Annotated in this window: 44 protein-coding genes and 2 tRNA genes (1 of these 46 running past the window's edge); 10 read left to right on the top strand and 36 right to left on the bottom strand. The window is 62.6% G+C overall.

Going from position 1 to position 57,671, the window contains the following annotated elements:
• The 5 genes from G3480_RS06935 to G3480_RS06915 form a co-directional block, all read right to left on the bottom strand.
• A protein-coding gene (locus G3480_RS06935) for an EAL domain-containing protein (protein WP_164653054.1) crosses the window boundary here: on the bottom strand, positions 1–924 show its 5' portion. The gene continues 378 nt to the left of window position 1, outside the view; the window shows 924 of its 1,302 coding nt (coding positions 1–924); it begins with the start codon at positions 922–924; its stop codon lies beyond the left edge, outside the window.
• 113 nt (positions 925–1,037) lie between these two features.
• Complete coding sequence (locus G3480_RS06930; RefSeq protein ID WP_164653052.1) at positions 1,038–3,086, bottom strand: ABC transporter ATP-binding protein; 2,049 nt, start codon at positions 3,084–3,086, stop codon at positions 1,038–1,040.
• A gap of 99 nt (positions 3,087–3,185) precedes the next feature.
• Complete coding sequence (locus tag G3480_RS06925; RefSeq protein WP_164653050.1) at positions 3,186–4,607, bottom strand: ABC transporter permease; 1,422 nt, start codon at positions 4,605–4,607, stop codon at positions 3,186–3,188.
• Positions 4,608–4,620: 13 nt separating this feature from the next.
• Positions 4,621–5,598: an ABC transporter permease gene (locus G3480_RS06920; RefSeq protein WP_164653049.1), complete on the bottom strand. Its 978-nt coding sequence runs from the start codon at positions 5,596–5,598 to the stop codon at positions 4,621–4,623.
• Positions 5,595–7,817, bottom strand: coding sequence for an ABC transporter substrate-binding protein (locus G3480_RS06915; RefSeq protein WP_164653048.1), 2,223 nt, complete (start codon positions 7,815–7,817; stop codon positions 5,595–5,597). The genes G3480_RS06920 and G3480_RS06915 overlap by 4 nt, the downstream gene beginning before the upstream one ends.
• A 103-nt stretch (positions 7,818–7,920) precedes the next feature.
• Between G3480_RS06915 and G3480_RS06910 the strand changes: the two genes are divergently transcribed.
• Complete coding sequence (locus G3480_RS06910; RefSeq protein ID WP_164653046.1) at positions 7,921–8,697, top strand: enoyl-ACP reductase FabI; 777 nt, start codon at positions 7,921–7,923, stop codon at positions 8,695–8,697.
• Positions 8,698–8,863: 166 nt separating this feature from the next.
• Here G3480_RS06910 and G3480_RS06905 read toward each other — a convergent pair whose 3' ends face one another.
• The 19 genes from G3480_RS06905 to htpG form a co-directional block, all read right to left on the bottom strand.
• On the bottom strand, positions 8,864–10,585 hold the full coding sequence (locus G3480_RS06905; RefSeq protein WP_164653044.1) for an acyl-CoA dehydrogenase family protein: 1,722 nt from the start codon (positions 10,583–10,585) through the stop codon (positions 8,864–8,866).
• A gap of 7 nt (positions 10,586–10,592) precedes the next feature.
• Positions 10,593–11,612, bottom strand: a complete 1,020-nt coding sequence (locus tag G3480_RS06900) for an electron transfer flavoprotein subunit alpha/FixB family protein (protein ID WP_164653042.1) — start codon at positions 11,610–11,612, stop codon at positions 10,593–10,595.
• A gap of 37 nt (positions 11,613–11,649) precedes the next feature.
• Entirely contained in the window at positions 11,650–12,540 is an 891-nt protein-coding gene (locus tag G3480_RS06895) for an electron transfer flavoprotein subunit beta/FixA family protein (protein WP_164653041.1), read from the bottom strand.
• 849 nt (positions 12,541–13,389) lie between these two features.
• Positions 13,390–15,315, bottom strand: a complete 1,926-nt coding sequence (locus G3480_RS06890) for a SurA N-terminal domain-containing protein (RefSeq protein WP_164653039.1) — start codon at positions 15,313–15,315, stop codon at positions 13,390–13,392.
• An 80-nt stretch (positions 15,316–15,395) separates the two neighbouring features.
• Positions 15,396–15,472 (bottom strand) — tRNA-Asp (locus G3480_RS06885).
• Positions 15,473–15,478: 6 nt separating this feature from the next.
• Positions 15,479–15,554: transfer RNA gene (locus G3480_RS06880), tRNA-Val, on the bottom strand.
• A gap of 16 nt (positions 15,555–15,570) precedes the next feature.
• On the bottom strand, positions 15,571–15,843 hold the full coding sequence (locus G3480_RS06875; RefSeq protein ID WP_164653037.1) for an HU family DNA-binding protein: 273 nt from the start codon (positions 15,841–15,843) through the stop codon (positions 15,571–15,573).
• A gap of 324 nt (positions 15,844–16,167) precedes the next feature.
• Positions 16,168–18,627: an endopeptidase La gene (lon, locus tag G3480_RS06870; protein ID WP_164653035.1), complete on the bottom strand. Its 2,460-nt coding sequence runs from the start codon at positions 18,625–18,627 to the stop codon at positions 16,168–16,170.
• A 202-nt stretch (positions 18,628–18,829) separates the two neighbouring features.
• Positions 18,830–20,104, bottom strand: coding sequence for an ATP-dependent Clp protease ATP-binding subunit ClpX (gene clpX, locus G3480_RS06865; RefSeq protein ID WP_164653033.1), 1,275 nt, complete (start codon positions 20,102–20,104; stop codon positions 18,830–18,832).
• Positions 20,105–20,295: 191 nt separating this feature from the next.
• The gene (gene clpP / locus G3480_RS06860; RefSeq protein WP_164653031.1) at positions 20,296–20,940 is read right to left on the bottom strand and encodes an ATP-dependent Clp endopeptidase proteolytic subunit ClpP; all 645 of its coding nucleotides are present in this window, start codon (positions 20,938–20,940) and stop codon (positions 20,296–20,298) included.
• A gap of 218 nt (positions 20,941–21,158) precedes the next feature.
• Positions 21,159–22,469: a trigger factor gene (tig, locus tag G3480_RS06855; RefSeq protein WP_164653029.1), complete on the bottom strand. Its 1,311-nt coding sequence runs from the start codon at positions 22,467–22,469 to the stop codon at positions 21,159–21,161.
• A gap of 127 nt (positions 22,470–22,596) precedes the next feature.
• Positions 22,597–24,186, bottom strand: a complete 1,590-nt coding sequence (locus G3480_RS06850; RefSeq protein WP_164653028.1) for a long-chain-fatty-acid--CoA ligase — start codon at positions 24,184–24,186, stop codon at positions 22,597–22,599.
• 15 nt (positions 24,187–24,201) lie between these two features.
• Positions 24,202–25,587, bottom strand: a complete 1,386-nt coding sequence (gene hemN / locus G3480_RS06845) for an oxygen-independent coproporphyrinogen III oxidase (RefSeq protein WP_164653026.1) — start codon at positions 25,585–25,587, stop codon at positions 24,202–24,204.
• Between the two features lie 221 nt (positions 25,588–25,808).
• A complete protein-coding gene (gene prmB / locus G3480_RS06840; protein ID WP_164653024.1) occupies positions 25,809–26,732 on the bottom strand; it encodes a 50S ribosomal protein L3 N(5)-glutamine methyltransferase in 924 nt (307 codons plus the stop codon).
• A gap of 169 nt (positions 26,733–26,901) precedes the next feature.
• Positions 26,902–27,372 (bottom strand): Rrf2 family transcriptional regulator, encoded by a 471-nt coding sequence (locus tag G3480_RS06835; RefSeq protein ID WP_164653023.1) that lies wholly within the window; start codon positions 27,370–27,372, stop codon positions 26,902–26,904.
• 141 nt (positions 27,373–27,513) lie between these two features.
• The gene (locus tag G3480_RS06830) at positions 27,514–27,960 is read right to left on the bottom strand and encodes a DUF1249 domain-containing protein (RefSeq protein ID WP_240905634.1); all 447 of its coding nucleotides are present in this window, start codon (positions 27,958–27,960) and stop codon (positions 27,514–27,516) included.
• A 167-nt stretch (positions 27,961–28,127) separates the two neighbouring features.
• Positions 28,128–28,502: a thioredoxin gene (gene trxA / locus G3480_RS06825; RefSeq protein WP_164653021.1), complete on the bottom strand. Its 375-nt coding sequence runs from the start codon at positions 28,500–28,502 to the stop codon at positions 28,128–28,130.
• A 119-nt stretch (positions 28,503–28,621) separates the two neighbouring features.
• Positions 28,622–29,281 (bottom strand): adenylate kinase, encoded by a 660-nt coding sequence (adk, locus tag G3480_RS06820; RefSeq protein WP_164653019.1) that lies wholly within the window; start codon positions 29,279–29,281, stop codon positions 28,622–28,624.
• 243 nt (positions 29,282–29,524) lie between these two features.
• Positions 29,525–31,444 (bottom strand): molecular chaperone HtpG, encoded by a 1,920-nt coding sequence (gene htpG / locus G3480_RS06815; RefSeq protein WP_164653018.1) that lies wholly within the window; start codon positions 31,442–31,444, stop codon positions 29,525–29,527.
• Between the two features lie 312 nt (positions 31,445–31,756).
• On the opposite strand from htpG, the gene G3480_RS06810 reads away from it, so the two are divergent.
• A complete protein-coding gene (locus G3480_RS06810; RefSeq protein WP_164653016.1) occupies positions 31,757–33,391 on the top strand; it encodes an alpha-D-glucose phosphate-specific phosphoglucomutase in 1,635 nt (544 codons plus the stop codon).
• 92 nt (positions 33,392–33,483) lie between these two features.
• Here G3480_RS06810 and G3480_RS06805 read toward each other — a convergent pair whose 3' ends face one another.
• Positions 33,484–33,903, bottom strand: a complete 420-nt coding sequence (locus G3480_RS06805; RefSeq protein WP_164653014.1) for a PilZ domain-containing protein — start codon at positions 33,901–33,903, stop codon at positions 33,484–33,486.
• 186 nt (positions 33,904–34,089) lie between these two features.
• On the opposite strand from G3480_RS06805, the gene G3480_RS06800 reads away from it, so the two are divergent.
• Positions 34,090–35,769 (top strand): J domain-containing protein, encoded by a 1,680-nt coding sequence (locus tag G3480_RS06800; protein WP_164653012.1) that lies wholly within the window; start codon positions 34,090–34,092, stop codon positions 35,767–35,769.
• Between the two features lie 167 nt (positions 35,770–35,936).
• Positions 35,937–36,299 (top strand): SpoIIAA family protein, encoded by a 363-nt coding sequence (locus G3480_RS06795; RefSeq protein WP_164653010.1) that lies wholly within the window; start codon positions 35,937–35,939, stop codon positions 36,297–36,299.
• A gap of 54 nt (positions 36,300–36,353) precedes the next feature.
• On the opposite strand, the gene hrpA is transcribed toward G3480_RS06795, so the two are convergent.
• From hrpA to nifH, 11 genes are all read right to left on the bottom strand, one after another.
• Positions 36,354–40,334 carry an ATP-dependent RNA helicase HrpA gene (gene hrpA, locus G3480_RS06790; protein WP_164653008.1) on the bottom strand — a complete coding sequence of 1,327 codons (3,981 nt, stop codon included), beginning with the start codon at positions 40,332–40,334 and terminating at the stop codon, positions 36,354–36,356.
• Between the two features lie 187 nt (positions 40,335–40,521).
• Positions 40,522–42,576: an EAL domain-containing protein gene (locus G3480_RS06785; RefSeq protein WP_164653006.1), complete on the bottom strand. Its 2,055-nt coding sequence runs from the start codon at positions 42,574–42,576 to the stop codon at positions 40,522–40,524.
• A 662-nt stretch (positions 42,577–43,238) separates the two neighbouring features.
• A complete protein-coding gene (locus G3480_RS06780) occupies positions 43,239–44,201 on the bottom strand; it encodes a hypothetical protein (RefSeq protein ID WP_164653004.1) in 963 nt (320 codons plus the stop codon).
• Between the two features lie 43 nt (positions 44,202–44,244).
• Positions 44,245–45,009, bottom strand: coding sequence for a 4Fe4S-binding leucine-rich repeat protein (locus tag G3480_RS06775; protein ID WP_164653002.1), 765 nt, complete (start codon positions 45,007–45,009; stop codon positions 44,245–44,247).
• A 20-nt stretch (positions 45,010–45,029) separates the two neighbouring features.
• Positions 45,030–45,299: a DUF6129 family protein gene (locus G3480_RS06770; RefSeq protein ID WP_164653000.1), complete on the bottom strand. Its 270-nt coding sequence runs from the start codon at positions 45,297–45,299 to the stop codon at positions 45,030–45,032.
• A complete protein-coding gene (locus tag G3480_RS06765; protein ID WP_164652999.1) occupies positions 45,296–46,003 on the bottom strand; it encodes a dinitrogenase iron-molybdenum cofactor biosynthesis protein in 708 nt (235 codons plus the stop codon). Before G3480_RS06765 ends, G3480_RS06770 begins: the two co-directional genes overlap by 4 nt.
• 98 nt (positions 46,004–46,101) lie before the next feature.
• Positions 46,102–46,302, bottom strand: coding sequence for a 4Fe-4S binding protein (locus G3480_RS06760; protein WP_164652997.1), 201 nt, complete (start codon positions 46,300–46,302; stop codon positions 46,102–46,104).
• Positions 46,303–46,364: 62 nt separating this feature from the next.
• Entirely contained in the window at positions 46,365–46,583 is a 219-nt protein-coding gene (nifT, locus tag G3480_RS06755) for a putative nitrogen fixation protein NifT (RefSeq protein ID WP_164652995.1), read from the bottom strand.
• Between the two features lie 82 nt (positions 46,584–46,665).
• On the bottom strand, positions 46,666–48,237 hold the full coding sequence (gene nifK / locus G3480_RS06750; RefSeq protein ID WP_164652993.1) for a nitrogenase molybdenum-iron protein subunit beta: 1,572 nt from the start codon (positions 48,235–48,237) through the stop codon (positions 46,666–46,668).
• A gap of 160 nt (positions 48,238–48,397) precedes the next feature.
• Positions 48,398–49,882 carry a nitrogenase molybdenum-iron protein alpha chain gene (gene nifD, locus G3480_RS06745; RefSeq protein ID WP_164652992.1) on the bottom strand — a complete coding sequence of 495 codons (1,485 nt, stop codon included), beginning with the start codon at positions 49,880–49,882 and terminating at the stop codon, positions 48,398–48,400.
• 118 nt (positions 49,883–50,000) lie between these two features.
• The gene (gene nifH / locus G3480_RS06740; RefSeq protein WP_164652990.1) at positions 50,001–50,876 is read right to left on the bottom strand and encodes a nitrogenase iron protein; all 876 of its coding nucleotides are present in this window, start codon (positions 50,874–50,876) and stop codon (positions 50,001–50,003) included.
• A 181-nt stretch (positions 50,877–51,057) separates the two neighbouring features.
• Here nifH and G3480_RS06735 point away from each other — a divergent pair, with 181 nt between their 5' ends.
• From G3480_RS06735 to secF, 6 genes are all read left to right on the top strand, one after another.
• The gene (locus G3480_RS06735) at positions 51,058–51,912 is read left to right on the top strand and encodes an NAD(+)--dinitrogen-reductase ADP-D-ribosyltransferase (protein ID WP_164652988.1); all 855 of its coding nucleotides are present in this window, start codon (positions 51,058–51,060) and stop codon (positions 51,910–51,912) included.
• 95 nt (positions 51,913–52,007) lie between these two features.
• Positions 52,008–52,709: an HAD-IA family hydrolase gene (locus G3480_RS06730; RefSeq protein WP_164652987.1), complete on the top strand. Its 702-nt coding sequence runs from the start codon at positions 52,008–52,010 to the stop codon at positions 52,707–52,709.
• The gene (tgt, locus tag G3480_RS06725; RefSeq protein ID WP_164652985.1) at positions 52,699–53,799 is read left to right on the top strand and encodes a tRNA guanosine(34) transglycosylase Tgt; all 1,101 of its coding nucleotides are present in this window, start codon (positions 52,699–52,701) and stop codon (positions 53,797–53,799) included. The genes G3480_RS06730 and tgt overlap by 11 nt, the downstream gene beginning before the upstream one ends.
• A 215-nt stretch (positions 53,800–54,014) precedes the next feature.
• The gene (gene yajC / locus G3480_RS06720; protein ID WP_164652983.1) at positions 54,015–54,347 is read left to right on the top strand and encodes a preprotein translocase subunit YajC; all 333 of its coding nucleotides are present in this window, start codon (positions 54,015–54,017) and stop codon (positions 54,345–54,347) included.
• A 261-nt stretch (positions 54,348–54,608) separates the two neighbouring features.
• Positions 54,609–56,465 carry a protein translocase subunit SecD gene (gene secD, locus G3480_RS06715; protein WP_164652981.1) on the top strand — a complete coding sequence of 619 codons (1,857 nt, stop codon included), beginning with the start codon at positions 54,609–54,611 and terminating at the stop codon, positions 56,463–56,465.
• A 12-nt stretch (positions 56,466–56,477) separates the two neighbouring features.
• Complete coding sequence (gene secF, locus G3480_RS06710) at positions 56,478–57,425, top strand: protein translocase subunit SecF (protein WP_164652979.1); 948 nt, start codon at positions 56,478–56,480, stop codon at positions 57,423–57,425.
• Positions 57,426–57,671: the final 246 nt, after the last annotated feature.

The following is a 57,671-nucleotide window of genomic DNA, read 5'->3' as shown; positions in this document are numbered from 1 at the left end:
TTCGAATGCAGACTTCTTGACCTCAACGACGATCGAGCCCGGAGTCAAATGTGCGGCCGTAAAGAAGGTCCCGATGGCGCGAACCTGCTTCTCGGACTTTAGGGTCTGGGTCGAGAGATTCACAAAGAGGGTCGTATCTCTGGCCCCGCTGCTTTGCATCTGTTCAAGCACGGCGATTGCCTGGCGGCAGATCCAGAGGTCGATATTTCCGATCCAACCGGCGTCGGCGGCGAGTGGGAGGAAGCGATCAGGGAGCAACAGCTGGCCAGTTTCGTCCTTCAGCCGGACCAATGTCTCAAACATGTTGCGATGTTGACCCTCAGGTCTGAAGGCAACGATGGGTTGGTATTCCAGCGTCAGTCCACCCCCATCGATGAGGGTGCGCATTCGATCGAGTTCCATGGGCTCGGTCTTGCCCGCCTCGCCATCGGCGCCGCCGCTCGGATGCACCCGCTTGCTCAGGTCGTTGATGGTCGGAACCATGAACTGACTCCGCCCTCCCGACTCATTCGCAACCGAGTGCCGTAGCGCACGCAGCTGCTTGCGCGTCGCAGCGTTACGGACCTCCCGTTCACAAACCATGAGGAGATGATCCACGTCGTCTCGATCGACGACATCGGCCGCGCCGTAGCTCAGGCTCTCCGCCGGTCGCAGCGCGCTCTTGGAGTCTTTGAGAAGGACTAAGGACGCCTCAAGGGAATCCCGCACAGGATCGATCTCGCTCGCAATCCCCTTATCAAAGAAGGCGGCGGCGTCACAGAGAATCAAATCCCACCAGAGCGGCTGATCAAGGGCCGCCTTGACGGCATCTGGGTGACTGGCCTCGGTCAGATCGACCACAATTCCATGCCGATTCAGGAGAGCGCTGATGCGCAGCTCAGCTGGCTCTGGATAAACACAGAGAATGTTCTTGATTTTTTCCATCCTGAAGCCGCTCTCTTGGCCCGTCGCTGAGTGGGATCTTCACACTGCCGAGGATCATCGGCGCGGGAAAACCATACGTCGCAAGCCGAAAAAGCGCAAGCAAGGCGCGGCACTCAGCGCGTCTCCGCAGTCAGATGACAGCTCACGACCCTCGTCTCGCTGAGTCGAGCTTCCTCAGGATAGCTGTGCGGACAGCGCTCAAAGGACTGCGGACAGCGCGGATGGAAGTAGCAGCCGGACGGCGGATGGCTCGGAGACGGCATATCGCCGTCGAGTCGAATGACGTTGCGGCGCTTGTCTTGCTCCACGACCGGCACCGCAGAGAGGAGCGCACTCGTATAAGGATGACGCGGATCGTCCAGGATCTCATCGACCTGACCGCGCTCGACGACGCGACCCAAGTACATCACAGCAACCTCATGGGCGAGGTAGGCGACGACGGAGAGATCATGGGTGATGAAGAGATAGGCAAGGCCCAGCCGCGCTTGCAGGTCCTTCAGCAGATTGAGGATCTGGGCCTGCACCGAGACATCGAGGGCACTGGTCGGCTCGTCGCAAACGATGATGCGCGGCTCCACCGCCAATGCGCGGGCAATGCAGATGCGCTGTCGCTGTCCGCCGGAGAACTCGTGCGGATAGCGCCTCGCGGCCTCGGGATCCATGCCTACCAGGTCGAGCAGCTCGGCCACGCGGCGCATGCGATCCGCGCGGCGCTTGGCGATCCCCAGGGCCTGAAGACCCTCGCCGATGACGTCGCCGACGAGCATGCGGGGGTTCATCGAAGCGAATGGATCTTGGAAGACGATCTGCAGGTCCTTGCGAAAGGGGCGCATCCGGCGGTTGCTGAGTCCGATCAGCTCCTGATCACGGTAGCGCACCGAGCCGCCAGTCGGCTGGATGAGCTGCAAAATACCCTTTCCCGCGGTCGTCTTGCCGCAGCCTGACTCACCGACGAGCGCCAGGGTCCGGCCCTCCCGCAGCTCGATAGAGACACCGTCAACGGCGCGGACATGACCCACGACCCGGCGCAGGACGCCATGATGAATCGGGAAGTGGACCTGAAGTCCCTGTGCGCTGAGGAGCGGCGCGCCACGCTCATCGGACCGTGCGGCGTCTGTCGTAGCGCTGGATAGGCTCGCCGTGCCCACAGCGCCATGAGGCGTCTCGGCGGCTTTGGCCACCTCCCCCGCGACCTCCGAATCCCAGAGGAAACAGCGGGCGCCATGCCCGTTCGCGATCTCGAGCCACGCGGGAGTCCGAGTCCGACAAACATCCATGACCGAAGCGCAACGCTCGGCGAAACGGCAGCCGTGGAAGACCGCATCGAGGCGTGGGACTCTCCCCGGAATCACCGCGAGGCGGCCACTGCGTTTTTCGGCCGCAGGCAGACTCTCCAGCAGCTTGCGGCTATAGGGGTGAGCCGGATTGGCGAAGAAATCGGCGACGGGCGCGGTCTCGACGATATGCCCGGCGTACATCACCGCGAGGCGATCTGCGGTTTCCGCGACCACGCCCAGGTCGTGCGTGATGAGCAGGACGGCCATGCCGGTCTGCCGCTGCAGGTCCTTCAAGAGACGGAGCACCTGCGCCTGAATGGTGACGTCCAAGGCCGTCGTTGGCTCATCCGCAATCAGCAACTCGGGATCACCCGCGAGCGCCATGGCAATCATGACCCGCTGCTTCATCCCGCCCGAGAGCTGGTGCGGGAACTCCTTGGCGCGCTGCTCGGGGTCGGGGATACCAACGGCGCGCAGCAGCTCGACGACCCGGCCCGCGACCTGAGCGCGCGAGCGTCCTTCATGGATGCGCACCGCTTCGGCGATCTGGTCCCCGACCGTCAACACAGGATTCAGGGACGTCTGCGGCTCCTGGAAGATCATCCCCATGCGCCCGCCGCGGATCTTTCGCATCTCTGCCTCGGTCAGGCGCAGCAGATCGGTATCGCGCAATCGGACGACGCCCGCCGCGATGCGTCCGGACGGCGGGAGGAGACGCATCAGACTAAGGGCCGTCATGGACTTTCCGCACCCCGACTCGCCGAGGAGCGCGAAGGTCTCCCCGGCCTGGATGTGAAGGTCCAGCCCATCGACCACGCGGAGGGGATGACTCGGGTCGCCGAGCTGGGTGGTCAGGGATTGGACTTGAATGAGCGGATCAGGCATCGGGGCAGTTGGCAGTTGGCAGTTGGCAGTTGGCAGTGGAGTGTCGCACCCGTGGGCGCCAGGACTGAAGCGTAACGGATGCCTGGTCGTCTCCGCTCCTTATGCACCGCTCGCTTGTCTCAGCCGGGGGTCGAAGGCGTCGCGCACGACGTCGGCGAAGAGGTTGGCGGCAAGCACCAGGGTGAACATGAAGAGGAAGGCAGCGGCGAGCGACCACCAGACCACGGGGTCTCTGGCCAACTCCAAGCGGGCGCTATTGATCATGTTGCCCCAGCTATTCATGGTCGGATCGACGCCGATGTTGACGTAGGACAGCACGGCCTCGGCCAGCACCAGACCGCTGAAATCCAGCACCAGAGTGATGAGGACGATGTGCATGACGTTGGGCAGGATATGGCGCGCGATCACGCTGAATTGCCCGACGCCGAGCGATTGTGCCGCCTGGACATAGTCGATCTCGCGCAGTTTGAGCGCCTCGCCGCGCAGCAGCCGGCAGAGTCCGGTCCAACTGGTCACACCCAGGATGAGGCAGAGGAAGAGCAGGCGCAGGTCGGCGCGCTCCACCAGGCTCGTGAAGGAATCCGCATGATTGCTCATGTAGACCTGGAGCATCAGGATGACAGCGGCGATCAGCAGCACGCCAGGAATGGAGTTCAGCGTGGTGTAGAGGTATTGGATGACGTCGTCGACCCAGCCGCGAAAATAACCGGCGGCGATACCGAGCAAGAGGGCCGCAGGGAGCATCACCAGGGTCGTCAGCGTCCCGATGAGCAGCCCGGTCCGGACGCTCTTGAGGGTCTGGTAGAAGACATCCTCGCCGACCTTGTCGGTGCCGAGGACGTGATACTGAAGCGCCAGCTCGGCCGCGACGGAGCTGAGCACCAGCAACGCCGCCAGCGTCATCAGGGCCGTGCGCCAAGGCACCTGCGTCTTGCCGGCGAGGATGCGATCTCTCGCCTCGATGAGCGAGACACCCCAAGATCGCGCCAGGAGCCAGCAGACCCCTAAGATGAAAAGCCCAGATGCAATGATGCCCTTCACAGCCCCGAGCAGGCTGCGCCAGGCGATGTCCCATCCCCGCTGGCGTGCGGGGTTCTCCAGGTGGGCACCACCGTATTTCAGCCGTGGATAGTCACGCACGACCGTGCCATCCGGCTGATCGATCGCCTCCTTGACGAAGAGATGCGTCGCGAAGGGCGCCGAGTAGGTCTTCTCTTGGCGCTCACGCAGACCACTGAGCGCCAGGTCTAACAGACTCAAGACCTCGGGCGAATAACGCGCCTCCTCGACGCCGGGCCGAGCATCCTGCTTGAGACGCAGATGCACCGTGTCCAAGAGCCCGACCAGTGCGTAGGCCATGAGAACGACCAGCGTCGCCACACCGACGCGCGAGCGCACGACGCGCCGCCAGGGATCGCGGAGGTGCTCGTGGCGGGACGCATAGAGGGCGAAGGTCAGCCCGAGCGCCAAGAGGACGAGCACCAGGGCGTCAGTCCAAAGAATGACGGGGATCAGGGGCATGACGTCGGCATCCTCACTGAAGACGGACCCTCGGATCGACGACCGTATAGGAGATGTCGGTCAGGATGAGACCCAGGATGTAAAGCACGGCGCCCAGGAAGACCATGGAGCGCACGATGGCGAAGTCTTGGTTGCTGATGGCGTCGATGGTATAGCTGCCCAGGCCCGGAATCCCGAAGAAGGACTCCGTGATGAGGCTACCCATGAAGAGCAGCGGCAGCACCACGACCACACCAGTCAAGATTGGAATGAGTGCGTTGCGCAGGACGTGACGGAAGAGCACGAAGCGCTCGCTCAGGCCCTTGGCCCGCGCAGTGCGCACATAGTCCTTGGCGATCTCCTCGAGAAAGAGCGAGCGGTACCAGCGCGTGCCCGAGCCGATGCCACCGATGACGCCGACGATGACGGGCAGAATCAGGAACTTCCAGGCATTCAGCCCTTGGTCGTAGCCTGAGATGGGCACTAGGTGAAAGGCCTTACTGAGGAGAAACTGGCCGCCAATGATGTAGAAGAGGCTGGAGATGGACAACATGGCCACCAGCAGCACCACGCTGCCAATGTCGATATAGGTCGCGCGGAAGAAGACGATGAAGAGTGCGTAGCTGATGTTGAAGGCGAGCCCAACCATGAGCACGGGGACAGCGATCGCAAGACTCGGCCACATCCGCTGCGAGATGTCGTACCCGATGTCGCGCCCGTCGTCCGAGGAGCCGAACTGAAAGGCGAAGAGCTTGACCGATTTCTGGAAGAAGATGGTGTCCGTCAAGCTCGCCAAGCCAGAGGCCGCGTCATTGTAGAGCAAGGGCCTGTCGTAGCCGTGCTCCGCCTTCCAGGCCTGGATCGCCTCTGTGGTCACCCGCTTCTGCCCGAGGTGCATGCGCGCCATATCCTCCGGCGAGTTGACCACGAAGAAGAGCAGGAAGGTGATCAGATTGACACCGATGAGGATGGGGATGGCATAGAGGATCCGCCGCAGAATGTAGGCGCTCATAGGGCCGTGCTCCGTTCGCGACGGCGCACCATCCACAGGGCTGGAATGACCAGCAGCAGGATCAGACCGCCAATGGCCCAGATCGGCCAGAGAACCGGCTCGTTCCATTCACGTCTCAGCTCCGCCCGCTGCTGCGGGTCCAAGCGGCGATACTTGAGCGTGTTGTTGGCCATCTCGTTCGGGTGGGCATTGTGCAGCCATTGGTGATGGAGACTAAAGGCCTTTGGGAAGAAGCCCCAGACCCAGGGCGCGTCGGTGCGCGCGATCTCGACCATACGATCGACGATGGCCTGGCGTTGAGGGCCGTCCTCCATGAACTTCATGGCGTCGAAGAGACGATCGAATTCCGGATTGGCGTAGTTGGAGGCGTTCTCGCCCTGGTGCTCCACCTTGCCGTTGGGACCATAGAGCAGGAAGAGGAAATTCTCCGGGTCCGGATAGTCGGCGTTCCAGCCCCACATGAACACCTGCCCCGTGCCGTTGCGGATCTTCTCCTGGAACCTGTTGTAGTCCGTCGAACGAATGACCAGCTCGATCCCCAGCTTGGCGAACTGTTTGCGGATCCAGTTGAGGCGCGCCCGATCATCCGGCCCGGTCGCCACCGCCTCGTAGTTGATGGAGAGTCCGCGTCCGCTCTCGCGATCGACGCCGCCAGGATAGCCCGCCTGCTCCATCAGCGTGCGCGCCTCCTCCAGACTGCGCCGGACAGGGCGGCCGTCGCGCCACTCGTAGACGAAGGGGTTGATGCCGGCCTCGCCGTCCCGATGCCCGAAGATCCCGGGCGGGATCGGCCCTTGAGCAACCAGACCGCGACCATTGGCGAAAATGGAGATGAACTCCTCGTAGTCCATGGCAATCGAAATGGCGCGGCGCAACAGCCGGGCGCGCTGCGAGTCACCACCGACCACGGGATCCAGCATGTTGAACCCCATGTAGAAATTGGACGGTTGGACGGCGGTCAGCAGCTCGATTCCCTGCGCGCGCATGTCCGCCGTTAGCATCGGCTGGTCTTGAGCGTCGATCTGGACCGCTTGATCGAAGGCGTCGGAAGAGATCCCTGAGCTGTCGTAATAGCCTTGGAGGAACTTGTTCCAGCGCGGAATATCCTCCTTCTCGAGGCTGTAAACAGCCCGATCGATGAAGGGGATCGGCTTGCCAGCATCGGCGAGAATGCCGCTCACCGCGTCCTCCGGCATACCCTCGCTCGGATAGCGCTCGCCGTGGAAATTGGGATTGCGCTCCAAGGCCATGCGCAGATTCGGGTTGTTCTCGCTCAGCATGTATGGCCCGGTCCCAACGGGATACCAATCGAGCACGATGTTGCGCTCGGCCATTCCGGGCTGCGCATAGAAGACGTCCGCCTCCCACGGCAAGGGCGCGAAGAAGGGCATAGCAAGCCAGTAAACGAACTGCGGGTATTTGCTCTCGACAGTGATCTTGAAGCTGTAGCGATCCAACGCCTGGACGCCCTGGATCCGGGCCTCTCGCAGCGCCTGGATACGCGCCAACTCCCCATCCGTCTCCAGACCAGCCAGGGCTTCGGCAAGCTCACCGAAGCCGCGAATGTGCTGACTCATGACGCCAGCGATGGGCGAGTGCAGCCAAGGCGCGGCTAGCCGCTTGATCTGGTAGATATAATCCTCTGCCGTCAGCTCTCGCGTGCCGACTTGGTCGAAGTCAGCAAGCTGGTTGACTCCGGCCAGGTCGGATGACTCGATCGCGTGGTAGAGATAGCGACCCTCATCATCGCTTGCAAAGGCGGGATGCGGCTGAAAACGAATGCCAGGCTGGATTCGGATCACATAGTCGCTGCGGTCGATCTCGCCGGGAGCGACGTCATCCGGCAATGCCGCGCCGGAAGCATCGAAGTAGCGCGGAGCCGGGACCTCGGCCGCGGACAGCGGTACCAGCTGATAGGGTCGCAGCAGAAAATGATATTGCAGCGGCGGCTCGTAGATCTGCGCCAGAAAGGCGTATTCGTTCGCACTGTAGGAGCGCGCCGGATCCAGATGCTTGGGCCGCTCCGCGAAGGAGCTGTAGTAGGTGTTGCGCGTGGCATCGGCGCTTGGGTAGGGATCGTTCCAAGTGCTGTCGCCGCAGCCACTCAGCAACAGGGCCAACGCGGCGAGCAGCCACCAAGGCGTCTTCTCTCTCAAACCGCATGCTCCCGGCTGACCCTTCCGTCGAATGACAACTTTCGGTACTGTTACGCGCCACATTGGGGTGTCATCGACGAATTCTATGCGCACCTGAGGCTATCCTCACCCAAGGCTATCAAGCGCGCGCGGCGCGCTCACTACTGAACGGAAGAGACAACCGAACATGGGTTTCCTACAAGGCAAGAAGGTTCTCATCACGGGCATCGCGAGCAACCGCTCCATCGCTTGGGGCTGCGCCCAGGCCATGCATCGCGAGGGCGCCGAGATCGCACTGACCTACCAAAACGAAAAGCTCAAGAGCCGAGTCGAGGACCTCGGCGCCAAGATCGGCTGCAAGGTCATCCTCCCACTCGATGTGGGCAGCGACCGCGACATCGCGCATCTCTTCCAAGAGCTGGAACAGCATTGGGACGGGCTGGACGTCATCGTACACGCCATCGCCTTCGCCCCCAAGCACGAGCTGGCCGGAGACTATGTCGAGGAGCTGACCCGCGAGGGCTTCACCACGGCCCATGAGATCTCGTCCTACAGCTTCTCCGCGCTCGCCAAGGCCAGCCGTCGCATGATGGAGGGCCGCAATGGCTCGCTCCTCACCTTGAGCTTCTTGGGCTCGGTGCGGGCCGTACCCTACTACAACGTCATGGGTCTTGCGAAGGCCAGCCTGGAGGCGAATGTCCGCTATCTCGCCGCCTCGCTCGGCCCCAGTGGAACTCGGGTCAACGCCATCTCGGCAGGTCCCATCCAGACCCTCGCCGCCGCGGGCATCTCCCACTTCCGCTCCATGCTCAAGCAGGTCGAGCGCCACACGCCCCTGCGTCGGACCGTAACTCAGGAAGAAGTCGGCAATGCCGCGGCCTTCCTCTGCTCGGACCTGGCCAGCGGCATCACCGGCGACATCCTCTACGTCGATAGCGGCTTCAACATTCTCGGTCTGGGCTGAAGCGCGCGTCTTCATCCCTGCGCTGCAAACGCATCGCATCGCTCGAAGGGATTCTAGACAGGATTAACAGGATTTCCCGAGCCCTTGGCTTGGCATCCTGTTAATCCTGCACTTCCCCCCCAGCCATACACCGGGAGCCGAGTCGGTCCCGTTGCGCCCCCACTTGTCAGATCAGGATGTCCTCGGCGTGGAGCAGGTCGGCGTAGAGGTCGTTCTTGATAATCTCCCAGTTGCGCCGCGTCTTTGCGGCCGCGCTCAGGATGTAGCGGCGAGCGACGAACACCTTGCGACTGTCCACTTCCGCCTCGTCCATCAGCAGCCAGCCGGTATAGAGGTAGGAATACATCTCGACCAGCTCCTTGGCGGAGACGCTCTGAGAGTGCTTGTCGGCCTTATCCGTGACGAACTTGAGTGCATCCAGGAAGAGCGCCCGCATCTCCTTGAGTTCGTCGGCGAGTCGGCCGAGGCTGCCGGCGCTCTCCTTCTGCTCCCTGGCCGCGAAATCGCTCGCGAAGATGTCGTTGAGGACACCACCAATGGCCGCGACGATCTGGAGCTGAGACGTCCCCTCGTAGATATTGGTGATGCGCGCGTCTCGAGTCAGGCGCTCGACGTTGAACTCCCTCATGTAGCCCGTGCCGCCATGGATCTGCAGTGAATCGTAGGTGATCTTGTTGGCGTTCTCGCTCAGCGCGTATTTCGCCATCGGGGTGAGCAGGGCCGCGGCACGTGTGGCCTCTTTGAGCCTGGCGTTCTCCGCGCTGGAGTCCTTCTTCTCGGCTTTCAGCTCCTCGACCCGCTCCTCGAGCTTGTTGCGCAGATCGACCCAATGGCAGGCGGCGTAGAGCAGGGAGCGGTCGCTCTCCAGCGTCACGCGCATGTCGATGAGCATATTGGTCACCACGGGGATCTCGAAGATGCTCTTGCCGAACTGCTCGCGCGCCTTGGCGTAGCGCAGCGCCTCCTCATAGGCCGCCTGAGAGATGCCGAGCGCCTGACCGGCGACACCCAGCCGCGCGCCGTTCATCATGTCCATGACGTACTTGATGAGGCCGAACTTGCGCTTGCCGATGAGCTGGGCCGGCGTGTCGTTGAACTGCAGCTCGCAGGTGGGGGAGCCGTGGATGCCGAGCTTGTTCTCGATGCGCCGCACCACGACGTTGTCCTTGCCGTAGCAGGCAAAGAGGCTGAGACCCCGACCGTCCTTGCTGCCTGGCTCCGAGCGCGCCAGCACCAGGATGATCTGGGCATTGCCATTGGTGATGAAGCGCTTAACGCCCTTGAGTCGCCACTGCCCGGACTCGTCCTGATAGGCCAGCATGTTGACGGCCTGGAGGTCGGATCCAGCATCGGGCTCGGTGAGCGCCATGGCACCCGTGGCCGCGCCACTGGCGAACTGCGGCAGGAACTCCTGGCGCTGCTCCTCGGTACCGAACTTATTGATGGTCTCCGCGATGTCCTGCAGACCGAAGAGGTTCATCAATGATGCCTCGGCCCGCGAGACCATCTCGATCGCCATGGTGTAGATGGTCGTCGGGATGTTGAGCCCGCCGTAGCGTCGAGGCAGCGTGAAGCCCATCAGCTCGGCCTTGGTCAACTGCTCCAAGGCCTCCTGAATGCCCTTGGCGTACTCGACCTTGCCGTCGGCGAAATGACTCCCCTCCTCGTCCACGGCAGCCGCCTGGGGGGCCACCACGTTCGCGGTGATATCGCCGACGATCTCGAGGACCTTGCGATAGTTGTCGATTGCGTCCTGATAGTCGACGGGGGCGAAGTCGTACTCCTTGGCCTCGGCATAGCCGCGCTCGGCCACCTCGACCACGTCTTCGAGCTTCAAACGATTGAATTGGAAGAGCAGATCGGTGTTGTCGGTGAAATAGTTGGCCATGGCTCGGCTACTTGAGTTTGTGCTTGTAGGCGTCGATGAGCATGGGAATGACTTCCATCACATCACCGACGATTCCGTAGTGGCAGACGCTGAAGATGGGCGCCTCCGGATCATCGTTGATGGCGATGATCTTGTTGGAGTCACTCATGCCGGCGCGATGCTGGATGGCGCCAGAGATGCCACAGGCAATATAGAGCTTGGGCCGCACGGTCACACCCGTCTGTCCGACTTGGCGCTCATGGTCGATAAAACCAGCGTCGACCGCCGCGCGCGTACCGGCCACCTCGCCGCCGATGACATGCGCCAGGTCGTAGAGGATCTGAAAGTTCTGGAAGTTGCCCATGCCGTAGCCACCCGAGACGATGATGGGCGCGGCCTTGAGATTGACCTTGGCGTCCTCGTGGTGGCGCTCGATGATGCGCACCAGATGATCGACCTCGTCCGGCGTATAGGAGACCTGGGTCACCGTCCCGTCAATCGGCTGGGCGAGCGGAATCTTCTCCATGACACCCTCGCGCACCGTCGCCATCTGGACCTCTGAGTCCGGACAGATGATGGTGGCGATGATGTTGCCGCCGAAGGCGGGCCGAATCTGCAGCAGCAGCTCGGGGTAGTCCTTGCGCAGATAGGTGACGTCGGAGATCTGCAGATCCGTGCAATCCGCGGTGAGGCCGCTAAGCGTATGGGACGCCACACGGGGTGCCAGATCACGACCGATGAAGCTCGCGCCGAAGAGCACGATCCGCGGCTGATGCGCGTCGACCAGCTGGCTCATAATGCGGCTGTAAGGCAGCGTGCTGTAGTGCTCCAACTCGGGGTGATCGACGAGCAGCGCCTCGGTTGCCCCGTAGCGGAAGGTCTCGACAGCGAGATCCTGCAGGTCGTGCCCGATCACGACCGCCTTGAGTTCACCCTTCAGGCTCTCCGCCAGCTTGCGCCCCTTGGAGAGCAGCTCGAAGCTGACATCGGCCGGCTTGCCCTCGCGCTGCTCGATGAATACCCAGACTTCTTGTTTCTTGTCGGTCATAGTTGTTGTCGCTCTAGTGCCTACCCAAGCTCGCGGCCTAGCCGAAGATGTGATCGTCCATCAGCTTGTCGATGAGCCCATACATGCCGTCCTTGGTCGCAGGGATGGTCTCATGCGTGCTACCGCCCAGGACGACGGACTCGATCTTGTGCACCTTGGTCGGCGACCCGCCCAAACCGCAGCGCGCGACCTCAATATCGAGATCGTCGGCCGTCAGTGTCGGGATGAAGAGCCCCTTGGAGACATAGTCGTCCTTGAGCTGATCCACATAGAGCAGCGAGTTCGCGTCGGCCATCTTCTCGATCTCAAGGAGTGTCCGCGCGTTCTTGTAAGCCATGACGCGCTTGGCACGGAAGGGGCGCGGCGTGGCGGCGTCCTTGACCACGGTGATCAGGAGCGGAAGCTTGCCCTCTAACACCTCGAACCCGTTGTCGATCTTGCGCTTGACGGTGATGGTGCGGTCCTTGGCCTCGAGAATCTCTTCGGCGTAGGTGATCTGGGGGAGACCCAGCTTTTCGGCGGTTTGCGGACCCACTTGGGCGGTGTCGCCATCGATGGCTTGGCGGCCGGCGAAGATGACGTCGTAGGGGGCCAGCTTGCGCAGCGTCTCCGCGAGGACATAGGAGGTCGCAAGCGTATCTGCGCCGGCGAACTTGCGGTCGCTGACCAGAACGGCCTCGTCCGCGCCCATGTAGAGACAGTCGCGCAGCAGGTCCGACGCCTTCAGTGGACCCATGGTGACGACGCGCACGGTACCGCCGTAACGGTCCCGGAGCTGCAGGGCCAACTCGAGCGCAACCTTGTCCTCAGGATTGAAGACCGTGGGGAGCTTACTGCGATTGACGGTGCCGTCCGGCTTCATCACCTGACCGGAGATGTTGGCCGTATCCGGGACCTGTTTGACCATTACGATGGAATGGTAGCTCATGCTCTGCCTTGTGATGTTCGTCTGTGAAGCGAAGGGACGCGACCACGGGGCGGCCCAAAAGCCCATACGCGCAAGGCCGCAGTGGCAGCATGACCCGGAAAGTCGGTCAACGTCGAGACGACCCAGCATCGACAGGCCATGGTCCGAGTCCCAGAGTTGGAAGCCTCAGGGGAGGACGGGGCATGCCGAGTCGCGACGCCGATCGCGATCTGGAGCAGGCGATCTAGGTTCTTATGCTTGTCTTCTACCCCAGCTCGATGTCGAAAGCCCGGCCAGATTGAAGGATGAGGATCGCAAATTCAACCACCCTGGACAGGTTGAACGGATGCTAACGAGGTGATCAAACCTCGGCAAGGGCTTTGGGGAGCGGAAGCGAGTCCGCCTGCCGAGGGTGATAAGACCCGGGGCGAAGCCGTCAAGACTCAGCACTGCCCTAGAATCCTTGAGGGCGCAAAATGCTTGCAGATGCGTCAAATTTCGATGAAGCGTCCAACAATCCAAGGCCGTCGGGATCGGGATCGGGATCGGGATCGGGATCGGGATCGGGATCGAACCGACGATAGCGATCCCGATTCCGATAGCGATCCCGATGGCATGACTCGTCGGTCTTAGGCGAAGCCTCGCTAGTAGATGGTCGCGCTTCGACAGATGGCCGCCACCTGGTATGACCGATCATGCGCCAAGGGCCTCCCTACTGTGAGCTTCTATCACGAAGTCGCAATGGGGCTTCGCACAAACCCCGGGGGCATGGCACAGCTCGAAGGCAAGGCCGCAGATACGAAAACGGCGCCCATCAGGGCGCCGTTTTCGGGTTATCGTCATGCAAGCGGCCAATGGCCCAAAGCGCCGTTAGAGCCCGTCCTCGCCCCCCATGTTCATCCGCTCGATGTCGGCCCGGCTTTCCATGTCTTGCAGCATGTCGTCGGACAGCTGCCGCCCCATGAGCTGGGTGAGGATGTAGACCTCGGTCGCAGGCCGCCCGTCTTCGCTTGGCTTAACCTCACCATCCTGGACTCGGCTGAGCCGGACGACGGCTGCATCGCCGTTATCCAGCGTGGCGGTGCCGACACTGATGGACCCATCACTGGGGGCGGCGAGCTTGAAGGCGACGTCGAGCACTCCCCTAGGCACCTCGGGGGCATTGCGGCCGACGAGTCCCGGAGAGGTGATCTCAAGCTCCGGATCGACCGTGGCCCATTCCTTGGACTGACGCAGCTGCTCGGCAAGCGACTCAGCAGCCGTCTTGGCGGCCTCCTTCGCCCTCTGCTGCTTGATCTGCGCAACGATCTCGTCACGCACCTCGGCCAAAGGCTTGACCGATGCCTCGCGGTGCTCGGCGACACGCAGCACGATGGCCTGCAGGCGATCCCGCTCGGGCTCGATCAAGTCGCTGTTGAGACCCTGTCCGAGCACATCGTCACTGAACGCCGCCGCAATGACCTTGGGCTGCGCCAAGATGCCATCGCCGCCGCCATCGCGACCGATCCAATCGCTATGCTGAATGCTCAGACCCAGCTCCTCTGCGGCCGGCTCGAGACTGTCGGAACTCTCGTAGCTGATGTTGGCCAGACGCTCGCCCAGATCGTAGTAGAGACGGTCGGCGCCCTGCTTGGCGGCCCCGGCGCGCAGCTCATCCTCGACCTCCTCGAAGGGTTTGATCTGTGCCGGCACGACCTTCGTCACCTCAATGAGGTGATAGCCGAATTGCGTTCGCACTGGCTCGGACAGCTTGCCCGGCTCCGCGGCAAAGGCCACCTGGTCGAAGGCGGGCACCATGATGCCTGACTCGATCATGCCCAGGGAGCCACCCTTGGACGCGCTTCCCGGATCTTCCGACACCTCCTTCGCGAGCGCATCGAAGGACTCACCCGCGAGAATCCGCTCGCGAATGCCCTTGATCTTCTCCGCGACGGCGTCGACGTCGCTCTGCTCGGCATCTTCAGGCACTTTGAGCAGGATATGCCGAACCTCGCGACGCTCCGGCTGGGCGAAACGCGCCTGCTCGGCAGCATAGACATTTCTCAGGTCTTCCTCCGTCACCTCGGTTGCCGCGGCTAGGTCCGTGGAATCGAGGAGCAGATAGTCCAGCTTGACCTGCTCTGGCGAGCGGAAGGAGTCAGAGTTGGCCTCGTAGAAGGCCGTTATCTCGGCGTCGTCGACGGAAGCATCCGTCTGGTAGTCGGAGAGCGCCAGCGTCGAATAGCTCAGCTCCCGCTGCTGGCCAATCAAGCGTTGATACTGCTCCAACTCATCGCTGGTCGCCAAGGCGCTCGCGGAAATGGCACGCGCAAGCTGGCCCGCTGCCAGTCGCTGCCGTAGCTGCGCCTCGTACATCGCGGGACTCATACCCTGATACTGCAGCAGTCGCTCGTAGGTCTCTTTGTCGAAGCGTCCGTCCTTCTGAAACGCGGGATCCAAGAGGATCTGGATCTGCACGTCCTGGTTCGAGACCCGCAGTCCCAGCCGCCTGACTTCATCCAGCAAAAGTGTCTCGCGGATCATGTCCTCGAGCACCTCGTCCCGCAGCGCCTTGTCGTCGATCTCGGCCGGGTCGTAGGCGGCACCCAGGCGCTGCCGCAGCTCCGTCCGTGCCTGCTGCACACGCCGATCCAGCTCGCGGGCGGGTAGCTCGACACCGTTAACGGTTGCCGCGATAGGCTCGCCACCAACGCCTAAGTAGGACTGAATCCCCCACAAAGCGAAGGGGATACTGATCAGAATCACGATTACCCAAGCAATCCAACCTTGAGCACGGTCACGGATAGTCTGAAGCATGGCAATTCGATTGTTTGAAGAGTGAGACGAATAGACAAAAAAGAACGGGGTATCCGATGGATACCCCGTCTTCTTAAAGATGGCGGAGCGGACGGGGCTCGAACCCGCGACCCCCGGCGTGACAGGCCGGTATTCTAACCAACTGAACTACCGCTCCAAATTTTGGTGGGTGCTGCAGGGATCGAACCTGCGACCCTCGCCTTGTAAGGGCGATGCTCTCCCAGCTGAGCTAAGCACCCTTCCGGCAAGAAGCAATTATTGTACCGCGTCCTTCAAGGCTTTTCCAGCCTTAAATGAAGGCGTTTTTGACGCCTTGATCTCGATCGTCGCACCCGTCTGCGGATTGCGACCAGTTCGAGCGGCTCGCTCCTTCACAGAAAAGGTACCGAACCCGATGAGCGACACAGTATCGCCTTCTTTGAGCGCGATTGCAATAGAGTCAGTGAAGGCATCCAGAGCACGCGACGCCGCGGACTTCGAGATATCGGCGGCGTCCGCCATTTTGTCGATGATCTCCGACTTATTCATCTAATTCCCCTGTAGAACCCTTCTTTACGAGCTTTCGTTGTAAGCGATCATGTCGCGGTATCACGCGGTTTCCGATTGTCGCACCGCACCGGGCGCTTGTCGCGAAGCCACCGCGATTCCGAGACTCGACGTTCGGACATGCATGCTATGACGGAGACACCGTCAGGAGCAACCATGACTCGCGCCCCCTACGACGGTTGCGGCTTGTAGCCGAGCACAGGGCGATGTTCCGACCTGTGCCGAGGCGATGATTATAACCGCAGTCCCGCCTTACCCCGTACACTCGACGGCCAAATCTGGCGCGGCGCCGCCGAGCGGTGGATTTCAATGATGCAGCCTTGCGGCCTGATCGCGGCTCGATTCCGACGCCTTGTCGTGGGCATCGTCCTCAACACTCACCGGATCTTCGCCATCGACCTTGGTCGGCACCGCCTCCGGACGCTCCGTCAGCGCGATCTCAAGCACCTCATCAATCCAACGCACCGGATGGATACTGAGATTCTGCTTGATATTCTTGGGGATCTCGACCAGATCCCGCTCATTCTCGAGCGGAATGATGACGCTCTCGATGCCGCCGCGATGTGCCGCCAGCAGTTTCTCCTTCAGGCCACCGATCGGCAGCACCTCGCCGCGCAGTGTGATCTCGCCGGTCATCGCCACGGTCGAGCGCACTGGAATCTTCGTCAGCGCCGAGACCAGCGCGGTACACATAGCAACGCCCGCGCTCGGGCCATCCTTGGGCGTAGCGCCCTCGGGCACGTGGATGTGGATGTCAAACTGGTTATGGAAGTCCGCCGGAAGGCCCAAGGCCTCGGCGCGGGCGCGAACCACCGTCATCGCCGCTTGGATCGACTCCTGCATCACATCACCAAGCTGCCCGGTAAAGGTGAACTTGCCTTTGCCGGGAACCAGCGCAGACTCGATTCTCAGTAGTTCACCGCCGACCTCGGTCCAGGCAAGCCCAGTCACTTGGCCGATCTGGTCGAATTCATCCGCGCGACCGTATCGATAACGCTGGACCCCGAGATACTTCTCGAGCGATTTCGAGGTCACGGTCGTCGTGGTGTCGCGCTTCTTGAGGAGAACCTCTTTCACCACCTTGCGGCAGATCTTGGAGATCTCACGCTCGAGATTTCGCACACCTGCCTCACGTGTGTAGTGCCGAATGATGTCGCGCAGCGCGCTCTCGCGAATGTTGAGTTCGCCCGATTTGAGACCGTTGTTCTTCTTCTGCTTGGGCGCTAGGTAACGCTCGGCGATAGCGACCTTCTCGTCTTCCGTGTAGCCGGAGAGCCGGATCACTTCCATGCGATCGAGGAGCGCTGGCGGAATGTTGAGCGTATTGGCGGTACCGACGAACATCACCTCGGAGAGATCGAAATCCACCTCCAGGTAGTGATCGACGAAGGTATGGTTCTGCTCCGGATCCAAGACCTCGAGCAGGGCCGAGGCGGGATCGCCACGGAAGTCCATCGCCATCTTATCGATCTCGTCGAGCAGGAAGAAGGCGTTGCGCGCCCCTGCCTTGGAGAGATTCTGAATGATCTTCCCGGGCAGCGCGCCGATGTAGGTCCTGCGATGCCCGCGGATCTCGGCCTCGTCACGCACACCACCGAGCGACATGCGCACAAACTTGCGGTTGGTTGCCCGTGCGATGGATTGACCCAGGGAGGTCTTACCCACTCCGGGCGGCCCGACCAAGCAGAGGATCGGACCCTTGAGTTTGCGCACGCGCTGCTGGACTGCCAGATACTCCAGAATGCGTTCCTTCACCCGCTCCAGGCCGTGGTGATCCTTATCCAGGACGGACTCCGCGACCTTGATGTCATTGCGAATCCGGGTCCGCTTCTTCCACGGCACGCTCACTAGCGTGTCGATGTAGTTGCGGACCACCGTCGCCTCAGCAGACATGGGCGACATCAACTTCAGCTTATTGAGTTCCGCCTGGGCCTTGCTCTTCGCCTCGAGCGGCATACCCGCGTCTTCAATGCGCTTGGCAAGATCTTCGATTTCATTCGGCGCATCCTCAAGCTCTCCGAGTTCCTTCTGGATCGCCTTCATCTGTTCGTTCAGATAGTACTCGCGCTGATTCTTCTCCATCTGACGCTTAACGCGTCCGCGGATGCGCTTTTCCATCTGCAGGATGTCGTTCTCGGACTCCATGAGTCCCATCAGGTGCTCAAGCCTGACCTGCACATCCACAATCTCGAGCACGCGCTGCTTCTCGTCGAGCTTCAAGGACATGTGCGCGGCCATGGTGTCGGCCAGGCGCCCCGCGTCGTCGATACTCGCAAGCGAGGTCAGGACCTCCGGCGGCACCTTCTTGTTCAGCTTGACGTACTGGTCGAACAGCGCCATCGCCGAGCGCATCAGCACTTCTTGCTCACGCTCCTCGACCTCGAGCGTCTCATTCATCGGTTGGATAATCGCCGTGAAGGACTCTTCGGTCGTCAAAAAGCGCTCGATATGGGCCCGTTGATTACCTTCGACCAGAACCTTCACAGTGCCGTCGGGCAGCTTGAGGAGCTGGAGGATGTTGGCCAGGGTGCCAATCTCGTGCAGATCCTTGACCTCGGGATCGTCGACATCGGCACTCTTCTGAGCGATCAGGAGGATTTGCTTGTCGCTCGCCATGGCCCCGTCGAGGGCACGAATCGACTTGTCACGCCCCACGAATAGCGGGATGACCATATGCGGATAGACAACGACATCGCGCAACGGAAGGACTGGCACTTCCTGTGGCGTCGATTCGTCGGAGCCGGTAGCTGTGTTCTGTAGCGCCATGGAACCCGTTCTCGTTGGTGAGCGCGGCCTTGCGTCCGGCGATTCCGACCGACCCTAGGTTTCCTGGGCCGCTCGGCCAGACAGGGCCAGCGAAAAGGTGATTGATGAAAGGGTCGGGGCTCGCGCGATGGTCTTCAATATCGGGGCTCCCGTTGGTTGCGAACGGGAGCCCCGCAAAGCTCGCAGCCCGATAGCGGGCGGGTCAATCGGCCGACGCGGCCTGCTTCTCGACCCCATCATAGATTAGGAAAGGTTTGTTCTCGCCAGCGATCACCGAGGCATCGATCACCACCTTGCTCACATGATCCATCGACGGGAGATCGTACATGGTGTCGAGCAGCACCTGCTCCATGATGGTCCGCAGACCGCGGGCGCCCGTCTTGCGCTCCATGGCCTTAACGGAGATCTCGCGCAAGGCATCGTCGCGAATCTCAAGCTGGACACCTTCCATCTCGAAGAGGCGACCGTACTGCTTGACCAAGGCGTGCTTTGGCTCGGTGAGGATGAGCATCAAGGCGGCCTCGTCGAGTTCCTCCAGGGTCGCCATCACGGGAAGCCGGCCGACGAACTCCGGGATCAAGCCGTAGCGAATCAAGTCCTCCGGCTCGACCGAGCTGAGCAGCTCGCTGACTTGCCGCCCATCGCTCTGACTATGGACCTCGGCGGAGAAGCCGATTCCGGTCTTGCGGGAGCGATTTTGGATGACCTTGTCCAGGCCAGCGAAGGCACCGCCAACAATGAAGAGGATGTTGGAGGTGTCGACTTGGAGAAACTCTTGCTGGGGGTGCTTGCGGCCACCTTGCGGCGGCACGGAGGCAACTGTTCCTTCGATCAGCTTGAGAAGCGCCTGCTGAACACCCTCGCCGGACACATCGCGCGTGATCGATGGGTTGTCGGATTTGCGCGAGATCTTGTCGATCTCGTCGATATAGACGATACCTGTCTGCGCCTTCTCGACATCGTAGTCGCACTTCTGGAGAAGCTTTTGGATGATGTTCTCAACATCCTCGCCAACGTAGCCGGCCTCGGTTAGGGTCGTCGCGTCGGCGATGGTGAAGGGGACATTCAGCAAGCGCGCCAAGGTCTCGGCCAAGAGCGTCTTGCCGGAGCCGGTGGGGCCGATCAGCAGGATATTACTCTTGGCGATCTCGATGTCTTCCTTCGCCTCTGCCACCTCCAACCGCTTGTAGTGGTTGTAGACCGCGACGGAGAGCACCTTCTTCGCCTTCTCCTGGCCAATGACGAACTCGTCCAGGCGCGCGTTGATCTCGCGCGGCTTGGGTAGATGATTGGTCGTTTCCCCGACGCTTTCCTGCATCTCCTCGCGGATGATGTCGTTGCAGAGTTCGACACACTCATCGCAGATAAATACGGATGGGCCGGCGATGAGCTTACGCACCTCATGCTGGCTCTTACCGCAGAACGAGCAGTACAGCAGCTTGCCTTCGTCGCTCTTGCCGTGATTGTTTCCACTCATCGGGGGTAGGTCTCCGGGGGGTCGATAGGGCACGCAACTCCAGCGTTCCCGAGTGAGGCCATTTCAATCATAACCATTTGGGAATATATGGCAAGACGGTTAAACGCAAGCTTTGTCAGGCGTCACACTTTTGATGCACCCAAGACGGCGATTCCGTGGAGATGGCCTCCACGGGATCCGAATCGGGCAGTTCAGTCTTTGCCCGGTGCCGGGCCGCGCTCGCTGATGACCTTATCGATCAGCCCGTAGGCCTGAGCATCCTCACCGCTCATGAAGCGGTCGCGGTCGGTATCTTCCGCGATCTTCTCAATGGGCTGACCGGTGTGCGACGAAAGAATGTGATTCAGGCGATCGCGGATATAGAGGATCTCGCGCGCGTGAATGTCGATATCCGTCGCCTGCCCCTGAAAGCCGCCAAGCGGCTGATGGATCATCATACGCGAATGCGGTAGGCAGTGACGCTTATCCGCGGCGCCGCCAGCGAGCAGGAGCGCCCCCATGCTTGCAGCCTGGCCGATACACATGGTGCTTACGTCGGGACGAATGAACTGCATGGTGTCATAGATTGCGAGCCCAGCCGTCACCGATCCACCCGGAGAGTTGATGTAGAGATGAACATCCTTGTCTGGATTCTCCGATTCCAGAAAGAGAAGCTGCGCCACGACCAGGTTGGCCATGTGATCTTCGATCGGCCCGACAATGAAAATCACCCGCTCTTTGAGCAAACGGGAGTAGATATCGAAGGAGCGCTCCCCGCGGGCCGTCTGCTCGACGACGATGGGCACCAGCCCCAAGCCTTGCGGCTGCCATTCATTAGGACTCGAAGATGAGGTCATGGATGATCCAACTTCCCAAAAAAAGATGTGGATTAAGGTAGTGCGCTAACCGCCCGCGACTAAGGCGATTGTCGGAAAATCTCATACCAGATGACACCGGATCGAGGCTTGCCTTCAGGAGCACCGGCAAGTGCATGGCCGGACCCTGTGACCGCCGGTGCGACAGGCAAGGCGGGCCTCGATGCAAGTCGGCGAGTATGAGCTTTGACAGAAATCGCCTATGCTGAAGCCTGCTCGCTGGCGGACTCGGAACGCGTGAGTTCGTCGAAGGAGAGCTGTTCATCTGCTGTCTCGACCTGATTCAGGACCAACTCGACGACTTGTTCCTCGAGGACGGAGGTCTCGACCTGGCTCAGGTGCGAGGGATCACCATAGTAGTAATCGATGACCTCCTGCGGCTGCTCGTAGGTCGACGCCATCTCCTCGACCGCTTGACGCACGCGATCCTTATCGACCGTGATCTCGTTCTCGCTCACCATCTTGCCCAAGATCAACCCCAGGGCCACACGCCGACGGGCGGCATCCGTAAAGAATTCAGGCGGCAGCTGCACTTGTGCCCCACGCATCGCCTGGCGCATTTGCTCACCCATTGCACTCGCCTCTTTCTGCACCAGGGCGGAAGGAACAGCGATCTCGTTCGAGGCCAACAAAACGTCCATCACGCGCTCTTTAGTGCGGGCTTTGATGCGATCTTTCAATTCACGCTCCATGTTCGCCCGCACGTCTGACCTGAAGCGCCCGACGTCACCATCATCAACGCCGAACTCCTTGAGGAAGTCATCATCCACCTCCGGAAGCACGGGCTCGGCGACAGCATCAACCGTCACCTCGAAGCGCACTGCCTTGCCGGCCAGGTGCTTTGCCTGATAGGGGTCGGGAAAGGTCAAATCCAGGGTGCGGCTCTCACCGGGAGCGGCGCCGGCCAATCCGTCCTCGAAGCCGGGAATCATCCGGCCCGCGCCCAACTCGATCTTCACGCCTGAGGAAGATCCGCCCTCAAAGGCCTCGTCATCGACCGTACCTCTGTAGGAGATCGTCATCTGATCCCCGGTTTCGGCGGCTCGCTCGACCGCACCCCAAGTCTTACGCTGCTCGCGCAGGCGCTGGATCATGGCGTCCAGGTCGGCCTCCGTCACTTCTGCCACGGGGCGCTTTACGACCTGGCCTGCAAGGGACGCCAGCTCGAACTCCGGCATCACCTCAAAGGTCGCGGTGAATCCGATACGCTGATCCTCGAGGTCGAAGTCGGGCTCGATTTGCGGGGTGCCGGCGGGCTTGAGAGACTCCTGATTGAGGGCCTCCATGAAGCTCGACTCCACCATGTCCGCGAGCACCTCCTGGTGCAGTTGCTCGCCGTAACGCTGACGCAGGACCTTCATGGGCACCTTGCCCGGACGAAACCCTGGGAGCCGCGCGCTGCGCGCGTACTTCTGCAGTCGCTTATCAACTTCGCCGGAGATCTGCTCGAACGGCAGATGGACCTTCATCCGACGCTCGAGCCCCTCGCCCGCTTCAACCGACACTTGCATTGATTCTCTCCAGCAGGCGCTGCCTGATGGTGCGGCCCGCACAGTGAATAGGGGAACCGGCGCGAACAACCACCCGCGCCTCCAAAAGCCGTTCAGTATAGCCTGTTGCCCAAGAGGGCTCCAAGCGTCATTGGCGTGGCGGCGGCGAGGAGAGGATCGCGGAAGGAAGGGGCACACCTCGCTCCAGCTCGCCAGAGCGACGCAGCTCGCGCTTCAGGATCTTGCCCGTGGAACTCTTGGGAAGTGTCTCGCGAATGAGCACGCGCCGCGGAATCTCATGCTTCCCGAGATGCTCGCGGCAGTAGGCCCTCAGCGTCGCAGGGGTCGCGGTACTACCGGGATGCAAGGTCACGTAGGCGACCGGAACCTCACCGTGACGTGCGTCGGGGTCACCGACGACCGCAGCCTCGGCGACATCGGGATGGCGGTAGAGGACCTCTTCGAGAACCCGGGGATAGACGTTCATGCCGTTGGTGATAATGAGGTCCTTGAGGCGGTCGACGAGATAGAAGTAGCCTTCAGCGTCCTGACAGCCCAAGTCGCCGGTGCGAAACCAGTCTTCGAAAAAGCTCGCCGCTGTCGCCTCCGGGAGATTGAGGTAGCCCTTCATGATGCTCGGGCCGCGGACGCAAACCTCTCCAGTCTCACCGACGCCGAGCAGTGCTCCCGCCGCGTCCCGGATGGTCATCTCGACATCCGGGACGGGCAGGCCCACGGAGCCCGGCTTGCGCGGCCCGCTAAGCGGGTTGACGCAGGTCACCGGACCACACTCCGTCGGACCGTCACCTTCGAGCACCGGCACGCCGAAGCGCTCCTCGAACGCCGCCATGACAGCCTCTGGCATGGCGGCGCCTCCGCTGACGCAGCAGCGCAGCGTGCGCCACGCCGATACCAGGGCAGCGTCCAGGCGCAAGAGGACCGCGAACATGCTGGGCACGCCGAGAAAGACGGTCGCACCTTGAGCGGCGATTGTCTGGCTGACCAGCTTGGGCTCGAACCGCTCGACCGGTACCAAGCCGAAGCCATGCAGCAGCGGCGTCAGCATGCCGACCGTGGCCGCGAAGGCGTGGAACATCGGGAGCACGACCAGGACACGGTCGTCGTCGCGAAAATCCAGGGCGCGCGCGACGCTCGAGGCATTGGCGAGCAGATTGGCATGGGTGAGCATCGCACCCTTGGGGCGCCCCGTCGTCCCCGAGGTATAGAGCACCGCGGCTACGGCCTGGGCCGCGTCCAGATCCAGTTCGGGTGCCGGACCCGGATGCGCCGCTAGCTCGCCAAAGCCGAGTACCTCGGTGCCCGGGGCGTCGCCGACACAGACGCGCAAGGCAACACCGGGCTGGGCCTCCAAGGCCGCTGCCGCCATGGCGGAAAAGGCTTGATGATAAATGAGCCCCTTGGCATCGCTATCGCCGAGGATAAAGGCGACTTCCTTGGGATTGAGCAGCAGATTCAGCGGGACCACCGTGGCCCCGGCCTTGAGGATACCCAGATAGGCAAGGATGAAATCCGCGCCGTTCGGACACAACAGCCCGAGCCTGTCTCCCGGGGCAAGACCCTGATCGACCAAGGCTGCGGCCAGGCCATCCGAAGCGCGATCAAGCGCGCGAAACGACCAGTGACCCGCGTCGCTGTAGACGCAAACCGCATCCCCGCGACGCAACGCCGTCTCTCGAAAGCGCCCGGGGATGCTTGGGCAGGGCTGCGAAACACCCATGCTAGGCCGCTGAGACTAGATGACCTTGGAGAAGCCGATCGGGCCAGTTTTGGACGCCAGATAGGCGTCGAAGGTCATGCAGATATTGCGCACCAGGAGCCGTCCGCGCGGCAGGATGCGGATCTTGTCGGCTGTCAGCTCGACCAAGCCATCCGCTTCCATACCCTTGAGCTTATCCAGACTGTCCGCGAAATAGTCGGCGAACTGGATGTCCCACTTGGCCTCGGCGACACGCATGTCGAGTTCGAAGTGACAGATGAGCTGGGTGATCATATCGCGGCGAATGAGGTCGTCGCGGTTCAGCTCGATTCCCCGGTAGACCGCCAGACGGCCCGCGTCGATGTCCGCGTAGTATTCGTCCAGGCCGCGGCGATTCTGGCCGTAGGTGTTGTCGACCTTACCGATGGAGGTCACGCCGATCCCGATGAGATCGCAATCGGCGTGGGTCGAGTAGCCCTGGAAATTGCGATACAGGGTCCCGGCCTGCTGCGCCAGCGCAAGCTCGTCGTCCGGACGTGCGAAGTGGTCCATGCCGATATAGACATAGCCCGCGTCGGCGAGACGCGCGATGGTTTCCTGCAAGATGTCCAGCTTGACCTCGGGCGCCGGCAGATCGGCATCCTGGATGCGGCGCTGGGGCTTGAAACGCTCTGGCAGGTGCGCGTAATTGAAGATCGACAGGCGCTGCGGATTGACCGCGATCACTCGATCCAGGGTCTTGGCGAAGCTCTCGACCGACTGGAAGGGCAGGCCATAGATAAGGTCGATACTGATGGACCGGAAGCCCTCGTCCAGCGCTGCGTTCAGCACCGCCATGGTCTGCTCTTCGGTCTGAATACGGTTGACGGCGGTCTGCACGCGCTCGTCGAAATCCTGCACACCGAGACTCATGCGGTTGAAGCCGATCTGGCGCAGCACCTTGATTGACTCGGCGTCCGCCTCACGCGGATCGATCTCGATCGAGAATTCACCGACATCGTCATCCGCCAAGGTAAAATGACGGCGCGTTACCTCCATCAGCTCGGTCATCTGATCGTTGCTCAGGAAGGTTGGCGTGCCACCACCCCAGTGCAACTGCTCGACCTGGCGCGACTTGTCGAAGAGCGCGGACTGCATCTCGAGTTCGCGATAGACGCGATCCAAGTACGGCTGCGCCAAAGAGCGGTCCTTGGTCGCGATCTTGTTGCATGCGCAGTAGAAACAGACCGTGTCACAGAAGGGGATATGGAAATAGATCGAGAGCGGCCGACCGCTCTCGTTGCTGCGCGCACAGGTTGCCTTGTAGGCTGCCTCATCAAAGGATTCATCGAACTCGACCGCAGTTGGGTACGAGGTATAGCGCGGACCGCTTTGGTCGTAGCGACGAATCAAATCAAGGTCGAAGGAAACGCCTTGCTCCACCGTTCAATCCTCCAGCCGTGGGGCACGCCTGTGGCTCCCAGTCGGCCTATTACGTAAAGCCTGTTCAGGCATCATCCCCGCTAACATCGAGCCCACCACGAGGAGTCTCGTTGATCTGCTTGAGCAGGGTATGGAATCTCTTCCGCGAATGTGCTCGCCAGGTCCAGGAATGACAGACCGCCGCTGCCGTCCGGCATGGACGCTATAGGTCCGCCCCAGACTCATGACCCCAAAATCGCCTCGACCAGCGGCTGACTCGCGACGAGCTGCTCGCGGGTCAGGATGAAAACGCCGTCTCCGCCACGCTCGAACTCCAACCAGGTGAAGGGAACCTCGGGAAGACGCTGCTCCAGGGTCTCTGCCGAGCTGCCCACCTCAACGATGAGAATGCCATCATCGGTCAGAAAGCGGTCCGCCTCAGCAAGGATGCGAAACACCAAATCCAGGCCATCCTCACCGCCGAGCAGGCCAAGACGAGGCTCGCGATGATACTCGAGCGGAAGACTCTCAAGCTCGGCGCGGGAAACATAGGGCGGATTCGAGACGATGACATCGTAGCGGTTTCCGCGCAGGCCGTCGAAGAGATCGGACTCGAGCACGCGCACCCGCGCCGCCACCCCATGACGCTCGACGTTTTCGCGCGCGACACTCAGGGCGTCAGGAGAGACGTCTACGAGATCGACATCGGCTTCCGGCAGATAGACTGCCGCGGCGATACCGATGCAGCCGCTCCCAGTGCAGAGATCCAGCACGCGCTCGATCCCGTCAGGCGCAATCCAGGGATGGAAAGCGTTTTCGATCACCTCGGCAATCGGCGAGCGAGGCACCAGGACGTGCGCGTTGACGGCGAACTCGAGGCCCGCGAACCAAGCGCTTCCCGTCAGGTAGGCCGCCGGAACACGCTCGACTAAGCGCCGTTCGATCAGCGCCGCGATGGCCTCACGCTCAGCGGAGGTCAAGCGGCAATCGTGGAAGGCCGCCGGCAAGTCGGACTCTAAATGTAAGGCACTCAAGACGAGTTGAGCCGCCTCGTCGACCGCGTTATCCGTACCATGACCGAAAAACAGCCCATGGGCGTTGAAGCGGCTCGCGCCCCAGCGCACGAAGTCTTTGATGCTGACCAAACCCTCTGGCTGCTCTGCCATGGCACTCGAACCGCGTCGTTAGATCTTGAATCTCGAGTGCGTCGAGGCGACGCGCCTCTCGCGAACTCGAGCGTAAGCGACAAAGGATACCATTGCCGCCCAGATCATTTCAGCCCGCGCGTAAAGCCAATGAATGGGGCGCGGCGCCATGCGCGGCGGCCACTGAGGTCTAGGCAGCGCGACGCCCCTTATCCTGGCCGAGCCCGAGACCTGCGCCATCCACATCGACCTTACCGGCCCGGCCGCGCTCGACCAGATCCTGCAGCGTAATGTCGCTCAGGAAGCGGAAGATCTCGTCGCTGAGCTGATCCCACAGATGATGGGTCAAGCAGCGCTGGCCCTCGCGACAGTTCTCACGCCCGCCGCAGCGCGTAAACTCCACCCACTCGTCCACCGCGCAAATGATGTTGGCGATGGAGATCTCCTCCGGGGTCTTGCCGAGGTAGTAGCCACCGCCTGGACCGCGCACACCACGCACCAACTTCTTGGCCCGCAGTGCGGCGAACAGTTGCTCCAGATACGACAGTGAGATGCCCTGGTTGACCGAGATGTCAGCCAAGGTCACAGGGCCCTTGCCGGAGCTTAGGGCAAGGTCGAGCATGGCCGTAACCGCATATCTGCCTTTGGTGGATAGTCTCATGGTCGGAGTGCCTGCTACTTGTTGATCGTTGATCGAGCGTCTCGGCGCATCTACCGCCACGCCTCTAGTCAAGTAAATTAGTCAACAATTTGCCCATTTCAATACGCCGTTGAAAGCTGGGGCAACATACACAGCAAGCGCTTAGGAGCGAGCGAGGCAGGTGGGCGGCAGCGTATCGGCCTCGGAGGACGCCGTTGGGCAGGCAGCCACGCCAAATCTGTGCCCCTGACGCAGACAGAACACGAGCCATTTCGACAGAAACAAATTGGCCTGCCACTTATCGAGCAGGGCCGGATGGGCGTAGTCCTTGCTCAATCGCAGGACGGACTGCCGCAGGTCCAGGACCTCGATCTGCCGGGCATCATGATAGACGCGCAGGCGGGCATCCGGATCCGGGCGCGGGTCGCGCTCGCCATTCACGCCGAACAAATGGGTCAGGCGCACTTGGGTGGTGTAGGGAGACTGCGCTTCGATGTTCAGATGCAAGTCGATGACGCCGCGCTGCGTCGAGGTCAGGCTGCCCGAGAGCAGCCGCAGCCCAGGCGCCAAACGCTGCATCAGCGTGAAGTTCTCCTCGCACAAAGCCATTAGGGCGCCCACGTCGGGGCGCCCTAAGAGCAGATCGGCAGCGGGCCATTTGGGGCAAGGGCGCTGCATGGCTAATCAGAGCGAGGTGGGCGGCATAACGATGACCTAGTCGGACTCAGAGCGATGCGGCAGCGCGGATCCAGGCTGCCGTCGTCATTGGCGCTGGATCAGGCCTGCTGACTCTCTTGCTGCTCGGCAATCTGCCGTTTGACCTCGGCCATGTCCAACTCCTTGGCCTTGCTGAGCAGGTCGCGGAAGGAGCCCTCGGGAAGCGCCCCAGCCTGCGAGAAAATAATGATCTGCTCGCGAAAGATCATCAGCGTCGGAATCGAGCGGATCTGAAAGTGGGCCGCGATCTGCTGATGCTCCTCGGTATTGACCTTGGCGAAGACGACGTCGTCGAAATCTTCCGACACTTTTTCGTAGACCGGCGCGAAGGAGCGGCAGGGACCACACCAAGGCGCCCAAAAATCAACGATGACGAAGTCGCTGTCCTGGATGGTGCTCTCAAAGCTGGCGGTATCAAGCTCTACAACGGCCATAGTGACTCCCCGTAAATGGATTTGCCGGGGATACTAACAGAAACACCTGCCCCTGCGGCCTAACCCCTGCGTTAACCGGGTTATCGCTCTACCGAAAGGGGCATTGAATCGGCGCTGAATCAAGCGCTGCCCAGGCCACCGAAGATACGACCACGAATCTCGTCGACCGTCCCGATACCCTCTACCTTGACGTACCTAGGAGCACCCTCCCCGCCCTGCGCGGCCCAGGAGGAGTAGTAGCCGATCAGCGGTTCTGTTTGATCGTGATAGACCTTCAGACGCGCCTTGACGGTGTCCTCGCGGTCGTCGTCGCGCTGAATGAGCGGCTCGCCAGTCTCATCGTCCTTGCCTTCGGCCTTTGGCGGATTGAACACCAGATGATAGGTCCGTCCGGAGGCCAGATGAACCCGCCGGCCCGACATGCGTTTGATGATCTCCTCATCCGGCACGTCGATCTCGACCACTGCGTCGACCACCACGCCAGCCTCCTTGAGCGCATCGGCCTGCGCCAGCGTGCGCGGAAAACCATCGAACAGAAAACCCTTCTTGCAGTCGTCCTCTAGGATGCGCTCCTTGACCATCCCCATGATGATGTCGTCTGAGACCAAGCCGCCCTCATCCATGATCTTCTTCGCGGCCTGACCAAGCTCAGTGCCTTGCTTGACGTGCGACCGGAGCATATCGCCAGTCGAGATCTGGGGGATCTTGTAGTGCGCCTTGATGAAGCCGGCTTGAGTACCTTTGCCGGCGCCTGGGCCGCCGAGTAGGATGATGCGCATAGTCTCTGTTCCTCAGTGTTTTTATTCTCGGGTTGGGCAGTGTGCCACAGCCTGATCCTGACGGACCACCGGCCACGCAAGGCCGCTCGCAACCCTTTGCGCAGGCGCCTGCGGCCCGAAAGACGAGAGGGAATCACAAAGCGTCAGCCTGGGAGCCGACCGACTCGCCGCAGCGGACCGACATCGCCCACCGCACTCCAGGCACCTCCCTGTGCCGTCGCTCAGATCGATGCCGAGCGGGCCTCAGCCGCCCGCCATCATCATGTTGAGCATCAGCTTATTCAGACGCCCGACGAAGGCCGCCGGATCATCCAGCTGCCCTCCCTCGGCAAGCTGCGCCTGGTCGAAGAGCACGAGACTGAGGTCGCCGAAGCGCTCGTCATTGGCCTCAGACTCCAAGCGCTTGACCAGCAGGTGGTCCAGATTGACCTCCAGCGTCTGCTTGGTCTTGGGCGCATCTTGGCCGACCGCCTTGAGGACGCGCGCCAGGTTGGCGCTCATGTCATCCTCGCCCACCACCAAGCAGGCCGGGGAATCGACCAGCCGGGTGCTGGGCCGCACATCGGCAACCCGATCGCCGAGCGACTGTTTGAGCCGCTCGAGCAGTGAGCCGTGCTCTTCCGCTGCCTTCTCCTTGGCCTCCTTCTCCTCCTTGTCGGCCAGCTCGCCCAAGTCCAGATCACCCTTGGCAATCGACTGGAGCTGTTTGCCCTTGTACTCCGTCAAGTGGCTGACCAGCCACTCGTCGACCCGGTCGGACAACAGCAACACCTCCACGCCCTTCTTGCGGAAGACCTCCAGGTGCGGGCTATGGCGCGCCGCTGCCGCACTGTCGGCAGCAATGTAGTAGATCTTGTCCTGACCTTCCTTCATCCGCTCGATGTAGCCGTCGAGGGACTCGCGCTGCGCACTGCTATCGCCGTGCGTGGTGGCGAAGCGCATGAGGCCGGCGATGCGCTCCTTGTTCGCGAAGTCCTCCGCCGGCCCTTCCTTCAGCACCTTGCCGAACTCATCCCAGAACGCGCCGTACTTCTCCGGCTCGTCCTTCGCCATGGTCTCGAGCAGCCCCAGGATCCGCTTGGTGTTGGCCTGACGGATGGTGTCGATCTTGCGGTTGTGCTGCAGGATCTCGCGCGAGACGTTGAGCGGCAAATCGTCGGAGTCGACGATGCCCTTCACGAAGCGCAGATAGTGCGGCATCAGCTTGTCGGCCTCATCCATGATGAAGACGCGGCGGACGTAGAGCTTGACACCATGCTTCTGGTCGCGATCCCAAAGGTCCCAGGGTGCCTTTTTCGGCACATAGAGCAGCGTGGTGTACTCGTTGGTGCCCTCCACCCGGTTGTGGGCGTAGGCAAGCGGCGGCTCGAAATCGTGCGAGACGTGCTTGTAGAAGTCGTGATACTCCTCGTCGGTGAGTTCCGACTTATTACGCATCCACAGCGCCGTGCCGCGGTTGACCTGCTCGAATTCCGGCGGCTCGCCCTTCTTTTGCTCCGCCTCCTCGCCATAGAGTTCCTTCTCCATCTCGACCGGCAAGGCGACGTGATCGGAGAACTTGCTGATGATGGAGCGCAGCCGCCAACTGTCCAGAAACTCCTTCTCATCTTCCTTCAGGTGCAGGGTCACGACCGTGCCGCGCTCCGCCTTCTCGACGTTCTCCAGGTTGTAGCTGCCGCGCCCGTCGGACTCCCAGCGCACGCCATGCTCGGCGCTCAGACCGGCGCGGCGCGAGGTCAAGGTCACCTTGTCCGCGACGATGAAGGCGGAGTAGAACCCGACACCGAACTGACCGATCAGCTTGCTATCCTTGACCTGGTCGCCGGACAAGTTCTCCAAGAAGCGGCGCGTGCCCGAGCTGGCGATGCTGCCGATGGTGTCCATCACCTCTTGGCGGCTGAGACCGATGCCGTTGTCCGACACCGAGAGCGTGCCGGCGTCGCGATCGACCGTGACCCGAATGCGCAGCTCGCCGTCGCCTTCATAGAGGCCTTCGTCGCTGAGCGCCTCAAAGCGGAGCTTCTCGGCGGCGTCCGATGCATTCGAGATCAGCTCGCGCAGGAAGATCTCCTTGTTCGAATAAAGAGACCGGATCACCAAATCCAGTACCTGGCTGACTTCGGCCCGGAACTCCAATGTTTCCTTATGCGCTTCTACTGTCATCTTCTGTCATCACCTCAACTTAACGATGCTTTGAACTCCTTGGACGGGAGTTCATATACCAAGGAAGCGTTCGAGCGCACGGGGGTCGACCCTGGCCGCACCCGCGCACGCAGTTAATCCACTATTGTCGCATGGCGGGGCGCGGATACAATGATCGGGCTTGATGCTCGACTCACCGCGTGCGCGCGAGACGGGCCCATCCCCTTACATGGCGACGCTTGATCATGCGCCCCGGGCGCGCGTTGCCGTCTCCTCCAGCCTTGCGCTGGCCGCTCAGTGAAGGCAGATCGACCACAAGTCAAGGGTTTGAAGATGGAAACGCAAAACATTGCAACGACGCCATTCGACGGGCAGAAGCCCGGCACCTCCGGCCTGCGCAAGAAGGTCAAGGTCTTTCAGCAGCCGCATTACCTGGAGAACTTCGTCCAGGCGATCTTCGACACCCAGGCCGAACTCAAGGGCGGCACCCTGGTCGTCGGCGGCGACGGCCGTTACTTCAACCGCGAGGCCATCCAGATCATCCTGCGCATGGCCGCCGCCAACGGGGTGCGCAAGATCCTGGTCGGCCGCGGCGGCATCTTCTCAACGCCTGCGGTCTCCTGCGTCATCCGCAAATACAAGACCCAGGGCGGCATCGTGCTCTCCGCCAGCCACAACCCAGGCGGACCGGACGAGGACTTCGGCATCAAGTTCAACGCCGCCAATGGTGGACCGGCGTCCGAATCCGTCACCGACGCCATCTACGCGCGCACCTGCACCATCGACCACTATCTGACGCTGGACGCCCCGGTCATCGACCTCGACGCCCTCGGCACCCTGCAGCTCGGTGAGACCGAGGTCGAGGTCATGGATCCCGTCAAGGACTACGCGGAGTTGATGGAATCCCTGTTCGACTTCAACGCCATCCACCAGCTCTTCAACTCCGGCCACTTCAGCATGCGCTTCGACGCCATGAACGCGGTCACCGGCCCCTATGCGGTCGAGATCCTCGAGAACCGCCTCGGGGCCATGCCGGGCACCGTGATGAACGCCGAGGCGAAAGAAGACTTCGGCGGCGGTCACCCGGACCCCAACCTGGCCCATGCCAAGGAGCTGGTCGCCCTCACGCAGGGCTCGGATGGACTCGACTTCGGCGCCGCCTCGGATGGCGACGGCGACCGGAACATGATCCTCGGCAAGGACTTCTTCGTCACCCCCAGCGACAGCCTCGCCGTCCTGGCCGCCAATGCCCACCAGACGCCCGGCTACGCCAGCGGCATCCGCGGCATCGCCCGCTCCATGCCGACCAGCCAGGCCGCCAACCGCGTCGCCGACTTCCTTGGCGTCGAGTGCTTCGAGACGCCCACCGGGTGGAAGTTCTTCGGCAACCTGCTGGACGCCGGCCGCATCACGCTCTGCGGTGAAGAGAGTTTCGGCACGGGCTCGGATCACGTGCGCGAGAAGGACGGGCTCTGGGCAGTGCTCTTCTGGCTCAACCTGCTCGCCGTGCGCCAGCAGTCGGTCGCCGAGATCGTCACGGATCACTGGCGGCGCTTCGGCCGCAACTTCTACACCCGCCACGACTACGAGGGTGTCGACCTCGCAGGCGCAGAAGGCCTCATGGATCACCTGCGCATCCTGCTGCCCGATCTGGCCGGCAAGACGCTCGGCGATCAGACCGTGAGCTATGCGGACGATTTCGCCTACACCGACCCCGTCGACGGCAGCACCTCCGAGCACCAAGGCATCCGCATCGGCTTCGACAGCGGTGCCCGCATCGTCTACCGACTCTCAGGCACGGGCACCGCCGGAGCCACCTTGCGCGTCTATCTGGAGTATTTCGAGCCGGATCCCGCCCGTCATCAGCAAGAGACACAGGAAGCAATGCAGCCGCTCATCCTCATCGCGCGGGAGCTTGCCCAGATCGAGGCACGCACGGGGCGCAGCGAACCCGACGTCATTACCTGAGTCCGTCACCCACCGCGCAGCACCGACCCCACCGCGCAGCACCGAACCCACCGCGCAGCACCGACCCCATGGCGCTGCGCGGGGCGCTTGGATCAGCGCGGAAAGCGTTCCGCAAATTGCTCAATCCACTCGAGCGCCGCCTCTTCGCTCGTCAGCGAACGCCCCTCTTGGTCCAGCACCTGGCGTCGGTAGTGCTCGATATGACAGACCTGCTCCACCATGCGGATGCTGTATTCGGCCTCGACCCCCTCGAAGCGCACGCCAACCTCGAAGCCGCGATCCGCCGCGCTGCACCAGACGACGACGCCATCGGCGCGGAAGACAGGCTGAGCGATGGGGATCTCGATATGGATGCTGGTCCCTGGCGAGATCGGGATTCTGGAGGTGAAGCAGAGACCACCCTCGCCGATGTCGCGCAGATAGTCGCTTTGGCTGTCGACGACATCGCGCAGACTGTAGCTGATGGGAACATCCGCCGGGTGGCGCAAAAACTGACGCTGGGTCTGGGTCATAGTCCGTCACGCACCGAGATCGATCGTTAGCCCTGCGAAAAGCATAGCGCAGCATCGGCGAATACAAGAACCCGGTGCCAAAAACGCACCGCCGGCCGCGCACCCGCATTTACCAAGCCGCGGGACCGACAGGCTATAGTGATGGCTCGTCGCACCGAGCCAACCCGACATCCAGATCTCCAAACTATGGCAGCGCATTGGACCAAGCAGGTCGCCAAATCCTTGTCGACGGGCCGCCACTCGCCTCTTCTAGAGGTCCACCTCGACACCCTGCTGCTCTGGCTGAGCAATCCAGAACACGCCCGCGTCGCGGAATTGGATCGTGCCATCGGCAGGCTGCACATGAGCCGCCAGGAGGCATGCAGGCGCGCCTTCCGACTGCTCGATGCCCTCTTGTTCGACGCCGCCGAGGGCACCTCTCCCCTGACGCCAGGTCTGCCCGCCGACGCCGACCAGGCGCGGGTCAAGCAACGATACCGGCGTTTGGTCCAGGTCTATCATCCCGACCACCACCCTGACCGCACGGCATGGGCCACAGAGCGCACGGACCGACTCAACCGCGCCTTCGAAGCGCACCGCAAGCGCGCGGGCAAAGGAACCGCGAGGGCCGAGGCCGCATCGGGGCGCAGGGCCAGCCGCGAAGGTGCAGCCTGGCCCGACTGGAGCAAGGGCGCTGCCGCACTCAAAGACTGGTTCGACAGGCTCTGGTCAAGCGCCCCAGGCCGCCTAGCAGCTCACCTACGCGGACTCGGGCGGACACAGAAGCGTATCCTTGGGGGTCTTGCGGGGGGGCTCGGCATCCTGATACTCATCATTGCCCTTCAGCCCGCGGAGAAGCCCCGCATCATCCCCAAGATCATCCACCACCCGCTCGGCGAAAGCCCGCAAGTGCCCCCCATCCCGGTCCTCGAGCCGGGTGATGATCAGGAGGATGCTAAGACAGTCGCAGCGCCCGACGCAGACACTCAGGGGCAGACTAGCGGACCCGCACGGACCCTCTTGGCGGACCAGGTCGCGCCGCCCACAGCGGCAATCCCGCCAGCGCGACGGCCGAATCGTCCGCAGGACATGCCAGCCAAAGACGAGCCCGCGCCAGCCTCAGCAATGGTCCAGCCAGAGGCCGAGCCAGGCCCGCAAGAGCCCCTCGAGCCGCCCGACCAGCCCCCAGTCTTGGCGCAGGAGGTCCCAAGGGAACGACCCAGCGCGCCAGACACATCGGCGCAGGCGTCGCACCAGGTCGCGGAGACCCCGGAGCCAGAGCCAGAGCCCGCCCAGGCAATCGCGCAACAGCCAACCCAAGCAGAGCAGGCCGGCGCCGTGCCGCCCCAGCCAAGGTTGCGACCACTGGACGCAAGCAACCTCAGCTCCATACCCGACAAGCCGCGCCTCAGCATCCCGCCCGCAGCGCCGCCGACACCACCCACACCACCAGCCGCGCCCGAGCGACCGCTTCAGATCAGCGCGGCCGACGTCGCCATCCCCGCCGCACCAGCCGTAGCCAGTCCGAATGGAGACTGCAGCACCGTGCCCGAGGTCCTCCGGCGCTTTCAGCGCTACTACCAAGCCGGCACACTCGACCAATTCATGGCGCTCTACAGCCCCCACGCCAAGGAGAACGATCTGGCGACCTGGTTCGCAATCCGCCAGACCTACGCGGATTGGTTCAGCAAGACCTCCGCCCGGCGCATCACCTTCGAGCAGCTGCAAGTCGAGCCAACCGCCAAAGGCGACCGTTGCGCGGCAATCGCCCTCTTTCAGGTCAGCTATCTGGATGCCCAATCACGGCTCGCCACCAAGGCAGGCATCATCCAACTGCTGTTCGAGCCCGACGGACGCGGACTCAAGATCTTGCGTGCACGCTACTGACAGGGACGGAGCGGCCAGCGACTTGGCTCAAGCCCAGCTAGACTGAAAGCATCAGGGGCGGGGCTCTCGCTCGACCCGCCGCGTCAGGAGATCGGCCAGAAGATCTGACAGAACCCGAGCGAGACGAGATTGACCCGCTGCCCCTGACTTCAACGGAGGCGACAACCATGATCGAGAAAATCAACATCGGCGCCGACAATGTCCTGGGCTTCAAGCTCAGCGGAAAACTGCATGACGAGGACTACAGCACCTTCGTGCCCCAGATCGAAGCGGCATTAGTCGCCACGGACAAGATCAGCCTGCTCGCCCAGTTCGAAGACTTCCAGGGCTGGGACCTCCAGGCGGCCTGGGACGACTTCAAGCTGGGCATGGAACACTACTCCGACTTCGAACGCATCGCCCTGGTCGGCGAGAAGTCCTGGGAGCGCTGGATGGCCAAGCTCTGTAAGCCCTTCACGCGCGCGGAGGTCAAATACTTCGACGCCAGCGAGATGGACGCGGCACTGAGCTGGGCTAAAGGTTCGAGCTAGCGGAGTTCGGATCACTCCGAGTGGCGTCAGGATGCCTGGCCATGCCATTCAAGCTCACAGCCCCAGCTCCTTCCAGCGCGTGCGGATGCGCTTGACGGATACGGGCGTAGCGGTGCCGAGCTGCTGGGCGAAGAGGGAGACGCGCAGCTCTTCCAGCAGCCAGCGAATCTCATCCAGGCGTGGATCCTGACGCCCGACCGACCGCGCGGCCTGCGCTCGCTCCCGCCAGCGGGCCTGGATGTCCGCCATCTCCGCCATCCATTGCCGGTCCCTGCTCGGCGCGTGCGCGAGTCGGTCGATGCGCTGACTCACCGCCTTGAGATAGCGCGGATAGTCCTTGAGGCGGGCATAGGGCACGGACTGCGCGAAGCCGCGGAACACCAGGGTGTCGAGATGGTCGCGAATGTCCATCACCGAGGGCATCCAATTGACTTGGGTGATGTTCGCCAAGCGCTTGCGCAGCGCCTGATAGACATCGAGGATCTCGCCGACCAGGGCAGAGACCTCCTTGGCGGTCGCGAAGAGCCGCCCCTTGCGCTCGGCAAGCCGCGCAGCAAAGGCCTGCTGAGCGCGGATCTCCGCGAGCCCCTCGGTGAAGGTCAGATCGAGGATAAGCGCGACGAGTTCGTCCGCCAGATCGGCGCCCTTCTCGGCCTTGACCTTGCCCCTCTGCTCGGAGCCGGATTCGCCCAGCTTCGGCGCCTTGGCATATTGCAGGCGCATCCGATCCAGGTTAGGCAGCCCGTTGCGCAGTCGCCGCAGGTCTCCGCCTAAGTGGAGCATCAACAGCCGTCGCAGGCCGGCGCGCTGGGCCTTGGCGGCATTCTCCGCCGAGTCCAGGACCTGAATGGCCACGCTGTCACCGGCGTCGACCAGCGCCGGAAAGCCGCGCAGCTTGATACCGCCACGCGTCAGCTCGACCTGTTCGGGCAGATCGCCAAAATCCCAACGCGTCATGCCCTCGCGTTCCAAATCGCTGCTCGGAATATGGGCAAAGCCTTGCTGAGCCTGGTCGGCGAATTGGCGCTTGAGTTGCGCCGGATCGTCGCCGACGGCGATGCGCTTGCCCGCTTCGTCGACGAGCCGGATCTTCATCCGCAAATGCTCGGGCGCGGCCCTTGGGTCCCAGGCATCCTCCGGAACCTGAAGACCGGTCATGGCCTTCAGCTCCTCGCCCAATGCCTGAATCAGCGGGCGATCCGAGGGCGCGAGGCGGCCCGCGAGCTTCGCGGCCGTATCCGGGATCGGGACGAAGGACTTGCGCGTCTGCTTCGGCAGACCGCGCAAGAGCGCCGCGATACGCTCCTCGATCAACCCTGGAACCAGCCATTCCAGGCGATCGGCCGAGACCTGATTGATCAGCGGCAAGGGCACGACCAAGGTCACGCCGTCGACTGTGCTGCCGGGGTCGAAGTGATACTCCAAGGGCAGCGCGGTCGCGCCGACCTGGAGGCTGTCCGGAAAGGCCTGCTGGGTGATATCGGCGGCCGTGTGCTGCATGAGGTCGGACATCTGCATGTGCAGCAGCTTCGGATCCTTGCGGCTGGCCTGGCGGAGCCATTGCTCGAATTGCGGCTTCGAGTAGATACCGCTAGGGACTCGCTCGGCGTAGAAGGCAAAGATCGCCTCCTCGTCGACCAGGATGTCGCGCCGACGCGACTTGGCCTCGAGGTGGCGCACGTACTCGATGAGGTCCTGATTGTGCCGCCAGAACGGCGCCCGGGTCTCGAAGTCTCCCTCCGCCAATCCGAAGCGCAGAAAGATCTCCCGCGACTCCGCGGGATTGATCGGCCCGTAATTCACGCGGCGCTTGGGCACCAGGGTCACACCATAGAGGGTGACCTTCTCATAGGCCGAGACCTGGCCCGATTTGGCTTGCCAATGCGGCTCGGAGTAGCTGCGCTGAATGAGGTGCTTGGCGCTATGCTCGATCCAGGCCGGTTGGACCTTGGCGGCGGTGCGACCGTATTGGCGCGTCGTCTCGACCCGTTCGGCGACCACCACCCACTTGGGCGGCTTGGCGAAGAGCCCGGAACTCGGATGGATGAAGAAGCGGCTGTTGCGCGCACCCTGAAGCTCGCGCTCGGCCTCGCGAAAGCCGATGTTGCTGAGCAGCCCACTCAGCAGTGCGCGATGGATCTTCTCGTAGCGGTCGGCCTCGGTCTTTGGGCTCCCGGCGATGAACGGCTGGTCGCTTGCGGCGGATGACTGAAACCCCATCTCGAGCATCTGCTCGCGCAGCTGCGCATGGATGTCGCGCCACTCCTGCACCCGATTCCAGGACAGGAAATGCCGCTGACACAGCTTGGTGAACTTATTGCGCGAGAGCGCCTTGCGCTCCTTCTCCAGGAATTGCCAGAGGTTGAGGAAGGTCAGGAAATCCGAGTCTTCATGAGAGAAGGTCGCATGGATCTCGTCGGCGGCCTGCTGTTTGTCGAGCGGGCGCTCACGCGGGTCCTGCACACTCAGCGCCGCTGCGATGATCAGCATCTCCTCCAGGCATTGGTGCTCGACCGCCGCCAGCAGCATGCGCGCGATGCGCGGATCGACCGGTAGGCGTGCAAGCTGACGGCCCAAGGACGTCAGATCACCCTTGGCGTCGATCGCGGCCAGCTCCTCCAAGGTCCGATAGCCGTCCGAGACCAACTTGGCGTCCGGCGGATCCACGAAGGGGAAGCGCTCGATGGCCCCGAAGCCGAGCAACTTCATCTGCAGGATGACCGCGGCCAGATTGGTCCGCGAGATCTCCGGCTCCGTGAACTCCGTGCGCGCTTGGAAGTTGTCCTCGGTGTAGAGGCGGATGCAGACGCCCGCGGCGACCCGCCCGCAGCGGCCCTTGCGCTGATTGGCGCTCGCCTGAGAGATGCGCTCGACCGGCAACCGCTGGACCTTGGTACGGTGACTGTAGCGACTGATGCGTGCGAAGCCGGGATCGATGACGTAGCGGATACCGGGCACGGTCAGCGAGGTCTCGGCCACATTGGTGGCGAGCACCACCCGGCGCGTGCTGTGCGCTTGGAAGATGCGGACCTGCTCGCGCGGGCCCTGGCGCGCAAACAGGGACAGGATCTCGGTCGAGGGCGGGTGGTGCTTGCGCAGGGTCTCGGCGGTCTCGCGAATCTCGCGCTCACCGGAGAGAAAGACGAGCACATCCCCTGCCCCGACCCGCGCCAGCTCGGCCACTGCATCGGAGATGGCCTGCTGCATCTCATCGTCGCGCTCCGCCGCGCTCTCCTCCTCGGGAGGACGGTAGCGGACCTCGACCGGATAGGTACGACCGGAGATCTCGATGATCGGAGCTGGATTGCTCTCGGCATCGGCGAAGTGCTTGGCGAAGCGCTCGGGGTCAATGGTCGCGGAGGTGACGATGACCTTGAGGTCAGGCCGCTTGGGAAGGATGCCCCTGAGATAGCCCAGCAGGAAGTCGATGTTGAGACTGCGCTCGTGGGCCTCGTCGATGATGAGAGTGTCGTACTCGTTGAGGAAAGGATCCTGCTGAATCTCGGCAAGCAGCATGCCGTCCGTCATCAGCTTGATCGAGGTCTCGGGGCGGATGCGGTCATGAAAGCGCACCTTGTAGCCCACCAGGCCACCCGTCTCGGTTCCCAGCTCTTGGGCAACGCGACTCGCAAGGCTGCGCGCGGCAATGCGGCGCGGCTGCGTATGCCCGATGCGGCCAAGAATGCCGCGCCCCAGGTCCAGGCAGATCTTAGGCAGCTGAGTCGACTTGCCCGACCCGGTCTCACCGCAGAGCACCACCACCTGGTGGTGCGCGATCAGCTCGGCGACCTCATCGCGACGCGTGCTGACCGGGAGTTCCGGCGGATAGCTGACGACGGGCACTTGAGCACGTCGTCGCTCGACCAAGGCTTGAGAATCACGCACCGCCTGCCAAAGCTTAACGAGCCCCTGATCGAAGGGCTGGCCAGTTTTCGCGCGGCGGCGCAGGCCGCGCAGCCGTCCGCGAAAGGCGTGGCTGTCGCGCGTCAGACAACGCTCGAGGTCGTGCTCAGTGGGGAAATCGGTCGCGGTCAAGCTGGGTCCAAAGGGGTCGATGGAAAACGGCAGATGAGTAGCGGCCGAATCTTAGGATGACAGGCCGATGAAGCCGGCAGCTCCAATGCCGGGAGTGTCGGCCTCCAAGCCTCTAGCTGTTTGACCTGGAGGTCAACATCCTCAGAGCCGCCCAGTCTCGCGACACAAGGCGTAGCGGCGAGATCGGCTAGGCCGCAGCCTCGCTCCCGGCGGCGAACTCGAAATCCATGACGAGCCCAGGCGGCTGAATATAGGGTCCCTGAATCAGATCCACACCCTCGCTGAAGAGCCGCGCAATGGCTGCGGGTCCATCGACACCTGTTGCAATGACCCTGGCGCCACAGGCCTTGATCGACTGGATCAGCCAAGCAATGGAGTCCGCGTCCGGCCCATGGATGACGCGGCGGCTGATGCGTACATAGGCCGAGGGCACCGAGTGCAGCACGCGCATGCTGCGCTCGCTGAAATCCAGGCCATTGAGACAGACGCGGATGCCAAGTCGGCCTAGCTGGCGTGAGCGCTTGATGGCCAGCTCCAACTGGCGGTCAGCCTCGCTGATCTCGAATTGCAGGACGGGACGCTGGCGGATGAGGTCACGCGCGTTGATCTGATCGCGCACCCAGTAGATCCAGTCTTCCTTCGCCACGCCAAGGAGTGATTGATGGATGAACAGCAGCACGGACTCCTTGGCATCCATCTTCTTCTTGAGCACATCCAGCCCGGCCGAAAGCAGCCAGCGGTCGAATCGCGGCGCGAGACCCGATCGGGCAAGCGTCGACACAAACTCCGCCGGCGGCAGGACCTCGCCGTCGCCGATGATGAGTCTGGGCGTCATCTCATAGCGCTCACCTACGATGCCTGTGAGCGCCACCATCGGCTCGTATAGCAGCTCCATTCGCTCGTAGCGAACCGCATCCAAGACGCTGAGTCGGCGCTCCTCATGCGCCACGGCGGACTTGGCGTTCTCGTAGCGCCCAACCTCGGCAGCCCCGCCGCGCAGGGACCAGCGCGCCGCCTTTGCCGCGCGCGACACCAGTGTTACGGCGTCTTTGCAGGCGCCTGTCAAGGGATACCAACCACCCCCGACCTCAGCCCCAATGGTCTTCTCCTCAAGCAGCTTGCCAACACCGAAGAGGAGGCTTTGCGCGAACTCCGCCACCCGCTGATTGGAATCGCGGCATACGAGAATGGCGATGGAGCGGTCACTGACGCGCGCCGCAAGATCGTCGGGCTTCAACCGGGCAGAGACCTCGGCGGCAGCCATCTGAAGGCTCTCGTCCACACCCATGATGTCCAGATAGACGATGGCGCGGTGGCCGATACGGCCGTGATCGACCCGATGCCGACCCACGCCGGCCTGAGCCGAATAGGCTTGACCGAGCAGCCAGTCCAGCCGCTTGAGCAGTCGCTCGCGGGTCGCAAGCCGGGTGAGCGGATCGATGCCCACTGCCCCGCGCCAGCGACGCCGGCGCTCCGTTGCGCGCTGCAGCTGGTCGCGAACGACGTTCACCAAGCGGTCTGGCGCGACCGGCTTGGAGAGGAACTCATCCCCGCCGATCCTGAGTGCCGCCATTTGCACATCCGGATCCAGCTCCGCCGAAAGGAAAATGATGGGGACGTCGGCAAAGCTGTCGCGGCCGCGGATGATGCCCGTCAGCTCGATGCCCGAGGCGCCAGGCATGTGCAGGTCCATGACCACGAGATCCGGCCGGAAGTCATCCAGGACGTCCATGACATCCATGGCGTTGGTCACCCGCTGGGTCACCATGCCCACGCCCTGCAGCACCCGCGAGGCAAAGAGCGCGGCGACCGGCTGATCATCGACGACCAGCACCCGAGTCGGCCCCTGGTGGCGGACGCCTAGAATCTCGGCCAGCCGCTCGGCGAGCAGCTCGACCGGATCGCCAAGCAAAAAGACAGACTCCGCGCCCGCGCGCATGGCCGCCAATCGATAACGAATATCCTCCTGATCCACCAAGATCACCAGCGCGGCCGAACCCCCACCTTGCCCCGTCGGCAGCTGGCCCGCAAAGGACAGGATCTCGTCCGGTTCTGCGAGCAAGCGCGTGTCGAGCAGCAGCAGTGCTGGACGCTGCGCTCCGGCGGTGGAGATGCCCTCGGAGAGACCTTGACGCTGGACCAAGGAGAGATCGAGCGCGTCCAGCGCCTGCGCTAGATCCGCGGCCAGCGCGGGGTCCGCGGAGATGAGCAAAATTTCGCCGGTGGAAGGGTGATCAGGCATCTTTACGAGTCGATTTCCTAAGAGTCTCTAGCCGCAAGGCTCGCGATGTGGCGCGCCACATCGTACACAGCCGCCGTCCATGATGCATTGACTACTTGTCACCGACCCTAGGCTCAGAGAGGTGCCCAGGCGCCCATTCCCCCCGGCACGGAGTCTCACCCCGCCACGACAGATCGAGACAAGCATTGACATGACATGACCGATTATCAGCCTAGGAAGCGCAACGGGGGAAGCCTTGAAGGAGAAGGTTCAGCACCGAGCAGGCTGTCGCGCCGAGCAGGCAACGGCCCGGAGCGCCGACTCCAACGTCAGCATCACGTCGAGGTCAAAGGGAGACGGTCAAGGGCGAGGCCGGTCACAGCGGACGCTGTGAGCCGCGCGCGCGACCGCCGCGAGGTCGGCCCATGCAGCCGCGCACGGGGCCTCGCCTAAGACAGCGGATGGGTTTCAGAGGCTGTCTGGAAATCATGGTAGAGGCGCCCAGGATCCTTGAGGGCGCAAAATGCTCGCAGATGAGTCAAATTTCGATGAAGCGTCCGACCATGCAAGGCCGTCGGGATCGGGATCGAACCGACGATAGCGATTCCGATCCCGATAGCGATCCCGATGGCATGACTCGTCGGTCTGAGGCGAAGCCTCCCTAGGAGTTTCCAGACAGCTTCTCAGAGTCCGTAGGGACTTTGATACCACTCCCGCAGCACCTTCAGATCGCGGGCCGGCAAATAGTCATAGGCCCCCATGAGTTCGGCGTGGACCGCCTCGGCCAGCTGATGGGACACCTTGCGGTTGGTCAGCATGTGGAAGTACCAGGCGAAGGGATACCCCATCTCCCGATCGAAGCCGTGGATCTGATTCGCGAGCTTGACGCCGCGCGCCACCTCGGCATCGGGCAGCTCCGGCACCGCGGTCGGCGTTATCGGGACGGGTTTGGCACTGAGATGACCGTCGCCGTCGCGATCCTGATACTCGCGAATGGACAGCAGCCAATGATGGCAGAAGCCTTCCGACTCGGCGGCCGAGCTGCGATCCCAGTCGTCGAAGAAGCGCGGCAGCTTCGGGCCGGCATCAGGCGATGCGATCAGGTCGGACACCCGCACCAGCCGTCGGAACAGCAAGCGCGGAGCACCGATGGGCTCGTGCTCCAGACGGGGAAAATCGATCGGATCCACAAAGTCGGCAATGCTGTCGGGAAACCAATCCGGGTCCGAGATGGTGCGGTCCAAGACCTCCTGCAGCTGCTCGACCTCGATCTGGATGTAGTCCGCGGCCTGCGATCCGGTCTGAGCGACCAGGTAGTGCGTGCGGCCGTTCAGGCGCGTCGCGAAGTATTGAACGTCGGAGAGCTTGATCAGCAGCTCGTCGATGTCGCCGCCGGACTCGGCCTCGGCCCATTCGGTGATGTTGTGGGCAATACGATTTCCGTCCAGGTCCACCACACCACCCAGCCGATGCCAGCCAGCGCGCGTCATGGCATGACGGACCTCGACATCAGGCAGCTCGGCCTGGATCGCGGCGATGACGGGCTCGATGCCCTCGGCCACCTCAAGCGATTGGCAGGCCTGCGCCACGCGCAGTTCCAGACCCGCGACCAAGGCGGGCTGCTGGGTACTCGCTGTCTTCACCATAGGAGTCGACTCGGGATTCGTGTGATGTGCGGGTTGCTTGTGTTTAGGGCTGGGGTGGCGGTTCGGCGTGCGCGAGGCGATCCTCGACGATGGCTCGGACATCCGGGTCGGTATCCTCGCCCAACGGCCCCAGCGTCTCAAGCGGCAGGCGCTCGGCGAGGCGCGCGCGCACGCGCCAGTCGGGGTCGGCGATCAAGCCGCCAACTTCCTCGGAGCGAATGCGCTCGGCGACCTTGAGCCGGACCTCTGGCTCAGCGTCATCGCGCATCAGTCCAAGACTCTCGATCGGCAGCCGTTCGGCCACCGTCACCCGCACCTGGCGGTCTGGATCTCGGATCATGCGGAACAGCCGACCCGGTGCGAGACGGCGCGCGACATACTGCCGGACCAGGTAGTCAGGGTCCGTGGCCAGGCACTCGACCCGATCCGGCGGCAGCCGGTCGGCAACCGTGACACGCACCTCGCGATCGGGATCGCTGATGAGGGCATCTAGGGCCTCGATCGGCAGCCGGTAGGCCAGCACGCGCCGCACGACCTCGTCGGGGTCCTGGATCAAGGGGATGAGCTTCTTTTGCGACAGATAGCGCGCGGCGATGGCACGGCGCTCCCAAAAGCTGTCGCCCGCGTAGTCATCGGCCAATGCCGGGTTGACGCGAAAGAAGCGCTCGATCTGCCGGCCGCTCATGGCCCGGACGCAAACGTCTCCTGGGGTACAGCGCCCCTCGGCGAGCAGGTCGCGGCGGTGCCGGCAGCCGCTGCAGTTACCGACCGAGGCGCGCCTTGTCTGAGCGTCTTCTGTGGTCTTCATAGCAGCCTGCACCTGATCGCTCAGCCGTCTTGGTCGACCTGGGCGAGCAGCAGGCCGGTCGCCGACTCGAGGTCACGCGTGAGCTTCATGCAGTGCTCACGCCCATCGACGAGGTAGATGTTGAAGCCTGCGTCCTCGAGGAAGGGCTCGTCCGTACCCATCTCATCCTCGAGGCAGCGCGTGAAGTGGAGATCGGCGAGGTTCTCGCGCAGGGCCGCCAAGGTCTGATCATTCAAGCCGGCGCGGCGAATGATCTCAGCGACTTGCTTGACACGGGTCTCCTCGATCACGCCTCGCTCTCCTCGCGCTCGAAGCGCACCCGCTCCTCTGGGCTCTTGCCCATGACCTTGGCAAGCCAGGGCGGGATCTTGTCGGCCAGGACCTGCTGCAGCGCGACGATGCGGTCGCGCGCGCTCCCGCCCTTGGGATCCTTGATCGGATGGATATCCTTCTTCACGACCTTGGCGGCGGGCGGACCGCCAATGGAGGCCACGTAGAGGACCTGGCAATCGGCGATGAGGTCGGCACGGTAAGCGTTCTTGTCGTCGTCGGCCTGGGAGTCGTCGATCTCCCGAACGTCGATCAGCCGATGCTCGGTCGCGCAGACCTGATAGACGAGGAAGCGGCGCGCGGAGCCGAAATGGCCGTCGAGGTCTTCGCCGTTGTTGGAGGCACAGGCGACGCGGATGGAGTCGACCATGTCGCCCTCGGCATAGGGCTCGACGGAGGGTGGCGGCTCGAGCCCCTCGATGCCCTCACCCTTGAGGATGGCGAGCGCGGCCTTGAGGTCCTCTTGATCGAGGCTGGACAGCTCACCCTCGGCGGCCTGCTTGAGATCCTTGACCTTGAGGCGGCCGAGACTCTCGGCGGTCGGCGGCAGACCCACGGCGTCCGCGAGCACGCGGAGCAAGCGCGCTGCATCTGTATCCGGGAGCGTGCGAGCCGCCAGCCCGATCCGCAGGGCGATGTCTTCTGAGAGAGCGCCGTTGGCCATAGTGAGTTTCCTCAGGTCTCCGTTGTTCGCTTAGGCTGGAGAAGCGTGACACCGCAGCGCGATGTCACGCGACCGACTGTCTTTAGAACGTCCTGTCTTTAGACTGGCACGATGCAGTCATCTTCCATGCAGGCTTCCAAGCACTGCGGGGTTCCAGGCTCGCCGTCACCCTCGCACTCGCTGCAGGTCTCGGCGTCAATCTTATAGACACCCTTGAAGGGGGTGATCGACTGGGTCGGGCAAACCGGCTCACAGTCACCGCATGCGGTGCAGATATCACGTACGATTTTCAGGGCCATTTGGGTACTCCAGAGCAAATTCGAGATTCAGGGCCGCAGGCCGCTTGGACCTGGCCCGACGATCAATCTCCAGCGCGCTTGAAGCGCAAGGTTGTCGGGAACTGCGGCGGCGGACTGATGGGGTCGATGAACCAGCGCGAGCCGTCGGTCAGCTCGACCTCGCCCCCCCAGGCCTCGTCGGTATCGGTCTCGACGGTAGCGATGGTCTCCTCCATGTCCTTCTTGGCGACGTAGAAGAGCAGACCGCCGTCGTCCTTCCTGCGAATCATTACGTTGGGCATTTGGATCTCGCCGTATTCTTAGGCTTAGCGCCGGGCCAGCCCCAGCCGCCGAGCTTAGCAGCTGAGGGCTGGCTGCTGGCAGCTACCTGACCAGGTCGTAGTTGTAGTCCGTCACGCCCATCTCGCGAGTCTCGTCGTCCAGGCGCTCCAGGACGGCATTGACCAGCGTGGTCAGCATGTACATGGCACCCTCATAGCCCAGGGTGGTCATGCGATGCAGGTGATGACGATCGAAGATCGGGAAGCCGATACGGATCAGCGGGACCTCGAACTCGGTACCCTTGTGCAGGGTGTCGCGCTGAATGAACTTGCCGTAGCTGTTGCCGATCAGGAAGTCAGGCTTGTCGGTGAAGCACAGCGAGCGCAGGTGCCAGAGGTCCTTGCCGATGTGAACCTCGCCGCCAGCCCCGTAAGGCGACTCGGACAGGACCTGCTCGACCGCCTTCTTCCAACGCTTGTTGGCGTGGTTGCAGAGGATGTGGGTCGGCTCGGCGCCCAGCTCGAGCAGGAACTTGACCGTGCCCAGGACGAAGTCGGCGTCACCGTAGACCGCGAACTTCTTGCCGTGCAGCCAGGTGTGGCTGTCGGTCATCATGTCGACCAGACGGCCGCGCTCCTTCGCCAACGACTCAGGAATCTCCTTACCGGAGAGTTCCGAGACCTTCATCAGGAACTCGTCGGTCCATTCCAAGCCCATGGGGATGTTGAGCGCGGGAACCTCGTGCTTCCAGGTGATCTGAGAAAACTTCTTCGCCTTCGGCAGCTGCCAAGGCTGGAGCAGGATGGTATCGATGGCGTTCGGGGCATCCTTCATCTCGGCGAGCGGGGTACCGCCAGCGTACATGCGGAACTCACCGTCGGCGGGGGTGTCGAGCACCTCGGTCGGGTCGCACAGCAGGCTGTAGCCGACGCCCATCTCTTTCATCATGCGATGCATGACACGGTAGTTGCCGAGGTAGGTCTCGAAGCCAGGCACGATGTTGATCTTGGCGTTGGAGCCAACGACCTTGTCATCCATGTAGTTCAGCGTGAAGTAGCGCTGCATGCCCTCGAACATGTTGTCCCAGCCGGTCGTGTGGCTGCCGACAAAGCTCGGCGTATGGGCGAAGGGCGTCGGGAATTCCTGCGGGATGTGACCTTCCTTCTTGGCATTGCCGATGAAGGCGTTGAGGTCGTCACCGATGACTTCGGCCATACAGGTGGTGCTGACCGCGATGCACTCGGGCTTGTAGAGCGCCTTGGCGTTCTCAAGACCATCGAACATGTTCTTCTGGCCGCCGAAGACCGCCGCGTCTTCGGTCATGGAGTCGGAAACGCAGGCGACCGGCTCCTTGAAATGACGGTTGAAGTAGGTACGGAAGTAGGCGACACAGCCCTGAGATCCGTGCACGTAGGGCAGGGTCTTCTCGAAGCCAAGCGCGCAGAGCACGGCGCCGAGCGGCTGACAGGCCTTGGCCGGGTTGACGGTCAGGGCTTCACGCTTGAAGTTCAGCTCCTGGTATTCCTTGGTCGTGGTCCACTGGAAGGTCTCCTCGATCTTGTCGAGCGGAGGCACTTCCTCCACGCCTTCGCGCTTGGCCTTGAGGTTTTCCTTGTAGTCCTCGTCACGGAACAAGGGGTAGCAAGGCTTGATGTTGTCGGCTGTCTGGCTCATGAGTGTGCTCCTACCGCGCCGCTAATCTGCGGACAGACGGTATGAAAGGAAAAATTCAGTCGTGTCCCTGTCGGCAGGGAGGGCGTGGGAGCTGCGCATCGCCGCGATGCAAGGTCGCGGCGAGGCGCCGCTCCCACGGTCGGGCTTCGCCCGCCAGCCACTAGCCGGCCGCGGCGACCGCCTCTGCCTCACCCTCGGCAGGCTTCTGCCAGGGTGCCTGCATGCTCTTCCAGCAGGGATTGTTGATGGTCATGTCCATGTCACGGGCGAAGATGGCGAAGCCGTCATAGCCGTGGTAAGGACCGGAGTAATCCCAGGAGTGCATCTGACGGAAAGGCACACCCATCTTCTGGAAGATGTACTTCTCCTTGATGCCGGAGCCGATCAGGTCGGGCTTGACCTTCTTGACGAACTCCTCGAACTCATAGCCGGTGACGTCGTCGTAGAGCAGGGTCGCGTTGCCCATTTCCTTGATGGTGCGGTCGTAGTCGTCGTTGTGCGCGAACTCGTAGCCCGTGCCGACCACTTCCATGCCGAGGTCTTCGTAGGCGCCGATGACGTGACGCGGACGCAGACCGCCGACGTAGAGCATCACCTTCTTGCCTTCCAGACGTGGACGGTACTTAGCGACGATGGCCTCGTACTCAGCGGTGTACTTCTCGATGACCTTCTCGGCGTTGGCCTGGATGGTCTCGTCGAAGAAGGCAGCAATCTTACGCAGCGACTCGGCGATCTTGGTCGGGCCGAAGAAGTTGTACTCCATCCACGGCACCCCGTACTTCTCTTCCATGAAGCGGCTGATGTAGTTCATGGAGCGATAGCAGTGGATGAGGTTCAGCTTGACCTTGGGGGTCAGCTCCATCTCCGACAGGGTGCCGTCACCAGACCACTGAGCAACCACACGCAGCCCCATCTCCTCGAGCAGGATGCGCGAGGCCCAGGCGTCACCACCGATGTTGTAGTCGCCGATGACCGCAACGTCATACTTCCCGGTCTCGAAGGAGTTGTCGCCATCACGGTTGCCAATGACCCAGTCGCGAATCGCATCGTTAGCGATGTGATGACCCAGCGACTGAGACACACCACGGAAGCCCTCGCAGCGCACCGGCACGATCGGCTTCTCGAGTTCCTTGCTCATCTTCTTGGAGACGGCCTCGATGTCGTCACCAATCAGACCGATCGGGCACTCGGACTGGACGCTGATACCCTTGACCAAGGGGAAGAGCTCATTGATCTCAGCGATCAGCTTGGCGAGCTTCTTGTCGCCGCCGAAGACGATGTCCTTCTCCTGGAAATCCGAGGTGAAGTTCATGGTGCCGAAGGTATTCACACCCGTGTGACCGACGTAGTAGTTACGACGACCGGCGCGGGAGTATTGACCACAGCCGACCGGGCCGTGAGAGATGTGGACCATATCCTTGATCGGACCCCAGACCACACCCTTGGAACCAGCGTAGGCGCAACCACGGACGGTCATGACGCCCGGCAGGGATTTACGGTTGGAGGTGATGCACTTCTTGGACTGCTCGATCGACTGATCGTTGACGGCCAAATGCTTGGCGCGGTCCTTCTTGGCCTTATCCGGGTAGACCTCGAGGACTTCCTGGATGAGGTCCTGGGTCTCTTCGCGAGTCATACTTGCCATGATGGCTTTCCTCAAATTCGGCGCCGCGACTAATCCGCCGACGGTCGCGCGGTGGGAAACCTGAAGCGATGGACGACGGCACCGAGGCGCCGTGCCCGCTGAACGGACAGCTCGAGACTTAGGCCTCGGCAGTCGCGGCCTTACCGATGATGCTCTCGTCTTCTTCGTCCATCAGACCGAAGTCCATCAGCAGGTCTTCGAGCGCATCCATCGAGATCGGAGTCGGGATCACGAACATCTTGTTGTCGATGATCTTCTGCGCCAGCGTGCGATACTCGTCGGCCTGCTTGGCCTTGGGGTCGTACTCGATGACCGTCATACGACGGATCTCGGCGCGCTGCACCACGTTGTCACGCGGCACGAAGTGGATCATCTGCGTGCCCAGCTGACGGGCCAGCTCCATGATCAGCTCGTCTTCGCGAGCGGTGTTGCGGCTGTTGCAGATGAGGCCAGCGAGACGCACGCCGCCGGAGCTGGCGTACTTCACGATGCCCTTGGAGATGTTGTTGGCCGCGTACATGGCCATCATCTCGCCGGAGCAGACGATGTAGATCTCCTGCGCCTTGTTCTCGCGGATCGGCATGGCGAATCCGCCGCAGACCACGTCGCCCAGCACGTCATAGAAGACGAAGTCCAGGTCGTCCTCGTAGGCACCTTCCTCTTCCAGGAAGTTGATGGCGGTGATAACGCCACGGCCGGCACAGCCAACACCCGGCTCAGGGCCGCCGGACTCGACGCACTTGATGTTGCCGTAGCCCACCTTGAGCACATCTTCCAGCTCGAGGTCTTCGACCGACCCAGCCTCGGCCGCCATCTCCATGATGGTGTTCTGCGCCTTGGAGTGCAGAATCAGGCGGGTAGAGTCAGCCTTGGGGTCGCAGCCGACGATCATGACCTTCTTACCCAGCTCGGCCAGACCGGCAACGAGGTTCTGGGTGGTGGTGGACTTGCCGATACCGCCTTTGCCGTAGATGGCGCATTGACGCATTGCCATGGTAGGGTCTCCTGTTAGCTCGCTGTTGCAAGCGTTGAACGAATGCTTCACTCGCCAAGCATTGAGCAATCAGCATGCCAAGCGGGACATGGCGCACTAAGCGTCTGTTTTCAAAAGACGTTGACCACAGAGAACGCCCTGATCTCCTTGGTAGCATCCCCGACAAAGCCTGAGGGGCTGTATGGATAACAACAGACAAATCGAACAAGACAGCCAGCCCCCGCCCTCGCTCCCCGCCAGCGCTCGACTCCCGATCAACCGCTGCAACCTGCCGGCCGTCATCCTAGGAAGCCTGACCTTTCAAGCGCACCCAGTCCCGCTCGAGATCGACGGCATCCGCGACTTTCACGACGACCTCTTCGCCACGCTCGACGCCACCCCCGAGCAGACCGATCGCGCCCAAGGTTTCATGGATTACATGACGGTTCACTTCCTCTTGGAGGAACTCGAGGAGGCTGGACTGACACCTGGGCGCAAGCGCAAGTCGCGGGTGAACGCAAATTATCTAAGGATGGTGCGGGGCTGGTCGTTCGATTCCGACGGCCGCGAGGGCGCGGTGCTCAAGCGTTGGGTCGAGAGCCGCTTCGGGCTCCTCGCCAGACACCACGCCGGCTCGCTGGTCGACCGCCACAGTGATGCCTACCATCAGTATCTACTGCAAGGCACACGCGGGCTGTACGCAACCAACGCGCTGGAGGCGCAGCTCGACCTGCTCTATACCTACTGCCAGTGCGAACTCGCCCGTGAGCATTCCGACAGCACCCACATCACCCTCTACCGGGGCATCAACCGGATGGACGAGCACGAGGTCCTGGAGACACGCGTGTGCGGGCGGCACCGTGTTCTGCTGAACAATCTGAATAGCTTCACCAGCAACCGCGAGCGCGCCGACGAGTTCGGCGACTACATCCTCGTCGCCGAGATCCCACTGCCGAAGGTCTTCTTTTACAACCGACTCTTGCCAGGGATGCTGAAGGGAGAGGATGAATATGTCGTGATCGGCGGCGCCTACGAGGTCTGCATCAGCACGATTTGAGCAGAAAGGCGTGGCCCGACGAGTCAGGCAGCGTGGTCCGATGCGCCGAATCCGGGCACAATGTTGAGCCGCATCACCACCACCGACGACCACGCGTGCCCAGCATCCGCCTCATCACACTGGACCTAGACGACACCCTCTGGCCCTGCATGCCCGTCATCCAGGCCGCCGAAGAAGCGCTCTATGCCTGGCTCGAGAGCCGGGCACCTCGCTTGACCCAAGCCGAGGACATCGCCAGCATGCGCCAACACCGCCATGAGATCATGGAGCGCCGCCCCGAGATCGCCCACGACCTGGGGATGGTGCGACGCCTCTCCCTGGTCGAGCTGCTGGACCGCCACGGCCATGACGCGGGGATCGTCGACGCAGCGCTCGCCCTCTTCCTGGAGAACCGCTGCCGGGTCGAGCCCTACGCGGATGTCCTTCCCTCGCTCCAGTCGCTATCGCGGCGCTATGCGCTGGTCTCCGTCACCAATGGCAATTCGAATGTCGAGGTCACCCCACTGAAAGGTCTCTTCCAGCACAGCATCTCCGCGGCCGAGGCGGGCGCGGCCAAGCCGCATCCAGCCATGTTCGAGCGTGCGCTCGCGCTCACTGACTGCCGGCCCGACCAATGCCTCCACGTCGGCGATGACCCCTGGCTCGACGTCGAGGCGGCGCGTCAGGCGGGACTGAGCGCCGCCTGGATCAATCGGATGGGCAAGACCTGGCCGAAGGAGCTAGCCGAGCCCGCCGTCACCATCACCTCTATGGACGAGCTGATCGCCTGGCTGGAGGAATCCGACAATGGACTTTGAGTTGCAGGGGCGCGACGGCCTGGCGCGGCGTGGTCGCCTGACCTTCACACGCGGCAGGGTGGAAACCCCCGCCTTCATGCCGGTCGGCACCTATGGCACGGTCAAGGCCATGACGCCGGAGGAACTGCTGGAGGTCGGCGCCGAGATCGTCCTGGGCAACACCTTCCATCTCATGCTGCGCCCAGGGACCGAGATCATCCGGCGGCTCGGCGACCTGCACGACTTCATGCACTGGGACAAGCCCATCCTCACCGACTCCGGCGGCTTCCAGGTCTTCAGCCTGGGCGATCTGCGCAAGATCACGGAGGAAGGGGTGCACTTTCAGTCCCCCGTGAACGGCAGCCCGGTCTTCCTCAGCCCCGAGGTCTCGATGCAGGTGCAACGCGAGCTGGGGGCGGACATCGTCATGATCTTCGATGAATGCACGCCCTACCCCGCCGACGAGGCGCAGGCGCGCGCCTCCATGGAGCTGTCGCTGCGCTGGGCGGCGCGCTCGCGCGAAGCACATAGCGACAATCCGTCGGCATTGTTCGGAATCGTACAAGGCGGCATGCACGAGGGGCCGCGCGCGGAGTCCCTAGAAGGGCTGATGCGGATCGGCTTCGACGGCTATGCCGTCGGCGGCCTCTCCGTCGGCGAGCCCGAGGCGGATCGGCTGCGGGTCCTGGACTTCCTGTCCGACAAGCTGCCCAGCGACCGACCGCGCTATCTCATGGGCGTCGGCACGCCAGAGGACATCGTCGCCGCCGTGCAGCGCGGCATCGACATGTTCGACTGCGTCATGCCCACCCGCAACGCGCGCAACGGCTATCTCTTCACCCACCAGGGCATCGTAAAAGTTCGCAACGCGGCCAACCGCAGCGACGAGGGCCCCATCGACCCACTCTGCGACTGCTACACTTGCCGCAACTACAGCCGCGCCTACCTACACCATCTCGACAAGTGCAAGGAGATACTCGGCGCGCGCCTCGCGACCATCCACAACCTGCACTACTATCAAGGCCTGATGCGTGGATTGAGAGAGGCGATCAGTGGCGAACGACTGGATGCATTCGTCGCGAGCTTCAAGGCCCTCAGATCCAGCCACTAGCCGCCAAGATGGCCGCATGACAAGCAAGAGCGCACCCAAGCAGCGCATGAACAGCTTGTAATCCTTCCGCGCCCGAAATCGGCTCTCAAGTTTGACGCCGGTGTGCGATAATTCGCGGCCATATTTTCACGGCGGCATCGCCCGGCGGTGCCGCGCCGATTCCAAGCCACAGGACGCGCCGCACAGGGCGGTCCGCAACGACCCTAGGAACCACTATGAGCTTCTTCATCTCCGACGCACTGGCGCAAGGCGAGCCAGCCGCCGCCGCTGGCGATCCCTTCATGGCGCTCCTGCCCTTGGTGCTGTTCGCCGTTATCTTCTACTTCTTGCTCATCCGGCCGCAGGCCAAGCGCCAGAAGGAGCACCGCAAGATGGTCGAGGCCCTGGCCAAGGGCGACGAGATCATCAGCATGGGCGGCATGGCCGGTCGTATCGCGGACATCGGCGAGAACTTCGTCCTGGTCGAGATCTCGGACAGCGTCCAGGTCAAGATTCGTCGCGCAGCGGTCGAGTCGGTGCTGCCCAAGGGCACCTTGAAAGAACTCTGAGGCCAAAGCGGAACGCTCAGAAGGCGCATCTCGGTAGGAAACGCTGATAGAGGCCGCACGGGCACCGTCCGTGCGGCGGCCCGACCTCCGTCGGCAGCACTGGCCTGACAGGTCGTTGCGACAGTGCCGCGCACCGAGCCGAATCGACTCAGCAACCCTTGAACCGTCGCGGGTGCTGGCCATGAGGCCCGACGCCGTGCCCCATCCCTGCCCCTCCCATTTCTGTCCCCTCCGACAGGCGACGTAGCGACTGGAACAACAATGAACCGATACCCGCTGTGGAAGAATCTTATGATTCTGGGCGTGCTCTTGGCTGGGCTCCTGCTTGCCTGGCCAAACCTCTACTCCCAGGACCCGTCGATCGAAATCACCGCCGCGCGCGGGGCCGAGATCACCGACTCCAGCAAAGGTGAGATCCAGGCCGCGCTCGAGAATGCCGATGTCCCCTTCAAGGGCATCGAGCCACGCGAGGGAAACAAGCTCTTGGTGCGCTTCGCGACACCCGGCAATCAGCTCAAGGGCCAAGAGGCCATCGAGCAGACGCTCGCCGAGCGCTATCGCACCGCCTTGACCCAGGTCGCCGACCTCCCGGGCTGGATGCGCGCCATGGGTCTCAACCAGATGTCGCTCGGTCTCGACCTGCGCGGCGGCATCCACGTTGTCATCGACGTCGACATGGAAGCCGCGCTAGATCAAGCCCTAGAGCGCTATATCGGCGACATCCGCACCCAGCTGCGCGAGCAAAAGGTCCGTTATCTGACGGTGACCCGCGACGGCGGCAGCATCGAGATCAAGTTCAAGGACGCCGAGACCCGCGACGCGGGCGAAAAGGCCATCAGGCGCGAGTTTCGTAACCTCGACATCAAGAGCACCGAGGAAGGCGCGGATTTCGTGCTCTCGGCCAGCCTGCCCGAGGTCGAGCAACAGGAGATCAAGAATTTCGCGCTGGAACAGAACATTACGACCTTGCGCAATCGCGTCAATGCGCTCGGCGTCGCAGAGCCCAGCATTGCCCGTCAGGGCGAGCGACGCATCGTCGTCGAGCTGCCGGGCGCCCAAGACCCTGGCCGACTCAAGGAGATCTTGGGTGCCACCGCGACCCTGGAATATCGCCTCGTCGACACGGAGAACAGCGTCGCGGACGCCGTCTCAGGGCGCGTCCCCGTCGGGAGCAAGCTCTACTATGAGCGCAATGGCACGCCCATCCTGCTCAAGCGCCGCGTCATCGTCACTGGCGACCAGATCACGGACGCCTCCGCCGGCTTCGACAGTCAGAGCGGCACACCCGCGGTCTTCGTCAACCTCGACGGTCAGGGCGCACGACGGATGCGTAACGTGACCACCGAGAACGTGGGCAAGCCGATGGCGGTCGTCTTCATCGAGAACCGCACGACCACCAAGATGGTGGATGGCGAGCCGGTCAAAACGACACGCAAGGTCGAAGAGGTCGTCAGCGTCGCCACCATTCGCGAGCCCTTCGGGCGCCGCTTCCAAACAACGGGACTCGACAGCAGTGACGAGGCGCACAACACCGCCTTGCTGCTGCGCTCTGGCGCCTTGGCGGCCCCCATCCAGATCGTCGAGGAGCGCACCATCGGCCCCAGCCTGGGCCAAGACAACATCGACCAAGGCTTCATGTCGGTCATCATCGGCCTAGCGCTGGTCATCGTCTTCATGGCGCTCTACTACCGCATGTTCGGCCTGGTGGCGGACCTGGTGCTGGTGGTCAATCTCGTCATGATCATCGCTGTGCTCTCCATGCTACAGGCCACACTGACGCTGCCCGGCATCGCCGGTATCGTGCTCACCGTCGGCATGGCCGTCGACGCCAACGTGCTCATCTTCGAGCGTATCCGCGAAGAGGTCCGCAACGGCAACTCGCCGCAGGCCAGCATCCATGCCGGCTACGACAAGGCACTCTCGACCATCGTCGATGCCAACGTCACCACATTGATCGCTGCCGTCGTCCTCTTCAGCTTCGGCACGGGGCCGGTCAAGGGCTTCGCCGTCACCCTCTTCATCGGCATCGTGACCTCGATGTTCACCGCCATCCTCGGCTCGCGCGCCCTGATCAACCTGATCTACGGCGGCCGTCGACTCAACAAGCTGGCTCTCTAAGGGACGATCGGCATGAGTAAGAAACGCACGATCAATGACTTCGATATCGACTTCATGGGCAAGAGCAAGCTCGCCGCGATGCTATCCGCGTCCGCGCTAGTCGTCTGCCTGCTGTCGATCCTCTTCCGCGGCTTCGACCTGGGACTGGATTTCACCGGGGGCACCGTTATCGAGCTCGGCTATCAAACGCCGGCCGAGCTGAGCGAGATTCGCTCGGCCCTGGAGCAAGAAGGACTGGAAGCTGCGACCATCCAGTATTTCGGGTCGCGCACCGATATCCTGATCCGCCTTGCGCCACAGGAGGGTGAAGAGGACAGCGCCCAGCTCAGCGACCGCGTCTTCCGCACCCTCAACCAGGCGGCTGAGGGCAAGGTCGAGCTGCGGCGCGTGGAATTCGTGGGCCCGCAGGTCGGCGAGGAACTCCGCGAAAAGGGCGGACTGGCCGTGCTCTTCTCGCTCATCGGAATCCTCATCTATGTCGCGCTGCGCTTCGAGTGGCGCTTCGCTGTCGGCGCCGTCATCGCGCTCATCCATGACGTCATCTTCACCGTCGGGATGTTCTCGATCTTCCAGATCCCCTTCGATCTGACGGTGCTGGCCGCGGTGCTCGCGGTCATCGGCTACTCCCTGAATGACACCATCGTCATCTTCGACCGCATCCGCGAGAACTTCCGCCGGATGCGCAAAGGCACGGTCATCGGGATCACCAACACCTCCATCAACCAGACGCTGTCACGCACCATCGTGACCTCGGGCACCACGCTCTTGGTGCTATTCGCGCTCTACTTCCTGGGCGGCGAGGCGATCAGCGGCTTCTCCCTGGCGCTCATCATCGGCATCTTCGTGGGCACCTACTCCACCATCTACGTCGCAACCGCCGTCGTCATCTGGCTAGGGCTCAGCCGCAGCGACCTTACGCCGGTCAAGAAGGAAGGCGCGGAACTAGACGCCATGCCCTGAACCTGGAGGCGGCAAGGCGCCCAGCCCGACGACGAGCGCCAAGCGAAAAGGGGCCATCCGCGACATGCGGATGGCCCCTTTTCTTTGGTCTCAAGGCGATTTGCGGTGCGACACGGAAGGCGCGGCCCGAGACAAGTCAGCGGGTATGAGCTTTGACAGCAATCGCCTAAGAAGCTGTCTGGAAACTCCTAGGGAGGCTTCGCCTCAGACCGACGAGTCATGCCATCGGGATCGGGATCGGGATCG

Source organism: Thiorhodococcus mannitoliphagus (assembly GCF_010915725.1).
Lineage (GTDB): Bacteria > Pseudomonadota > Gammaproteobacteria > Chromatiales > Chromatiaceae > Thiorhodococcus > Thiorhodococcus mannitoliphagus.
This window is presented reverse-complemented; position numbering and strand designations above follow the sequence as displayed.

Coding starts and splice junctions, on each gene's coding strand:
- G3480_RS06735 (WP_164652988.1), top strand. CDS start 51,058: ATGGATAACAACAGACAAATCGAACAAGACAGCCAGCCCCCGCCCTCG.
- G3480_RS06810 (WP_164653016.1), top strand. CDS start 31,757: ATGGAAACGCAAAACATTGCAACGACGCCATTCGACGGGCAGAAGCCC.
- G3480_RS06875 (WP_164653037.1), bottom strand. CDS start 15,843: ATGAATAAGTCGGAGATCATCGACAAAATGGCGGACGCCGCCGATATC.
- secD (WP_164652981.1), top strand. CDS start 54,609: ATGAACCGATACCCGCTGTGGAAGAATCTTATGATTCTGGGCGTGCTC.
- prmB (WP_164653024.1), bottom strand. CDS start 26,732: ATGGCAGAGCAGCCAGAGGGTTTGGTCAGCATCAAAGACTTCGTGCGC.
- G3480_RS06765 (WP_164652999.1), bottom strand. CDS start 46,003: ATGGCCAACGGCGCTCTCTCAGAAGACATCGCCCTGCGGATCGGGCTG.
- clpP (WP_164653031.1), bottom strand. CDS start 20,940: ATGACCTCATCTTCGAGTCCTAATGAATGGCAGCCGCAAGGCTTGGGG.
- G3480_RS06910 (WP_164653046.1), top strand. CDS start 7,921: ATGGGTTTCCTACAAGGCAAGAAGGTTCTCATCACGGGCATCGCGAGC.
- tgt (WP_164652985.1), top strand. CDS start 52,699: ATGGACTTTGAGTTGCAGGGGCGCGACGGCCTGGCGCGGCGTGGTCGC.
- nifH (WP_164652990.1), bottom strand. CDS start 50,876: ATGGCAATGCGTCAATGCGCCATCTACGGCAAAGGCGGTATCGGCAAG.
- htpG (WP_164653018.1), bottom strand. CDS start 31,444: ATGACAGTAGAAGCGCATAAGGAAACATTGGAGTTCCGGGCCGAAGTC.
- nifK (WP_164652993.1), bottom strand. CDS start 48,237: ATGAGCCAGACAGCCGACAACATCAAGCCTTGCTACCCCTTGTTCCGT.
- G3480_RS06850 (WP_164653028.1), bottom strand. CDS start 24,186: ATGGGTGTTTCGCAGCCCTGCCCAAGCATCCCCGGGCGCTTTCGAGAG.
- nifT (WP_164652995.1), bottom strand. CDS start 46,583: ATGCCCAACGTAATGATTCGCAGGAAGGACGACGGCGGTCTGCTCTTC.
- clpX (WP_164653033.1), bottom strand. CDS start 20,104: ATGAGTGGAAACAATCACGGCAAGAGCGACGAAGGCAAGCTGCTGTAC.
- G3480_RS06760 (WP_164652997.1), bottom strand. CDS start 46,302: ATGGCCCTGAAAATCGTACGTGATATCTGCACCGCATGCGGTGACTGT.
- G3480_RS06805 (WP_164653014.1), bottom strand. CDS start 33,903: ATGACCCAGACCCAGCGTCAGTTTTTGCGCCACCCGGCGGATGTTCCC.
- trxA (WP_164653021.1), bottom strand. CDS start 28,502: ATGGCCGTTGTAGAGCTTGATACCGCCAGCTTTGAGAGCACCATCCAG.
- G3480_RS06800 (WP_164653012.1), top strand. CDS start 34,090: ATGGCAGCGCATTGGACCAAGCAGGTCGCCAAATCCTTGTCGACGGGC.
- G3480_RS06915 (WP_164653048.1), bottom strand. CDS start 7,817: ATGTGGCGCGTAACAGTACCGAAAGTTGTCATTCGACGGAAGGGTCAG.
- G3480_RS06795 (WP_164653010.1), top strand. CDS start 35,937: ATGATCGAGAAAATCAACATCGGCGCCGACAATGTCCTGGGCTTCAAG.
- G3480_RS06905 (WP_164653044.1), bottom strand. CDS start 10,585: ATGGCCAACTATTTCACCGACAACACCGATCTGCTCTTCCAATTCAAT.
- adk (WP_164653019.1), bottom strand. CDS start 29,281: ATGCGCATCATCCTACTCGGCGGCCCAGGCGCCGGCAAAGGTACTCAA.
- G3480_RS06890 (WP_164653039.1), bottom strand. CDS start 15,315: ATGCTTCAGACTATCCGTGACCGTGCTCAAGGTTGGATTGCTTGGGTA.
- G3480_RS06775 (WP_164653002.1), bottom strand. CDS start 45,009: ATGAAGACCACAGAAGACGCTCAGACAAGGCGCGCCTCGGTCGGTAAC.
- G3480_RS06930 (WP_164653052.1), bottom strand. CDS start 3,086: ATGCCTGATCCGCTCATTCAAGTCCAATCCCTGACCACCCAGCTCGGC.
- G3480_RS06920 (WP_164653049.1), bottom strand. CDS start 5,598: ATGAGCGCCTACATTCTGCGGCGGATCCTCTATGCCATCCCCATCCTC.
- G3480_RS06895 (WP_164653041.1), bottom strand. CDS start 12,540: ATGAGCTACCATTCCATCGTAATGGTCAAACAGGTCCCGGATACGGCC.
- G3480_RS06785 (WP_164653006.1), bottom strand. CDS start 42,576: ATGCCTGATCACCCTTCCACCGGCGAAATTTTGCTCATCTCCGCGGAC.
- secF (WP_164652979.1), top strand. CDS start 56,478: ATGAGTAAGAAACGCACGATCAATGACTTCGATATCGACTTCATGGGC.
- nifD (WP_164652992.1), bottom strand. CDS start 49,882: ATGGCAAGTATGACTCGCGAAGAGACCCAGGACCTCATCCAGGAAGTC.
- G3480_RS06780 (WP_164653004.1), bottom strand. CDS start 44,201: ATGGTGAAGACAGCGAGTACCCAGCAGCCCGCCTTGGTCGCGGGTCTG.
- yajC (WP_164652983.1), top strand. CDS start 54,015: ATGAGCTTCTTCATCTCCGACGCACTGGCGCAAGGCGAGCCAGCCGCC.
- G3480_RS06925 (WP_164653050.1), bottom strand. CDS start 4,607: ATGCCCCTGATCCCCGTCATTCTTTGGACTGACGCCCTGGTGCTCGTC.
- lon (WP_164653035.1), bottom strand. CDS start 18,627: ATGGCGCTACAGAACACAGCTACCGGCTCCGACGAATCGACGCCACAG.
- G3480_RS06900 (WP_164653042.1), bottom strand. CDS start 11,612: ATGACCGACAAGAAACAAGAAGTCTGGGTATTCATCGAGCAGCGCGAG.
- tig (WP_164653029.1), bottom strand. CDS start 22,469: ATGCAAGTGTCGGTTGAAGCGGGCGAGGGGCTCGAGCGTCGGATGAAG.
- G3480_RS06835 (WP_164653023.1), bottom strand. CDS start 27,372: ATGAGACTATCCACCAAAGGCAGATATGCGGTTACGGCCATGCTCGAC.
- G3480_RS06830 (WP_240905634.1), bottom strand. CDS start 27,960: ATGGCTTTGTGCGAGGAGAACTTCACGCTGATGCAGCGTTTGGCGCCT.